General features: G+C 37.6%; 55 protein-coding genes (1 of these 55 running past the window's edge). 50 read left to right on the forward strand and 5 right to left on the reverse strand.

Annotated elements, in window-relative coordinates:
- Window positions 1-1,605: hypothetical protein (locus tag B4H39_RS02910; RefSeq protein WP_286927488.1), on the forward strand; the 1,605-nt coding region annotated here is incomplete at its 5' end.
- A gap of 65 nt (window positions 1,606-1,670) precedes the next feature.
- On the opposite strand, the gene B4H39_RS02915 is transcribed toward B4H39_RS02910, so the two are convergent.
- On the reverse strand, window positions 1,671-2,174 hold the full coding sequence (locus B4H39_RS02915; protein WP_251420554.1) for a tRNA (cytidine(34)-2'-O)-methyltransferase: 504 nt from the start codon (window positions 2,172-2,174) through the stop codon (window positions 1,671-1,673).
- A 503-nt stretch (window positions 2,175-2,677) separates the two neighbouring features.
- On the opposite strand from B4H39_RS02915, the gene B4H39_RS02920 reads away from it, so the two are divergent.
- The 11 genes from B4H39_RS02920 (at window position 2,678) to radC (ending at window position 13,236) form a co-directional block, all read left to right on the forward strand.
- Window positions 2,678-3,193: a dihydrofolate reductase gene (locus B4H39_RS02920; RefSeq protein ID WP_251420556.1), complete on the forward strand. Its 516-nt coding sequence runs from the start codon at window positions 2,678-2,680 to the stop codon at window positions 3,191-3,193.
- 201 nt (window positions 3,194-3,394) lie between these two features.
- Window positions 3,395-4,633 carry an ATP-dependent Clp protease ATP-binding subunit ClpX gene (gene clpX, locus B4H39_RS02925; RefSeq protein WP_251420558.1) on the forward strand — a complete coding sequence of 413 codons (1,239 nt, stop codon included), beginning with the start codon at window positions 3,395-3,397 and terminating at the stop codon, window positions 4,631-4,633.
- 84 nt (window positions 4,634-4,717) lie between these two features.
- Window positions 4,718-5,305 (forward strand): ribosome biogenesis GTP-binding protein YihA/YsxC, encoded by a 588-nt coding sequence (gene yihA / locus B4H39_RS02930; protein ID WP_251420559.1) that lies wholly within the window; start codon window positions 4,718-4,720, stop codon window positions 5,303-5,305.
- Window positions 5,298-5,645, forward strand: a complete 348-nt coding sequence (gene folB / locus B4H39_RS02935; RefSeq protein WP_251420560.1) for a dihydroneopterin aldolase — start codon at window positions 5,298-5,300, stop codon at window positions 5,643-5,645. The genes yihA and folB overlap by 8 nt, the downstream gene beginning before the upstream one ends.
- Before the next feature lie 72 nt (window positions 5,646-5,717).
- Window positions 5,718-6,767: a GTP cyclohydrolase I FolE gene (gene folE, locus B4H39_RS02940; protein ID WP_202229450.1), complete on the forward strand. Its 1,050-nt coding sequence runs from the start codon at window positions 5,718-5,720 to the stop codon at window positions 6,765-6,767.
- Between the two features lies 1 nt (window position 6,768).
- On the forward strand, window positions 6,769-7,842 hold the full coding sequence (folP, locus tag B4H39_RS02945; protein ID WP_251420561.1) for a dihydropteroate synthase: 1,074 nt from the start codon (window positions 6,769-6,771) through the stop codon (window positions 7,840-7,842).
- Entirely contained in the window at window positions 7,842-8,339 is a 498-nt protein-coding gene (locus B4H39_RS02950) for an NUDIX domain-containing protein (RefSeq protein ID WP_251420562.1), read from the forward strand. Before folP ends, B4H39_RS02950 begins: the two co-directional genes overlap by 1 nt.
- Window positions 8,329-9,621, forward strand: coding sequence for a bifunctional folylpolyglutamate synthase/dihydrofolate synthase (locus tag B4H39_RS02955; RefSeq protein WP_286927489.1), 1,293 nt, complete (start codon window positions 8,329-8,331; stop codon window positions 9,619-9,621). The genes B4H39_RS02950 and B4H39_RS02955 overlap by 11 nt, the downstream gene beginning before the upstream one ends.
- Before the next feature lie 44 nt (window positions 9,622-9,665).
- Complete coding sequence (locus B4H39_RS02960; RefSeq protein ID WP_251420564.1) at window positions 9,666-10,304, forward strand: deoxynucleoside kinase; 639 nt, start codon at window positions 9,666-9,668, stop codon at window positions 10,302-10,304.
- Window positions 10,305-10,455: 151 nt separating this feature from the next.
- Window positions 10,456-12,273: a glutamine--fructose-6-phosphate transaminase (isomerizing) gene (gene glmS / locus B4H39_RS02965; protein ID WP_251420566.1), complete on the forward strand. Its 1,818-nt coding sequence runs from the start codon at window positions 10,456-10,458 to the stop codon at window positions 12,271-12,273.
- A 279-nt stretch (window positions 12,274-12,552) separates the two neighbouring features.
- A complete protein-coding gene (gene radC / locus B4H39_RS02970) occupies window positions 12,553-13,236 on the forward strand; it encodes a RadC family protein (RefSeq protein WP_251420568.1) in 684 nt (227 codons plus the stop codon).
- Window positions 13,237-13,455: 219 nt separating this feature from the next.
- On the opposite strand, the gene B4H39_RS02975 is transcribed toward radC, so the two are convergent.
- Window positions 13,456-14,109, reverse strand: coding sequence for a redox-sensing transcriptional repressor Rex (locus B4H39_RS02975; protein WP_202229466.1), 654 nt, complete (start codon window positions 14,107-14,109; stop codon window positions 13,456-13,458).
- Between the two features lie 163 nt (window positions 14,110-14,272).
- On the opposite strand from B4H39_RS02975, the gene B4H39_RS02980 reads away from it, so the two are divergent.
- The 8 genes from B4H39_RS02980 to B4H39_RS03015 all read left to right on the forward strand — a co-directional run bounded on the left by B4H39_RS02980 (window position 14,273) and on the right by B4H39_RS03015 (window position 23,323).
- Complete coding sequence (locus tag B4H39_RS02980; RefSeq protein ID WP_202229468.1) at window positions 14,273-14,944, forward strand: DnaD domain-containing protein; 672 nt, start codon at window positions 14,273-14,275, stop codon at window positions 14,942-14,944.
- A 1-nt stretch (window position 14,945) separates the two neighbouring features.
- On the forward strand, window positions 14,946-15,590 hold the full coding sequence (gene nth, locus B4H39_RS02985) for an endonuclease III (protein WP_251420570.1): 645 nt from the start codon (window positions 14,946-14,948) through the stop codon (window positions 15,588-15,590).
- Window positions 15,583-16,260: a tRNA (adenine(22)-N(1))-methyltransferase gene (locus B4H39_RS02990; RefSeq protein ID WP_251420572.1), complete on the forward strand. Its 678-nt coding sequence runs from the start codon at window positions 15,583-15,585 to the stop codon at window positions 16,258-16,260. Before nth ends, B4H39_RS02990 begins: the two co-directional genes overlap by 8 nt.
- Entirely contained in the window at window positions 16,257-17,027 is a 771-nt protein-coding gene (locus B4H39_RS02995) for a Nif3-like dinuclear metal center hexameric protein (protein ID WP_251420574.1), read from the forward strand. Before B4H39_RS02990 ends, B4H39_RS02995 begins: the two co-directional genes overlap by 4 nt.
- Window positions 17,028-17,096: 69 nt before the next feature.
- Entirely contained in the window at window positions 17,097-18,488 is a 1,392-nt protein-coding gene (gene rlmD / locus B4H39_RS03000) for a 23S rRNA (uracil(1939)-C(5))-methyltransferase RlmD (protein WP_251420575.1), read from the forward strand.
- A 521-nt stretch (window positions 18,489-19,009) separates the two neighbouring features.
- Entirely contained in the window at window positions 19,010-19,855 is an 846-nt protein-coding gene (locus B4H39_RS03005; RefSeq protein ID WP_251420576.1) for a PRD domain-containing protein, read from the forward strand.
- 132 nt (window positions 19,856-19,987) lie between these two features.
- A complete protein-coding gene (locus tag B4H39_RS03010; RefSeq protein WP_251420577.1) occupies window positions 19,988-21,847 on the forward strand; it encodes a glucose PTS transporter subunit IIA in 1,860 nt (619 codons plus the stop codon).
- Window positions 21,848-21,862: 15 nt separating this feature from the next.
- Entirely contained in the window at window positions 21,863-23,323 is a 1,461-nt protein-coding gene (locus tag B4H39_RS03015) for a glycoside hydrolase family 1 protein (RefSeq protein ID WP_251420578.1), read from the forward strand.
- A gap of 26 nt (window positions 23,324-23,349) precedes the next feature.
- On the opposite strand, the gene B4H39_RS10270 is transcribed toward B4H39_RS03015, so the two are convergent.
- The 3 genes from B4H39_RS10270 to B4H39_RS03025 all read right to left on the reverse strand — a co-directional run bounded on the left by B4H39_RS10270 (window position 23,350) and on the right by B4H39_RS03025 (window position 24,569).
- Window positions 23,350-23,529 (reverse strand): UTRA domain-containing protein, encoded by a 180-nt coding sequence (locus B4H39_RS10270; RefSeq protein ID WP_414672050.1) that lies wholly within the window; start codon window positions 23,527-23,529, stop codon window positions 23,350-23,352.
- Between the two features lie 44 nt (window positions 23,530-23,573).
- Complete coding sequence (locus B4H39_RS03020; protein ID WP_251420638.1) at window positions 23,574-24,209, reverse strand: RpiB/LacA/LacB family sugar-phosphate isomerase; 636 nt, start codon at window positions 24,207-24,209, stop codon at window positions 23,574-23,576.
- 96 nt (window positions 24,210-24,305) lie between these two features.
- Entirely contained in the window at window positions 24,306-24,569 is a 264-nt protein-coding gene (locus B4H39_RS03025) for an IS110 family transposase (RefSeq protein WP_202229488.1), read from the reverse strand.
- Between the two features lie 340 nt (window positions 24,570-24,909).
- On the opposite strand from B4H39_RS03025, the gene B4H39_RS03030 reads away from it, so the two are divergent.
- The 30 genes from B4H39_RS03030 to B4H39_RS03175 form a co-directional block, all read left to right on the forward strand.
- Window positions 24,910-26,091 (forward strand): AI-2E family transporter, encoded by a 1,182-nt coding sequence (locus B4H39_RS03030; RefSeq protein ID WP_251420579.1) that lies wholly within the window; start codon window positions 24,910-24,912, stop codon window positions 26,089-26,091.
- Window positions 26,091-27,332, forward strand: a complete 1,242-nt coding sequence (locus tag B4H39_RS03035; RefSeq protein WP_202229493.1) for a tetratricopeptide repeat protein — start codon at window positions 26,091-26,093, stop codon at window positions 27,330-27,332. Before B4H39_RS03030 ends, B4H39_RS03035 begins: the two co-directional genes overlap by 1 nt.
- A 200-nt stretch (window positions 27,333-27,532) precedes the next feature.
- Window positions 27,533-29,200: an acetolactate synthase AlsS gene (gene alsS, locus B4H39_RS03040; protein ID WP_286927490.1), complete on the forward strand. Its 1,668-nt coding sequence runs from the start codon at window positions 27,533-27,535 to the stop codon at window positions 29,198-29,200.
- A 387-nt stretch (window positions 29,201-29,587) separates the two neighbouring features.
- Window positions 29,588-31,636: a DUF4357 domain-containing protein gene (locus B4H39_RS03045; RefSeq protein WP_251420581.1), complete on the forward strand. Its 2,049-nt coding sequence runs from the start codon at window positions 29,588-29,590 to the stop codon at window positions 31,634-31,636.
- Between the two features lie 543 nt (window positions 31,637-32,179).
- Entirely contained in the window at window positions 32,180-33,013 is an 834-nt protein-coding gene (locus B4H39_RS03050) for a CylD (protein WP_251420583.1), read from the forward strand.
- A 13-nt stretch (window positions 33,014-33,026) separates the two neighbouring features.
- Entirely contained in the window at window positions 33,027-33,749 is a 723-nt protein-coding gene (fabG, locus tag B4H39_RS03055; protein WP_251420585.1) for a 3-oxoacyl-ACP reductase FabG, read from the forward strand.
- Window positions 33,742-34,041: a phosphopantetheine-binding protein gene (locus tag B4H39_RS03060; RefSeq protein WP_251420587.1), complete on the forward strand. Its 300-nt coding sequence runs from the start codon at window positions 33,742-33,744 to the stop codon at window positions 34,039-34,041. Before fabG ends, B4H39_RS03060 begins: the two co-directional genes overlap by 8 nt.
- Window positions 34,038-34,523 carry a 3-hydroxyacyl-ACP dehydratase FabZ gene (gene fabZ, locus B4H39_RS03065; protein ID WP_394304450.1) on the forward strand — a complete coding sequence of 162 codons (486 nt, stop codon included), beginning with the start codon at window positions 34,038-34,040 and terminating at the stop codon, window positions 34,521-34,523. The genes B4H39_RS03060 and fabZ overlap by 4 nt, the downstream gene beginning before the upstream one ends.
- A complete protein-coding gene (locus B4H39_RS03070) occupies window positions 34,520-35,428 on the forward strand; it encodes an ABC transporter ATP-binding protein (RefSeq protein WP_251420589.1) in 909 nt (302 codons plus the stop codon). The genes fabZ and B4H39_RS03070 overlap by 4 nt, the downstream gene beginning before the upstream one ends.
- A 1-nt stretch (window position 35,429) precedes the next feature.
- On the forward strand, window positions 35,430-36,317 hold the full coding sequence (locus tag B4H39_RS03075) for an ABC transporter permease (protein WP_251420591.1): 888 nt from the start codon (window positions 35,430-35,432) through the stop codon (window positions 36,315-36,317).
- Window positions 36,307-38,289 (forward strand): GNAT family N-acetyltransferase, encoded by a 1,983-nt coding sequence (locus tag B4H39_RS03080; RefSeq protein WP_251420592.1) that lies wholly within the window; start codon window positions 36,307-36,309, stop codon window positions 38,287-38,289. The genes B4H39_RS03075 and B4H39_RS03080 overlap by 11 nt, the downstream gene beginning before the upstream one ends.
- Window positions 38,279-39,235 carry an aminomethyl transferase family protein gene (locus B4H39_RS03085; RefSeq protein ID WP_251420594.1) on the forward strand — a complete coding sequence of 319 codons (957 nt, stop codon included), beginning with the start codon at window positions 38,279-38,281 and terminating at the stop codon, window positions 39,233-39,235. Before B4H39_RS03080 ends, B4H39_RS03085 begins: the two co-directional genes overlap by 11 nt.
- Entirely contained in the window at window positions 39,235-41,442 is a 2,208-nt protein-coding gene (locus tag B4H39_RS03090) for a beta-ketoacyl-[acyl-carrier-protein] synthase family protein (protein ID WP_251420596.1), read from the forward strand. The genes B4H39_RS03085 and B4H39_RS03090 overlap by 1 nt, the downstream gene beginning before the upstream one ends.
- Before the next feature lie 10 nt (window positions 41,443-41,452).
- Window positions 41,453-42,643: a glycosyltransferase gene (locus B4H39_RS03095; protein ID WP_251420598.1), complete on the forward strand. Its 1,191-nt coding sequence runs from the start codon at window positions 41,453-41,455 to the stop codon at window positions 42,641-42,643.
- Window positions 42,636-43,208, forward strand: coding sequence for a hypothetical protein (locus B4H39_RS03100; RefSeq protein WP_251420600.1), 573 nt, complete (start codon window positions 42,636-42,638; stop codon window positions 43,206-43,208). Before B4H39_RS03095 ends, B4H39_RS03100 begins: the two co-directional genes overlap by 8 nt.
- A 24-nt stretch (window positions 43,209-43,232) precedes the next feature.
- Complete coding sequence (locus B4H39_RS03105) at window positions 43,233-43,568, forward strand: biotin/lipoyl-containing protein (RefSeq protein ID WP_251420602.1); 336 nt, start codon at window positions 43,233-43,235, stop codon at window positions 43,566-43,568.
- Between the two features lie 869 nt (window positions 43,569-44,437).
- A complete protein-coding gene (locus tag B4H39_RS03110) occupies window positions 44,438-46,198 on the forward strand; it encodes a BglG family transcription antiterminator (protein WP_251420604.1) in 1,761 nt (586 codons plus the stop codon).
- Between the two features lie 103 nt (window positions 46,199-46,301).
- Window positions 46,302-47,393: an L-ascorbate 6-phosphate lactonase gene (ulaG, locus tag B4H39_RS03115; protein ID WP_251420606.1), complete on the forward strand. Its 1,092-nt coding sequence runs from the start codon at window positions 46,302-46,304 to the stop codon at window positions 47,391-47,393.
- Between the two features lie 17 nt (window positions 47,394-47,410).
- Complete coding sequence (locus B4H39_RS03120; RefSeq protein WP_202229525.1) at window positions 47,411-48,916, forward strand: PTS ascorbate transporter subunit IIC; 1,506 nt, start codon at window positions 47,411-47,413, stop codon at window positions 48,914-48,916.
- Window positions 48,910-49,188: a PTS sugar transporter subunit IIB gene (locus tag B4H39_RS03125; RefSeq protein WP_202229527.1), complete on the forward strand. Its 279-nt coding sequence runs from the start codon at window positions 48,910-48,912 to the stop codon at window positions 49,186-49,188. Before B4H39_RS03120 ends, B4H39_RS03125 begins: the two co-directional genes overlap by 7 nt.
- Window positions 49,189-49,225: 37 nt before the next feature.
- On the forward strand, window positions 49,226-49,717 hold the full coding sequence (locus B4H39_RS03130; protein WP_251420608.1) for a PTS sugar transporter subunit IIA: 492 nt from the start codon (window positions 49,226-49,228) through the stop codon (window positions 49,715-49,717).
- Between the two features lie 64 nt (window positions 49,718-49,781).
- The gene (locus tag B4H39_RS03135; protein WP_251420610.1) at window positions 49,782-50,447 is read left to right on the forward strand and encodes a 3-keto-L-gulonate-6-phosphate decarboxylase UlaD; all 666 of its coding nucleotides are present in this window, start codon (window positions 49,782-49,784) and stop codon (window positions 50,445-50,447) included.
- A gap of 2 nt (window positions 50,448-50,449) precedes the next feature.
- Window positions 50,450-51,313 carry an L-ribulose-5-phosphate 3-epimerase gene (locus tag B4H39_RS03140; protein WP_251420612.1) on the forward strand — a complete coding sequence of 288 codons (864 nt, stop codon included), beginning with the start codon at window positions 50,450-50,452 and terminating at the stop codon, window positions 51,311-51,313.
- Complete coding sequence (locus tag B4H39_RS03145; protein WP_251420613.1) at window positions 51,314-52,012, forward strand: L-ribulose-5-phosphate 4-epimerase; 699 nt, start codon at window positions 51,314-51,316, stop codon at window positions 52,010-52,012.
- Between the two features lie 20 nt (window positions 52,013-52,032).
- On the forward strand, window positions 52,033-52,743 hold the full coding sequence (locus B4H39_RS03150) for a transaldolase (protein WP_202229537.1): 711 nt from the start codon (window positions 52,033-52,035) through the stop codon (window positions 52,741-52,743).
- Window positions 52,744-52,870: 127 nt separating this feature from the next.
- The gene (locus B4H39_RS03155) at window positions 52,871-54,898 is read left to right on the forward strand and encodes a copper-translocating P-type ATPase (protein WP_251420615.1); all 2,028 of its coding nucleotides are present in this window, start codon (window positions 52,871-52,873) and stop codon (window positions 54,896-54,898) included.
- Window positions 54,899-55,059: 161 nt separating this feature from the next.
- Window positions 55,060-55,899 carry an undecaprenyl-diphosphate phosphatase gene (locus tag B4H39_RS03160; RefSeq protein WP_202229541.1) on the forward strand — a complete coding sequence of 280 codons (840 nt, stop codon included), beginning with the start codon at window positions 55,060-55,062 and terminating at the stop codon, window positions 55,897-55,899.
- A gap of 210 nt (window positions 55,900-56,109) precedes the next feature.
- Window positions 56,110-56,682 (forward strand): TetR/AcrR family transcriptional regulator, encoded by a 573-nt coding sequence (locus tag B4H39_RS03165; protein ID WP_286927491.1) that lies wholly within the window; start codon window positions 56,110-56,112, stop codon window positions 56,680-56,682.
- A 19-nt stretch (window positions 56,683-56,701) separates the two neighbouring features.
- Entirely contained in the window at window positions 56,702-57,061 is a 360-nt protein-coding gene (locus B4H39_RS03170; protein ID WP_251420619.1) for an iron-sulfur cluster biosynthesis family protein, read from the forward strand.
- Between the two features lies 1 nt (window position 57,062).
- Window positions 57,063-57,671, forward strand: partial view of an FAD-dependent oxidoreductase gene (locus B4H39_RS03175; RefSeq protein WP_251420621.1) — the 5' end (the start) only. It continues 750 nt past the right edge of the window; 609 of the gene's 1,359 nt are visible here — the first part of the coding sequence; its start codon is at window positions 57,063-57,065; the stop codon falls past the right edge of the window.

The raw sequence follows: 57,671 nt of genomic DNA on the forward strand, positions 1-57,671 counted from the left end.
AAAAAACGGCGGCAACTGCGCAATCTCGCACTTTTATCGCTCTTACTGCTCTTGGTAGGCGGCACCTTTGCCTTCCAAGCCTTCAACCAGCGGGCCATCAATGACCGGATACGGGAGAACTCGGTCGGTGGACGTACCCATGACTACTATAACCGGGATACTGAAAATAAAGATGTTTTCGTTGAAAACTTCGGTGATGTTGAAATCATGGTGCGCATCCGATTGTCTGAATTTATGGAAATTCGAAGAGGAGGGACAACAGATTTTGAACCTCTTGTACCAGGGACCACTCGTGGTGATGTAGACAGCTGGACAATCATGCGACCAGCTGCAAATGATTTAAATACTCGTGCAGGTGCCTCAGCAGCCTTCAATCGTTATTCCCGTCTGACCTTTGGTTGGGAACGAGCAGGACAAGATGCGCCATGGTTTATGCCAACCTTTAACCATGACAACGCAGACCTGATGACGGCAGCTGCAGGACATGCCCGTGACTGGATCACAAGTCCAGTCACAGATGGTGTAACAGACGGTGCCACTCATCCCGGTGACGGTACAGATGCTTACTGGTCATCGGGTGATGATTTTGACAATAGCGGCGGCACTTGGCCGGGAGAAACTGTCACCAACGATGCTGCACAAAACCTGCAACAAGACCGTGCCCCGATGACGATAGACCAGTGGTATGCCCTACCAGCTGCGGATAAAACAGGTAACTTTTGGGTGATAGATAGCCGGACGGGCTGGGCCTATTGGGCCAATACGCTCCAGTCAGGGCAGGCAACTTCTTACTTGATTGATGCGGCAGAGATGGCAGCAGCAGCTGGTAACATCCCGGGTCAATATTATTACGGTATTCATGTGGACAGTCAGCTGATCAGTTCAGATCAAAGCGAGGAGTTCTTGGTAAATCTTCCAAATGATAGTACTCATAGTAGTTATCTTAGTCTATTACTTCAAGAAATCACAAATAATGACGGCAATCCAGGCGTTTTTGAGGATGCACAGCCAGAGGCGTTTAACTTTAGTGCTATGAACCCAGGACGTGTTTTCACCATGGCAGGTGAACAATACCGTTATCTGGAGAACATGGGTTCTGGTAATCATATGATTATTCGGAATGGGGTAATAGACAATGCCTCTTGGAACGACCACGATATGGCGCTTGTCTCTTGGTATGACGGGCTTGATAGCGCAGTACAAGCTCTGGTTCAACCTGTTGCGAATAACTTTACAACAGGAACAGTTTTACCTAATAATGTCACCTTTGACGGTCCATTTGATCGCTGGATACCTAACAATCTGGACGATTTTCCAGAGGTTGCGGCCGATGTGACTCAGGTTGATACTAGCGGAACGCCTCGTGCCTTTTCTCTTTCCTTGGCTGATGTGACACGCTTATCAGGACCAGGACGTGCTTTTCCTAATCCTGGGGACCGTGTCGCACACGGTAATAATTGGTGGCATTTGCGTACACCTACAGGTGGCAACCGTATATGGATTGTTGATAGTCGTTGGTTTGGCAGTACACTAACTTCAACTGGTTTGGATCATCCTATAGGAGGAGGACCACGTCCCGCTCTCATCATCAACCAAGCAAATTAACTCATAAAAGATTACAAAAAAAGAGGTCGGAACAAATGTTCTGTCCTCTTTTGACATTGATAAACCTATTTCAACTTATACCTTTCATAAGTATGGCTAAGTTCTAGTCCTGCAAACCCCTGTTGCCGAAGCGCTTCATAGATAATCATGCAAGCGGCATTCGAAAGATTAAGACTGCGTACATGCGCATCATTCATCGGGATACGGATGCACTTTTCTGCATTTTCCCGCATGAAAGCCTCAGGTAAGCCTGTGTCTTCGCGACCAAAAATAAAATACAAATCCTCAGAAGTTTCTGAATAATCAATATCTGAATAAACATGATCAGCAAACTTACTGACCAAGTAAAGCTTCCCATCGATATGACTGAGAAAATCTTCAAGATTCTTATGATAAATGATATTTACCTTGTCCCAGTAGTCTAAACCTGCTCTTTTGAGATTTTTATCTGTAATTTCAAAACCAAATGGTTCAATCAAATGCAGGGTAGTATTTGTAGCAGCACATGTTCGGGCAATATTTCCTGTATTAAAGTGAATACGCGGTTCAAAAAGCACAATATGATTCATAATATTCTCCATTCACTGTATTAAGCGGGATTTTTACAAAAATAAAAACTAGGTAGCTCGGAGTATGGCCTCAGCGAGCAGCCTAGTTGGGGGACTAATTTGCTTTAATCATAACAGGGTTGATTGAAACAAATTAATTGATAAAAACATATTACCACATCTTTTAGGAAAAGTAAAGAAAATAATGCAAAATTTTTACACTTTTTCTGCAAAAGAAAAATTAGAGTAAAAAAAGGTGTTTTTTGATATAATGATAAAGGTAATTATATCCTTGACAACAGAAAAAATGCTGTTATCGAAACACGACAATAGTAACGCTCATGCGCAATATTTTATAACTGTTGATGAATGAAACATTTAAGCCATGTCTCATAGGACTTGCTGTATGTTACCGAGTGCCTTTAGGTACAAGGACGACAACGCATTAAAAAGAAAGGAACATCTTTGTTTTATAAGGATGGTTGGCTTTTCAAGGAGTAGAGAAAAGCAGGGGGTGAAGTAAAGTGATTTACGCAATCTGGGCAGAAGATGAAGCGAAGGCAATTGGTGTTGAGGGTCATTTACCTTGGCGCTTACCTGCTGAACTGGAACATTTTAAAAATACAACCTACCATCAAGCCATTTTGATGGGCCGAAAAACCTTTGAAGGTATGAACAAACGTGTGCTTCCGGGACGTATCAGCATCGTACTTACACGTGATACTTCCTATCCAAAAGAAGACAACGATAGAGTTCTTATCATGCATAGTGTTTCTGAAGTGTTGGAATGGTATAATAGCCAAGACCGTGATTTGTATATTATCGGTGGTGCGAAGATGTTCCTTCTTTTTGAAAAAAAAATATCTGCTTTATATAAAACTATTGTTCATGAGAAATTTACAGCGGATACATATTTTCCAGAAGACTTTGATTTTTCACAGTATGAAAAAATATCAGAGGACTATCGGGAAAAAGACGAAAAAAATATTTATGATTTTACGATTGAAAAATATGAGCGGAAGGAGAAGCACAGACCTTGACAAAATCAATTTTTGGCTTATTTACGGCTGTCCTGTGTGCAATATGCGTGATACTTGCGCTGCAATGCTTCCGTAAAAAGCGCTGGGGCTTAGGGGTAATATTCCTTCTTAATGCCTTTACTAACATAGTGAATTCCATTCATGCTTTTTATGGAACTTTATTTTCCTAAAAAATTTTAAAATTTAGAAGAAGAGATATACATGTCTAACGATATAAAAGAAAATAAAAATATCTATTGTTCATTCTGTGGCAAAAGCCAACCAGAGGTAAAGAAGCTTATTGCTGGTGTTGGTGTCTATATTTGTAACGAATGTGTTGAGTTATCAAGTCATTTGATTGAGGAAGAAATGCGAGAGGAGAATTCTCAGGACTTTGAAACTACTCCTGTAATGACCCCAAGAGAAATGCTGGACCATCTTAATGGTTATGTGATTGGTCAAGAGCACGCAAAACGTGCATTGGCCGTTGCCGTTTATAATCATTACAAGCGTATCAATTTTGCGCGTAAGGATGATGATGAAGTTGAACTCCAAAAGTCTAACATTCTTTTGATTGGACCAACAGGTTCAGGGAAAACTTTCCTAGCACAAACCTTGGCAAAATCACTGAATGTTCCCTTTGCTATTGCCGATGCAACGAGTTTGACTGAGGCGGGTTACGTTGGAGAAGATGTTGAAAATATTTTATTGAAACTTCTTCAAGCCAGTGATTTTAACATCGAACGTGCTGAACGCGGTATCATTTATATTGATGAAATTGATAAAATCGCTAAAAAATCTGAAAATGTTTCGATTACTCGTGATGTTTCGGGTGAAGGTGTTCAACAAGCTCTTTTAAAAATTATCGAAGGTACTGTAGCAAGTGTCCCTCCGCAAGGTGGACGTAAGCATCCCAACCAAGAAATGATTCAAATTGATACGAAAAACATCCTTTTTATTGTTGGAGGAGCTTTCGATGGTATTGAAGAAATTGTTAAACAACGTCTTGGTGAAAAAATCATCGGTTTCGGAACAAATAATAAAGCATTAGCAGATGACGAATCCTATATGCAAGAAATTATCGCAGAAGACATCCAGACCTTTGGCTTGATTCCTGAGTTTATTGGACGTTTACCTGTAGTCGCGGCTTTGGAACGTCTAACAGAATCTGACCTGATCCGTATTTTAACAGAACCCAAGAATGCCTTAATCAAGCAGTACAAGCAGTTATTAAGCTACGATAATGTTGAACTGGAATTTGAAGATGCAGCCTTGCATGCGATTGCTGAAAAAGCTATTGAACGCAAGACAGGTGCACGTGGGTTACGCTCAATCATTGAAGAAGTGATGATGGATATCATGTTTGAAGTTCCAAGTCATGATAACATTGAAAAAGTGATTATTACAGAGGCAGCTGTACGTGATAAAGCAGAAGCAGAAGTCATTTATATTGAAAAATAGAAAATCATGAGTGCTCATGGTTTTCTTGTTATGGTTTCAAAAAATGCTTAAGACAAACCTTGAAAGACACAGGGAAAGAGAATAATGAAAATAAATCCTAATAATTTAAAACTGACAATCTCAGCAGCCTCTGCCAAGCAATATCCAGATACGGATATACCAGAAATCGCGCTTGCAGGGCGTTCAAATGTTGGAAAATCAAGCTTTATAAATACCTTGCTCAACCGAAAGAACTTTGCACGAACTTCAAGTTCACCAGGAAAAACCCAGCTCCTTAATTTTTATAATGTTGACAGCAAAGTACACCTGGTTGATGTGCCAGGTTATGGCTATGCGCGTGTGTCTAAAAAGGAACGAGAAAAGTTTGGCAAAATGATTGAGGAGTACCTCACTACAGCGCCTAATCTGAAGGCTGTTCTTGCTCTTGTGGATTTGCGCCATGAACCATCAGAAGATGATAAACTGATGTACACTTTTTTAAAGTTCTATAATATTCCAGTTATTTTAGTTGCAACAAAGGCAGATAAGATTCCACGTGGAAAATGGAACAAGCATGTCTCAGTAATCAAAAAAGCTTTGAAGTTTGATAGTACAGATGATTTTGTTATCTTCTCGAGCTTTGACAAGACCGGAATTGACGAGGCTTGGACAGCCATTGAACAGTATGTATAAGATTAAGATTAATAACATGAAATTCTTTTCTCATATCGGTGTCTTGCCTGAAGAAAAGATATTAGGACAAAATTTAGAGATTGATTTGATTGTAACGACTAATTTTTCGTATTCTGGCTTGGACAGCTTAGATGAAACCTTGAGTTATGTTTCTTTTTATGAAAGTATCTCGGAAATCATTGCATCATCGCGTGCAGATTTGATTGAAAAATTAGCTTTTGACATTATTCAAGCCATCAAAGAAAATAAAAAAGTCGAAACGGTGGAAGTACATATCCGCAAGTTGGCCGTACCTATCGCAGGGATTTTTGACAATGTAGAAATTGAAATGATTGGTTAAACTACTATTTTTTGAAGTTAGAGTATTTATACAGAATAATTACGGCTTTCTAAGGGGGAAAGCAGGAAAGTGATGCAAACGGTTTATTTGAGTTTAGGAAGTAACATTGGGGATAAGCAAGCATATCTACAAGAGGCGGTGAACCTCTTAGGGCAAAACTCAGCTATCTTGATAGAAAAAAAGTCAAAAGTTTACCAAACTTCACCTGTCGGCGGTGTTCCACAAGATGATTTTGTCAATATAGCTTTGAAGCTTTCAACAACTTTGGAGGCGGAAACTTTACTTGAAGTTATTCATGATATTGAAGGCAAGCTTAACCGTGTACGTGCAGTTCATTGGGGGCCACGAACTATCGATATTGATATTTTATTTTATGGCACTGAAAAGTTTCGAGAGGAGCATTTGACTATTCCTCATAAAGAACTGTTCAATCGTCTTTTTGTTTTGATTCCTCTCATGGACATTTTAGAGGAGGGCTTTGAATATGAAACCCAAGTCAAACAGGCTATCTCTAATCTTGAAGGGAAAGGGCAAAAAATAATAGAAATTCCTGAAGAAAAAACAGCGCGCAAACGTATCGAAAATGCTGTCCGAGATATTTTAACGGCTGTGGGTGAAAATCCAGAACGTGAAGGGCTTCTCGAAACACCAGAACGTGTTGCTAAGATGTACGAAGAAATCCTTTCTTCCCAAAAATTAACAGCCTTTGAAGAATACAAGTTATTTAAGATTGAAGCGACAGAACAAGATCAAACCATCTTGATTAAAGACATTCCGTTTTATTCTATGTGTGAGCACCATATGTTGCCTTTTTTTGGCACAGCAAATGTTGCCTACATTCCGAAAGACGGTAATATTATTGGTCTAAGTAAAATCCCGCGTTTGATTAACTATGTTTCACGTAAGCTTTCTGTCCAAGAAAATATCACCAGAGACATTGCAGAAATTTTGAATGATATTTTACAGCCTAAAGGTGTAGCAGTAGTTGTCGAAGCACGTCATATGTGCATCGAGATGCGTGGTGTTAAAAAAGGAAATTCTCAGACGAGAACTTCATTTTTCTTAGGGGAATTTGAAGAAAATAGAGAAACGAGACTGGAGTTTTTAGAAAGCCTAACTTAAAATGAAGATTATTGAACAAAATACAGATTCCTTTTCCTTAAAACATATTGTGGTTAAGTTCACTGACTGCAATAGTCAAGAGCTGACAAGCCTAAACGATATTTTGTTTCGTCTCGGATCAAAAACCTTGCTTGATGGTCGAGATATGTTGGTTTTTTTTACGATTTATCAGCTTTCTGACTTCATTCAAGTCTGGCCTTTTCCGCAGGGGAAAGCGATTCTAGAAACAATTTTTAAGCGGCATAAGATTATCTGGTCAGGAAAGAATTTTTCTTTTGACTTGACTTTAGATCCTATTGTTTATGGTATTGTCAATGTGACGCCAGATTCTTTTTACGATGGGGCAAAAGAGAATCTGACGTTAGACTATATCTTGCGCCGTGTTGAGCAAGATTTGCAAAACGGAGCGCATGTTGTTGAACTGGGAGGAAAATCCTCTCGTCCTGGCTATGTCGACATTTCTCCAGAAGAAGAGTGGCAACGTTTGGCGGAACCTTTGAAAAATATTCGTAGAGCATTTCCCGAAGCTGTTATTGCCATTGATACGGATGAAGCTTATGTCATGCAACGTGTACTTGATGAAGGAGCAGATATCATCAATGACATAGATGGTTTTGATACACCTGAAAAATTGTTGCTCATACAAGAATATCAACCTGCTTTAGTTGTGATGAATAATGGTCGAGCAGGCTTACATTATGCGGACAATGTCTATCAAGAATTGCCTGCATATTTTGCCGATAAGCAAAAAGAACTTAAGGAGTTGGGAATTGCCAGCACTCAGATTTGTATTGATCCTGGTGTAGGTTTTTCTGGTGGTGCAACAGGTGTGGATTCCTTACAGAGGTTGAAAACGACTGAATTATTGACAAAACTGGGTTTACCTGTGATGATAGCAATATCCCGAAAATCCTTCATGAGCAACCTTTTAAACATGGAAGTTGATGAACGTCTCATCTCAACTTTGATTCTCGAAAGTCAAATGATGATGGATGGTGGACGTGTTTTACGGGTGCATGATGTTGAAGCAACGCATCGCTTAATAGAAAATTTTAAAATTTACCAAAAATACTGATGTACAATGAGTTGATACATGAGATTTCCTCTTTGGGAAATTCAAAAAAAATCCAAAAGATAAAAGAGCTTTTGAGAAACGGTAAAGATTTAAAAGGGAAGAAAAATCCATCCTTGCAGCTTTCGGCATCAGCTCTTGTTTTTGAGGGAGAAAAGCTATACTTTATCGAACATCCCTATCAAAAAGAACTCTTACTTCCGGCAGGACATGTGGAAGAAGGAGAGAGTCCTAAAGAAGCTGCCTTACGCGAATTTCACGAGGAAACGGGACTCGTAGCAAAAAATGGGCATCTTATAGATGTGAATATCATAGAAATTCCGTTTAATTCTGTGAAAAATGAAAAGGCGCATCAACATATTGATTTTCGTTACACATTTGAACTCACAAACGGTCTGACAAGGCGCTCTGAATTACCTGTTTTTTTACTTTCTAAAGCCGAAGCACCTGAGGAATTCCAAAAATATTTTGAAGAGAAAAGAGAAGGACATGAATATTGATCAAGAATTAGAATGGATTCACAGTAGACTTAAATTTAATATTCGTCCTGGTTTAACTCGGGTAGAAGCCTTGCTGAAACTACTTGGGAATCCTGAAAGGGATTTATCCATGCTGCACATTGCTGGAACAAATGGTAAAGGTTCAACAGTTGCTTTTACAAGGAGTATTTTACGTCAGCTTGGTCTCACAGTAGCCACCTTTACAAGTCCATTCATTGAGTCCTTTGGTGAGCGTATGGCTATTAATGAACGACCTATTCCCGATGAGAAACTTATTTTCTATGTGGAGCAGGTAAAGCCTTTAGTTGAACAGCTCGATGCGGATGAACGATTTGCAGGTATTACTGAGTTTGAGATTATTACAGCTGTAGCGCTGCGCTATTTTGCAGATGAAAAAGTTGATGTAGCTCTGATCGAGGTCGGCTTGGGTGGTTTGCTGGACAGTACGAATGTGATCCAGCCTGTAGCAAGTGCGATAACAACCATTGGTTTGGATCACATGGATATACTGGGTTCTACCTTAGAGGAAATAGCTGCACAAAAGGCGGGAATTATTAAACCGCATACGCCTTTAGTGAGTGGAAGAATCTCTGCTGAAGCACTAAAGGTTATTCAGCAAACAGCTGAAAAAAAGCAGGCAAAGCATTATCAATTTGGTGTAGATTATCAAGTTGAAGTGCTTGAAGATGAGTACTTTAACTATAGGGATGACCATTTTGAATTAACCTACCTAGAAAAATCTTTATTAGGGGTTCATCAGGTAGACAATGCAGCACTGGCAATCAAACTTTCTTTGATTTATGCTGAAAAAATGAAATTATCACTTTCAGAAAATGCTATCAGAAAAGGTCTGCAAGCCACTTTTTGGCCTGCACGAATGGAGCAAATAAGTCATAGGCCTTTGATTATACTTGACGGCGCGCATAATGTACATGCTATGCATCGTCTTTTAGAAAATTTGAAAACAGAATTTTCAGGTCGGAAAATTATCATCCTCTTTTCAGCTATCGTCACAAAAGATATTACAGAGATGATTAAAATGCTCCAAAGCGTTGATAATTCTCGGCTTATATTAACAACTTTTGATTATCCAAAAGCATTAAAATTAGAAGAGTTCACTTATCTTGAACGAGATAATGTGGAACTGGTTGAAAATTGGAAAGACGAATATCATGTCTTAAAAGACATGTTAAAAGAAGATGATGTTCTTTTAATGACAGGTTCCTTATACTTTATGGCTCAAATCAGAGAGTATTTACTGGAACAAAAAAATAAACAATAAAAATGAAGACAGTCCTGCTTTGGACTTTATAGGAGAATAAAACTTTGATTGTTTTAGCAGGAACAATAGGTGCGGGAAAGTCAAGCTTGGCTAAAGCTTTGGGAAAACATTTGGGAACAGATGTATATTATGAAGCGGTAGATAATAATCCTGTTCTTGACTTATATTATCAAGACCCTAGAAAATATGCTTTTTTGCTGCAAATTTATTTTTTAAACAAACGTTTCGAATCAATCAAAATGGCTTATGATCAGGAAAATAACGTTCTTGACCGTTCGATATTTGAAGACGAACTTTTTTTAACACTAAATTATAAAAATGGTAATGTCACAAAAACAGAACTAGAAATCTACCAAAATTTGCTCAGTAATATGCTAGAAGAGATAGAAGGAATGCCTAAAAAACGTCCTGATTTACTTGTTTATATTGACGTGAGCTTTGAAACAATGCTTTCAAGAATCACTCAACGGGGGCGAAGTTTTGAACAAGTAGAGAAACAGCCAGAGCTGAAAGCTTATTACCAACAGGTGCATGAGGAATACCCAATATGGTATAAAAACTATAACGTTTCACCTAAAATGCGTATTGATGGTGATTTATTTGACTTCGTCAACAATGAAGAAGACTTAGAAAAGGTACTCGCACAGGTGGACAAAGAATTAGTCAAGTTGCAATTAAAGTAAATCGAAAGATTTATTTTTTTGCTTATAATCAACTATACCAATTAAAGATTTATTATTCTTGACAAATGCAAAACATTGTATTATCATTTTTTTATTGACGAAAAAATAAAGAAAAAGTAGCTATACCAATTTAGCTAATGGAGAGATTAATATGTGTGGTATTGTAGGTGTTGTTGGAAACCGTAATGCAACGGACATTCTGTTGCAAGGTCTTGAAAAACTTGAATATCGTGGTTATGATTCAGCAGGAATTTTTGTGACCGATGATTCTGGAAAAGCTAACCTTGTAAAATCAGTCGGTCGCATTGCAGACTTAGAAGCAAAAACAGGGGACAACGTTACTGGAACAGCGGGGATTGGTCATACACGTTGGGCTACACATGGTAAACCGACCGAAGATAATGCACATCCTCATACTTCCACTTCAGGACGTTTCGTTTTGGTACACAATGGAGTGATTGAGAATTTCTCAGAGATTAGAGAAGAATACCTTGCAAATGATACATTTAAGGGACAAACAGATACAGAAGTTGCCGTACACCTCATCGCTAAATTTGCGGAAGAAGATGGACTTTCTGTACTTGAAGCATTTAAAAAAGCCTTGTCTATTATTGAAGGCTCGTATGCTTTTGCTCTCATGGATGCAGAAGATGCTGATGTAATCTATGTTGCGAAAAACAAATCTCCTTTACTTATCGGTCTAGGAAAAGGCTATAACATGGTGTGCTCTGATGCAATGGCCATGATTCGTGAAACATCTGAATTTATGGAAATTCATGATAAAGAGCTCGTTATCTTGACTAAAGATAAGGCAGAGGTAATGGATTACGAAGGAAATACAGTAGAGCGTCAAAGCTATACAGCGGAACTTGACCTTTCAGATATTGGTAAAGGAACATATCCTTACTATATGCTCAAAGAAATTGATGAGCAACCAAGCGTGATGCGTAAACTCGTTTCTACTTATACGAATCAAGATGGAAAAGTTACTGTTGATGCAGACATTGTAAAAGCAGTTCAAGCAGCGGACCGCATCTACATCATCGCAGCTGGAACATCACTTCATGCAGGCTATGCTTCTAAACAAATCCTTGAAGAGCTGACAAATACACCGGTTGAACTTGGCCTTGCTTCTGAATGGGGTTATGGTATGCCATTATTGAGTGAAAATCCTTTGTTTATCTTCCTTTCACAATCAGGTGAAACAGCGGATAGTCGTCAAGTACTTGTAAAAGTAAATGAACTGGGTCATCCAAGCTTGACTGTAACAAATGTACCTGGCTCAACATTATCACGTGAAGCAACATACACAATGTTGATTGGTGCTGGACCTGAAATTTCAGTTGCTTCAACGAAAGCTTACACAGGGCAGATTGCAACTTTAGCTTTCTTAGCTAAGGCTGTAGGTGACGCCGACCAAAATCTTAAGGCGCTTGATTTCGATTTAGTCAAGGAAATTTCACTCGTTGCTCAATCTATCGAGTCCACGCTTTCAGAGAAAGAAATGATTTCAGACCTAGTAGCAAAACTGTTGCCAGAAGCGCGAAATGCTTTCTATATTGGTCGTAAACAAGATTACTTTGTTTCTATGGAAGCTAGCTTGAAACTAAAAGAAATTTCATATATCCAATGTGAGGGCTTTGCTGCTGGAGAACTTAAACATGGGACAATTTCTTTGATTGAAAATGGTACACCTGTGATTGCGCTGATTTCAAATAATGAAGAAGTTGCAGCACACACACGAGGAAATGTCATGGAAACAGTGGCACGTGGTGCATCAGCGATTACGATTGTAGAAGAAGCTGTAGCACGTGAAGATGATGATATTGTCATCAATAATGTTCACCCTTATCTTTCAGCTATTTCAATGGTTGTACCGACACAATTGATTGCTTACTATGCAACAGTACAACGTGGTCTTGACGTAGACAAACCACGTAATCTTGCTAAAGCCGTAACTGTTGAATAAGAAATTAATATTCTTAAGCGGCTAAGGTCTCAATAGTCAAACAGAAAAATGCTCAAGATGATGGCTTTCTATGCCACATTGAGCATTTTCTGTTTTTTTTTAGTTTTTTCTTCCCAGCGTATCTGTAATTATGGTTTCTTGAGGTTGTTTCTTAGTGTTTGGGACAAGTTAAAGAGTGAAGGGACAAACCTAGGGATTTATGGAGAAAATCCAAGTTCTGTGATAAAAGAAAAGGTGAATTTCAAGCGTTTTTTACGTACAGGTATATAAGGAGAAGACATGTATCAAGTAAGAGAAGATAATTATCCTATGAAACCCCGTGAACGTCTATTAGCTTTTGGCTCTGAAAAGCTGAATGAACAGGAACTTTTAGCTATTTTATTGAGAACAGGTAGTAAAAAAGAAAATGTCATGGAACTTGCAGCTCGTGTGCTGAGTGTTTTTGACAATTTAGAGGAGTTTCGCCGTGCTTCAGTGGGAGAGCTAAAGGAAATATCAGGTATAGGTCAAGTAAAAGCAGTTGAAATAAGAGCCATGATTGAGCTTGGAAAGAGGATTCATACAACACAAAGAAAGCGCTATGGGCAAGTGATGGGGTCTCAACAACTGGGGATGAGTTTGGTAGATGAGATGGCTTCTTTTGATCAGGAAAATTTAGTTGCTATTTACTTGGACAGTCAAAACCGTATCATTCAGAAAAAAACGATTTTCATCGGAGCAGTCAACCATTCAATTGCTCATCCACGTGAGATCTTGCATTATGCAATTAGAAATCTTGCTGTCGGAATTATTATTGCACATAATCACCCTTCAGGTATAACTCAGCCAAGTCCGCAGGATAAAGTCTTTACCAAGAAAATTAAGGAGGTTTGCGAAAACTTAGGCATTCATTTTTTAGACCACATTATTACAGGACACAATACCTATCTCAGCTTCAGAGAAGAGGGTCTATTGGACCATTAAAAAATATAGAGACAGAGTGTAAGACTACTGAAAAACTTATATTGTTTTGCTTAAATACAAGAACTTGTCGTATAAAAAAGTCGGGAAAAATGAATTTCCCGACTTTTTCAGCAGTTTATTCAAGTGCTGCTGTATTTTTTAAGTGATGTTTTGTGCATTGATACCCTCACACTTCAAGCAGTTCGGACAAACAAGCCATCTAGAAATTATCTGAGCTTTTTATTTGATATCCTTATGTGACATGAAGAACAAGAGGGTTTGAAGTTCTTTGGTTAAGTCAATAGATTGTACTACGACATCATCTGGTACATGCAGGCGTAAAGGTGAGAAATTAAGAATACCTTTGATTCCGGACTCTACTAAGATATCTGCAACTTCTTGAGCATTTTCTTTATTTACAGAAATAATCGCTGTTTTGATTTTTGAGTTTTTGACATGTTTTGAGAAATCTGCAATATCGTAGATAGGAACACCTGTAGCGCTCGTTGTACCTACGAGTGGATTTTCTGGTACATCATAAGCTTGGGTAACACGCATCTTATTGCGATTTTGGAATTGGTAGTTAATCAAGGCCCGTCCAAGATTGCCGACTCCTACAAGGGCAATATGGGTTTCACGGTCTTGTCCAAGTAGTTCTCCAAAAAAGTCACGCAAAGCACGTGTTTCATAGCCATAACCTCGCCGTCCCAGTTCACCAAAAAGTGAAAAATCTCGCCGAATCGTTGCTGCATCTACACCAATTTTTTCAGAAATAAGCTGCGAGTTTGTGCGCGTCACTTGTTCATCAACTAAAAGTTTGAACAAACGGTAGTATTGAGGCAAACGTTTTGCAGTTGCCTTAGGTAGTTGTTTATTAACTTGGGAGCCAGCCATGTTATCTCCTTTACATAGTCTTTGTGAATATTTTACTTTTTTTAGGATAAATTGTCAAACAATTCTTTCTGGATAATGCGAATTATTTTATAGTTCCCTTTTTATCCATGCTTGTCTCATAGAAGAAAAGGAAGAAAACAATGAAATGTGATAAAATAATAGCATGACCTACTATGAAAACTATATGGCTGGACACATCATACTTCCTCATGCTATGTTGGAGCATTTTGCTCAACTTTTCCCCTCAGCGGGGGACTTTTTGGTTTGGCTTTATCTGTATGAAAATCGTGACAGTGCGCCCAGTGAAATTGCTACAAAGATAGGAAAGAAACTTTCAGATGTTAACCACAGTATTGATAATTTGCAAGATTTTGGTTCTTTGAAAGTTACCTTATTGGAAATTTCAGGGGATGTAGAAACGATTTTTGATGTTACTCCTGCACTTAAAAAGCTGGATCAATTGGAAGGATTGACACCAAAAATTCAAGCAGAAGATACTTCTAATATACAAAACACGGGGCAACTTCAAGATTTAGTTAATATTTTTGAAGCAGAGATGGGTATGATTACACCAATGCAAAGTGAAGAACTGCGCAGCCTGCTTTTTGAAGATAATTATGATGCAGAGTTGATTAAACTTGCTCTTCGTGAAGCAGTCATTAATCGAAAAGTTTCGCTCAACTATATCAAAGCGATTTTGCGAAACTGGCGTAACGAAGGCTTAATGAGTACACAAGCTATTGAGCAGCGTAAAGCAGAGCGTGTAGAAGCTACACAGAACCAAAAAAATACAGATTTTTATATCCCAATGGATGGTCCTTGGAACGGAAAATAATATGCTAAGTAAGAAAAAATTTTTAGAAGCTTTAGATATCATTGTAAACATGTTTCCGGAAGCACACGGAGAGCTGGAGTGGGAAACACCTTTTCAACTTTTGATTGCAACTATCTTATCTGCACAAGCCACAGATAAGGGCGTAAATAAGGCGACACCAGGTCTTTTTGCGAAGTATCCTGACCCTAAAAGTTTGGCACAGGCAGACATTTCAGACGTTGAACAATGTATCCGAACAATTGGACTTTACAAAACGAAAGCGAAAAACATTGTAAAGACTTCTCAGATGCTGGTAGAAAACTTTAATAGCGAACTGCCAAAAGATAAAAAATTATTACAAACCTTGCCTGGTGTTGGCCGAAAAACAGCAAACGTCGTTCTGGGAGAAACTTATGGTATACCTGGAATTGCTGTTGATACCCATGTAGAACGGATTTCAAAGCGTTTAGATATCGTGTCACAGAAAGCCTCCGTTTTGGAAGTCGAAGAAAAGTTGATGAAGCTCATTCCTGAGGAACGCTGGGTGGAAAGTCATCATCACCTCATCTTTTTTGGACGTTATCATTGTACGGCGCGCGCACCAAAGTGTGAAGAATGTCCTGTCCTTGAATACTGTAAATTTGGAAAGAGAAACTTGAATGACTGAAGTAAAACTCTCAAAACGTCTACAAGCTGTTGCTGATCTCGTTAAATCTGACAGCCGTCTTTTGGATGTAGGCAGTGATCATGCTTATCTCCCAACCTATTTGATTCAGCAAAAAAAGATTGATTTTGCAATCGCAGGCGAAGTGGTTAAAGGCCCATTTCAGATTGCTAAAAATCATGTGTCTGAGCAGAACTTGCAAGATAAGATAGAGGTCAGATTAGCCAATGGTTTGGCTGCCTTTGAAGAAAGCGATGCTATCTCAAGTATCGTGATTGCGGGTATGGGTGGACTTTTAATTTCGGAAATCCTTGAAGAGGGTAAAGATAAATTGAGTCAAGTGGAGCAACTTATCTTGCAGCCCAATAATCATGAAGAAAGTCTTCGTTCGTGGCTTGTCGCGCATGATTTTGTAATTTCGTCAGAAAAGATTCTTCTTGAAGCAGGAAAAATCTATGAAATTATTGTGGCAGAGCATGGCACATCTGAGCTGAATGAAACAGAGCTTGAGTTTGGACCTTATCTTTCGCAAGAAAAATCAGAGGTCTTCCGTAAAAAATGGAATAAAGAGCTCAGTACTTTAAAGAAAATACTTGAACGACTTCCTGAAAACCATGAGAAACGCGCAGCTGTTCAAGCTAAAAAAGAAAAGATAGAAGGAGTCCTACAATGAAAATCAGAGATTTCATGGCCTTGTACGAAGAGTTTTGCTCGAAAGATTTAGCGGTTGAAGGAGATCCTGTAGGTTTACAGATTGGTTCACTTGATGCTCCGGTAAAAAAAGTTTTAGTTACTTTGGATATTCGAGAACAAACTGTTTTGGAAGCTATTGAAAAAGACGTGGATTTGATTTTAGCGAAACATCCTGTCATTTTCCGTCCCTTAGCGAATTTGACAGATGCGGACAGTCAGGAAAAGATAGTCCTTGACTTGGCGAAAGCCGGTATTGCTGTTTATACAAGTCACACCAATATTGATGTTGTTGATGGGGGACTTAATGATTGGTTCTGTGAGCTTTTAGAGATTAAGGATACAGAAATTTTATCCGAAGAAGGTTTGGGTCGTGTAGGTAATATTGAGCCGATGAGTTTGGCGGACTTTTCAGAGAAAATGAAAAAAACTTTTGCTTTAGACTATTTGCGTTTGGTGACTTATGACCGCTCATTAAGCCAGATGATTAAGCGTGTCGCTATTTGTGGTGGAAGCGGCGGTAAATTTTGGACAGAGGCTCAAGCTAAAGGTGCGGATCTTTACATTACAGGTGATATCTATTACCATGTTGGACATGACCAACTTTCGCAAGGGCTTGTCGGACTTGATCCCGGACATTACTTGGAGCATCTCTTTGTTCCAAAAGTTGCTGAAAAATTAGCCAGTTTTGCCACAGATGTTGAAATAATAGAAAGTAAAGTGAATACAAATCCTTTCTTTGATATTTAGCAAGTTAACAAAAAGCTTACTGTAATCAATTTCCGTGAAGTTGTTAAGGTGCTTGTCATTTAAACATCATTGGACTTTATCAAGCGGGTATGCTATCATGAAATCATGAAAAAATTCCAGAAAAATGAAATTATCCAAGGAAAAGTCGTTGACTTGACACACGAAGGACAAGGAGTTATCAAAGTAGATAACTTCCCTTTTTTTGTTGAAAATGCTTTACCTGCTGAAGAGATAAAAATGAAGGTTCTAAAAGTCGGGAAAAATTTTGGCTTTGGAAAGGTAGAAGAATGGCTCAGCCAATCTCCAGATCGTGTGCAGGATGTGAATGTGACCTATTTGCGCACAGGAATCGCTGACTTTGGTCATATGGCTTATCCTGCGCAGCTTCATTTTAAACGCCAACAGGTTGTCGATGTGCTTCGTAAAAATGCACATAAGCCAGATTTTCCGGTCCTCGAAACCTTAGGTGCAGAACAGGAAAGTCAATATCGCAATAAAGCGCAAGTACCTGTCCGTAGTGTGAAAGGACGGACAGAAACAGGATTTTTCCGTAAGAATTCTCACGATTTAGTTCCGATTCGTGATTTTTATATTCAAAATCCAGAAATTGATGACTTGGTTAATCAGGTGCGTGAGAGTTTAATACTGCTTAACATTCAACCCTATGATGAGAAAGCAAAGCGAGGTATTGTACGTAATATCGTGATTCGTCGAGGTTTCCATAGCGGTCAAATCATGCTCATCTTGGTTGTGACCGATGCTCAATTTGCTGGACTTTCTGAACTTATTACCGAATACGGTGATAAGGTTGACTCCTTCCAGCTTAGCATTAACAAGTCGACAGGAAATGCTATTTTTGGCTCGGAGTTCAAACTTCTGTCAGGTAAAGATTACATCACGGATAGCATGCTGGGTAAGGAATTTCAAATCTCAGCACGGGCTTTCTATCAAGTCAATACAGCACAAGCAGAGAAGCTTTATCAGTTGGCCTATGATTTCGCAGAGCTGAAAGCAGATGATGTTGTCATTGACGCGTATTCCGGTATCGGCACCATTGGACTTGGAATGGCGGACAAAGTCGCACAAGTCTACGGTATGGAAGTTATACCTGAAGCAGTTGAAAATGCCAAGGTCAATGCAGCTCTTAATGGTATCACAAATGCGCATTATGAAGTGGGTCCAGCAGAAGAAGTGATGCCCCGATGGTTGCAAGAGGGGATTCAGCCTGATCTTATCTTTGTTGACCCACCACGTAAGGGGTTAGATGAAAGCTTTATCAAAGCGGCAACAGCAACACAAGCACGCACTATCATCTATATTTCATGCAATCCAGCGACATTTGCACGTGATGTCGTGCACTTTGAAGAAGAAGGCTATCTTTTGGAAAAAGTGCAGCCGGTTGATCTCTTTCCGCAGACGAAGCATGTTGAGACAGTTGCGTTGTTTACAAGGAAGAAATAGATTAGGGCTGTAAAAGGCTTGGTATCAAAGGATTTTTTTGAGCCAAAGGTCTTGGAAATAACTTTAGAGAAGCTAAAAAAAAGAGAAGAAAACTACTGAAAAAAACATTGAGATATATAATACCAGTATATTAAGCGATTTGATGTTGTTTAAAAAACATAAAATAACATCAAAAATTTTTCACTACTAATTAAAAATAGATTGCAAATTTAATCAAATTTTCGTCTTCTGAATAATAACCTCAAAAAAAGACGCACACACTATTGACAATTTTATTGGAATATGGTATCATTGTTCTTAAATTAAAACGGTTTTTTTACTGGATTCGTTACTGTTCGGCAGGCAAGACCAGAATAAGTGCAAATAGTTTTTTACTACTTGTCCTTATTCTGGTTTTTATTTTTTAAAGAAACTGTAAAGAAATGAAAGGAGTGTGCTTCTTGATTAAATACATCACAAAGGGAAAGCTAAGCAATATGTTTTAAAATGTTCTGATTTGATTCAGGTTTGGAGGTGAGATCTTGATTGTAGAAAAGAGGATCAACAATAATGTAGCATTAGCGAGAAAAAATGGACAACAATTGATTGTAATGGGAAAAGGTGTTGGCTTTGGGAAACATTCAGGTGATCAGATTGCGGAGGATCAGGTGGAAAAGACTTTTTATTCTGAAGGTAGCTTAAATCTAGAACAAATGGCATCATTAATCACGGATGCTAGTGGAGCAGATATCGAAGCAGTAGATGGAATCATTCGTTATGGACAGGTTCAAATTAAGGAAAGTTTGAATCCGAATATCTTCTTTACGTTACTTGATCATATTTGTTTTTCACTACAACGCTATGAAAAACAAATGGATATTTCTAATCCGCTTGACTGGGAAATTAAAAAGTTTTATCCTCTTGAATATGGGATTGGAAAATTTGCGGTTACGTTAATACGTGAACAGTTAAAAGTGAATATTTCTGATGCGGAAGCCTCTTTCATTGCACTCCATTTTGTTAATGCACAAATTGAGTCATCGGTACATCATGAGGGTGTTCAAATGGTTGAGATGACCAATGATATTTTACAACTTGTTAGATACCAGTTAAACTGTGATTATGATGAAGATTCTTGGTATTTTCAACGTTTTATTACGCATCTCCGCTATTATCTAATGCGTCAAAAAAATGGTGTCATACAAGAAAATGGAGACCAAAATGAGTTGGTTAACATGGTATTCTCTCGCTTCAATAAAGAAAAGAATTGTGTCGATTTGATTGACTATTATTTACAAGAAAAGCAAGGCTGGCACACATCGAATATTGAAAAAATGTATTTGATTTTACATCTTCGCAATTTAGTTGAAAAAAAGAACAGATCATAAAGGATTCGTTACAGTTAGGCTGGCAAGACCTTGATCATTTGGCAATAAAATAGGAACTTGATAGGTGAGTTTCATTATTTTTTCAGATGCCAGTGATGCAAGGTTTTTTTACTTGAAAGAGGAGTGATTTTAATGAATAAAAAAGAATTAGCAACAAAGATTGTGAAACTCGTGGGTGGAGCTCAAAATATTAAATCTTTAACCCATTGTATAACGCGCTTGCGTTTTGTGTTAAAAGATGACCGCATGGCGAAAACAAAGGAAATAGAGCAGTTAGATGTGGTAGGTGTTCAAATTCAAGGTGGGCAGTATCAAGTGATTATTGGAAATGGGGTTACAAAGGTTTTTCGTGAGATAATGGAGCAGTATCCATCATTAGATTTAGTTGATTCAGGAATTGACCATGATGGGGAGAAAAAATTTAGTTTTAATACTGCCATTGGCACATTATCTAGTATTTTAGTTGCTGCATTGCCACCTATTGTTGCTGGTGGTATGATTCAAGGGTTGAGTTTCTTTGCAAGGGAGAAAGGATGGCTTGATCCAGAAAGTACGTTAAATTTTGTTTTAAAGATTACTGGTAATGCCATGTTCTTCTTCTTACCATTTTTAATTGCAGTTTCAGCGGCTCGTAAGTTCAAAACCAATGAGTACATGGCGCTTGCCCTTGCTGGTATTATCATGCACCCTGATCTAATGAGAATGGTAGGAGAAAATGATCCTTTGACTGCATTTGGATTTTTACCATTGCCACTTATTGATTATTCATCTTCTATTTTGCCGATTTTGCTAGGTGTTTGGATTTTAAAGTATGTGTGGAATTGGATAGAAAAATGGATGCCTGATTTAATCAGTACGGTTTTTACCCCCTTACTTACTATTTTAATTATGGCACCAGTCATGCTGATTGGTGTAGCCCCAGTTGGTTTTTATATCGGTGATTATTTAGCTATTGGTATTCAATGGCTTATTGATCAGGCACCTTGGTTGGCCGGTTTTGTGATTGGTTCAACGCGACCCTTTCTTGTTATTGTTGGGATGCATCATGCTATTCGCCCAATTCAGCTTCAGCAAATTGCCACTTTTGGTTATACCACTATTACGCCTGCGAACTTTTTAAGTACGATGGCAACTGCAACCGCAACCTTTTCAACTTATTTTTTAGTCAAGGATAGAAAACAGAAGCAAATTGTATTATCATCAGCTTTTTCAGGTTTCTTAGGGATTACAGAGCCTGCTCTTTATGGCGTGTTAACGAAGTATAAAGCAACGATGGTCGGAACCTTAATCGGTGGTGGACTTGGTGGTATGATTGCAACAATGATGGGGGCAAGAGCGTATTCTGGTGGGATGCCAAGTATTTTAACCATTCCAATTTTTATGGGGGGCGGTCCTGCGAGCATTTTAGTTGGTCTGGGTGTGACGGTTGTGTCAAGTTTTCTGATTACTTATCTGCTTGGGAAGACAATTTTTAAGGCAGAAGGAATTGAAATAACAGATGATAAGGAAGAAAAGGAGCCTGTTAGTCAGATTAAATCAAGTGTTGTTTATAGTCCAGCTGCGGGGAAGGTGGTTGAGTTAAGTCAAGTGAGCGATCATATATTTGCTGAGAAAATGTTAGGTGAAGGGATTGCGATTGATGCACCTAATGGAGAAGTCATGTCGCCAGTGACTGGGGTTATTACGACAGTTTTTAAGACAAAGCATGCCATTGGGATTACGGATGAGAATGGTGTTGAAGTTTTGATACATATTGGAATTGATACAGTGAAATTAGAGGGAAAGTATTTTGAAGTTTTCTGTACAGAAGGCCAAACTATCAAGACGGGTGATTTGCTTGTGAAATTTGATGGTGAAAAAATTAAGTTAGCTGGCTATGAGTCAAGTGTGATTGTTGTGGTGACGAATACAAATGATTTTGTGTCGGTTTTGCCTGAGAAAACAAGGGGTCAAGTGAACTTAGGAGAAAAAATGCTGACGGTAATTGCTTAATGGAGGTCGGTTTATATGAAAAAATTTGAACAAACATTCCCTGAAAATTTCTTGTGGGGTGGTGCGATTGCCGCTTGTCAATCAGAAGGGGCATTTGATTTAGATGGCAAAGGATTAACTGTTGCGGATATTGCAGTCAAACATGATAAAACTGTTCCGAGGTCAGTGCGTAAGTTAATAACAGCTGAGCGGCTTGAGAAAGTGTTACAGGAAACGGATGATAGGAAATTTCCTAAGCGTCATGGCATTGATTTTTATCATCGATTTAAAGAAGATATTGCATGGTGTGCTGAGATGGGATTTAAGGTGTTTCGTTTTTCAATTGCTTGGGGGCGAATATTTCCGAATGGTGATGATGCAAAAGCAAATATGAAAGGTTTAGCATTTTATGATCAAGTTATTGCTGAGGTTATTAAGCATGGCATGGAGCCGCTGATTACAATTAATCATTTTGATATGCCCATGAATTTAGTCACTCAGTACGGCGGTTGGAAGAATCGTCAACTCATTGATTTTTATGTAACTTATGCGAAAACATTGTTTGAGCGATATGGTGAAAAGGTTAACTATTGGATTGCTTTTAACGAAATTAACGGAGCTCGCTTTAATGTCTTTTACTCAACAGGTATTGTAAAAGATGATGAAGCAACCTATCTGCAAGATTGTTATCAAGCTGCGCATCATCAGTTTGTGGCCTCTGCCTTAGCTAAAAAAGCATTAAGTAAAGTTTCAAAGGAAGCGATGTTGGGGTGCATGGTTGCTAAGTTTACGACTTATCCGGCAACTTGTAAGCCTGAAGATGCATTAGAAGCACAAAAAAATGAGCAAATGGACAATTATTATTTTACTGATACAGTCATTCGTGGTGAGTATCCACCCTATGCAGCTAGGTTTTGGCATGAAAATGGGATTGAATTACAAATCTTTGAAGAGGACGAAGCTGTTTTGAAACGTTATCCTGCTGACTTTTTGGCGTTTAGCTACTACATGTCTTCAATTTCTGCAGCTGATAAAGAAAATTTTGAAGAAACCGATGGTAATTTAAAGAATACATTGAAAAATCCGCACTTGAAGGCTTCAGAGTGGGGGTGGCAAATTGATCCAATTGGATTGAGATATACATTAAACGATCTGTATAATCGTTACAGTATTCCATTATTTATTGTAGAAAATGGAATTGGAGCGGAAGATGTGCTAGAAGATGGAAAGATAGACGATGATTACCGCATTGATTACTTGTCTGCTCATATCAAGCAGATAGAAGAAGCCATTAAAGATGGGGTTCAGTTAATAGGGTATACTACATGGTCAGCAATTGACATTGTTTCATCTGGAACATCGGAAATGGCCAAACGATATGGTTTCATTTATGTTGATCAGGATGATTTGGGTCATGGAACATTAAAGCGGATTCCTAAGAAATCATTCCATTGGTATAAAGCAGTCATTGCAGCTAATGGGCTAGGGTTAGATTAAAAATCAGTATAAAATTTAACAAATTACTACATTAATTCGATACGTTGATGGAAAAATGAGTATAAAGATTCACAATTGTTAATCTCTTCTTTAGTGATCTGTACCATTTTTGGATTGATGTAAGATTGGAAAATAACAATCGGGAGCCCACCAGCTGTCCTTACTCTCGTTAATTCCAAAACCTTTTCAGCATTGGTGAGTTCCAAGTTTTTTGCAATAACACCGCCAGATTACTGTCTTCAATACTTTTTTATGAAATCTCTTTTATAAGATAGTCCACCAATTCCACTTCGTTAGAATTTTCAATGATATAATGAATAACATTTTTCTTAGTCATAATTTTATCTATAAAATCTCTATCCATATTTTTCATTAATTCAATCATAGATATTTTACTCATCTTATTAAATTCTTTCACCCGATGAGTTTCTCTGACTTTTCTCTCTGCAACATCTGCAGGGTATCCAATCCCAAATTCTCCATCAAATAATTTTTCTAACGTATACTCTAAATTAAGCTCGCCTAACCAGCCGAATCCTAATCCCAGTGACAAACTAGCCACGTTCCCATCATTAATTCTTCCAAATAAATAAGCATCTTGAGGGTTTTGAATGAAACCCGATAACAATCCAGGTAATGTATTACAGGCCAAATTCATCCCTTGCCCAGAAGAACAGCCAGTAATTACAAAATCAATAGCTTTACTGTTTATGAGTAGTGCAGTTAAAAAGGCGATTTCTGTGTATGAATATGACTGTTTCTCGTTGGGATAAACTCCGAAATTAAATACATCATACCCTTTTTTTTCTACAGCTTTTACGACAGTATTATGGAGCAACTCATTCTTACTGACTTGAGTTGTTCCCTGTATAATTCCTATTCTCATCATATCCTCCTAATTCTGAGCCCATTGATGTATAAAAATTACTTTTTCACTTTTGACAGCAGCCCCACCAACTCCACATGTGGTGATAGCTTTCTTCTATGCTAATAGACGAAAGGGATTGTAAGTGTAAGTTTGATAGTTATTCTCATGTAAAAAAGCCAAGAGATTAAAGGAATAGTGTCCGGTATCTTCAAGGGCAATGAGATAGCTTTCGTTGAGTTGTTGGAGTTTCTTGTGTAGATAAGCAAAGCCATCAAGGCTGTTGGGGAAATATTTATTTTTAATCGGTATTTCACCTTGTTCATCTAATAGGGCAAAGTCATGTTTATGCTTTGCGACATCAATTCTAACGTACAACATCAAGTGTATCTCCAGCAATAAATTTATTTCTGTGGTATCCACGCACTTTTTGTCTTGTAACCTTATTGTAGAAAATTGTAGAAAAAACGTCAAGCGCTTGGAGGAAATACTGATCCACGGTCTTAATTAAGTATAAACTTATGTGGCGGATAACCACTAAATATATTATAAGGGGGATTGAAAGTTAAATCCCGTTGATTAGAGGACTGAAAACGGGACGTCACAAATAGACTATTTTACATAAATTAAATTATGCAAAACAAAGAAAGTTCTCGACCAAATTAATAAAAATTATGTTATAATTATAAGAAGAATTTTCACAAAAGAAGGGGAACGTCCCATGGAAAAACAAAACCTCAGAGCCTCTGTTTTTTTCAAATGGTTTATGAATAACAAAGTAGTAACAGTGCTATTAGTTATTTTGCTTTTATTGCTGAATATTTTATTGCTCAATAAGGTACATTTCATCTTTGCACCGATTGGCGATTTCTTAGCGATCGTTTCACTACCCGTTGTTTTAGCGGCAGTATTTTATTATTTGCTTAACCCAATCGTTGACTATCTAGAGAAGAAACGTGTACCGCGTATTGTTAGTATTGTAGTTATTTTCTTGTTGATCGCAGGTTTACTTGTATGGGGGCTGGCTTATGCTATTCCTTCTGTATCAAACAGTGTTTCTGTTTTTTCTAGGCATGTGCCAAGCTACGTGGAACAAATTCAAGAAGAAGTGAATAAACTACTGACAAATCAGCATTTTGAGCAGTTCCGTCCACAGATGGATGACTTTATGGATTCTATGGGGAACAACATTGTTGAATGGTCAAAAAATTATTCATCCATAGCCTTTAATTCGATTACGGATGTCATTACGCGTACAGCGAGTGTCTTTATTTCACTTGTTATCTTCCCCTTTGTTCTTTTTTATCTTTTACGAGATGGAAAGAATTTGAACGGTTATATCACGCATCTTTTACCTGTTAACTGGCGTAAAGATACATCTAAGATTTTGACTGAAATGAATGGTCAGTTGGCTAACTATGTTCGTGGTCAGGTCATTGTTGCTTTGGCGGTAGCTCTGATGTTAGCGATTGGATTGCCAATCATTGGATTGCGTTATGGAATTACTCTTGCGATTCTCTCAGGGATTTTTAATCTGATTCCTTTCTTAGGTTTCTATTTGGCAATTATCCCTGCCATGATTATTGGGTTAGCTACTGGTGGTCCGATGATGTTGCTCAAGGTTTTGATCGTATATATCATTGAACAAACAATCGAAGGCCGTTTTGTTTCTCCATTAGTTTTAGGAAAACAGTTAAGTATTCACCCCGTTACAGTTCTTTTTGTTCTCTTGACTGCGGGTAAAGTCTTTGGACTATGGGGGGTGCTTTTGGGAGTTCCATTCTATGCGGCAGCTAAGGTTATTATCAGCCACTTTTATGATTGGTATCGTGAAATTTCGGAACTCTATCATCCCGGTGGTTTAGGAAAAACGGTTGAAATTCAAGAAACAGAGGAAAACTAATGTCTTATTCAGAAGATACAATTGACTTCCTGCACAAAGGTGATTTGATTGGGATGCACAATGCCTTAAGTCATGCACTCAAGTATGATAGTGAAGAAATGCTCGCTGACCTAGCAGAGTATTTACAGATGATGGGATTTATTGACGAGAGTCATCAAGTGTATGACAAGATTTTAGGTGACAATCCTAGCAGTACCGATTATTTGATCAATTTAGCTGAAATCGCTGAGGATGATGGACAGATTGACGAGGCATTGAACTATCTTTATCAGATTCCTTTAGGTGATGAGAACTATGTTGCTGCTCTGATTAAAATTGCTGACTTGTACCAGCTTGAAGGTGACTTTGAGACAGCTATCAGTAAGCTTGAAGAAGCCCGTGAATTATCAGATTCTCCACTAATTACATTCGCTCTGGCGGAAAGCTATTATGAGCAAGGCGCCTATCAAGAGGCAATTCAAAATTATGCCAAACTTTCTGTCCGTGAAATCTTGAAGCAGACTAAGATTTCCACCTATCAGCGGATTGGTGAATCCTATGCACAGCTTGGAAATTTTGAAAATGCTCTGTCTTTTTTGGAAAAGTCACTGGAATTTTCTAAAACAGCAGATACTATCTACAAGATTGCCTTGCTTTACAGTGCACTCGATAATCAAACGCGTGCCATTAGCTACTTTAAACAGCTGGAAGACTATAACACGGATCTTTTAAACTATGAGCTGGCCTATGCTCAAGCTTTGGAGGCTGATCGTCAGTTTGAGGAAGCAGCACGAGTGGCTCAGGAAGGTTTGCGTAAAAACCCAAACTCAGCTTTATTATTGCATTTTCTATCCAAACTGGCTTACAGTCAAAAAGATCAAGCAGCAGCAGAACGTTATTTGGTGGATGCTCTCAATGTTGCGGAGCTTCATGATGAAACCGTCTTTCTGCTTGCTAACCTTTATTTCAATATGGGTGATTTTGAGGCAGTGATTCGCCTTGAAAAGCTTTTAGAAGAAGAACACTTGCTGGCACAGTGGCTTTTTGCTCAAGCCAATAAGGAGCTGGAAAACGATAAGCAGGCAGAGGCACTTTATACAGAACTTCTTTCGACTGGACTCAGGGAAAATCCTGATTTTTTGAAGGACTATGTTGACTTTCTCCTGCAACTGGGACAAAATAATAAAGCTCAGACTTACATTAAACAATATCTGGAACTTGTCCCAGAAGATGAAGAACTGAGAGGGCTATTGTTCGAGTAATCGTACAATAGTTTTTTGTATAAAAATGCGAGAATAATCTTTGCAATTTGTTATTGGAGATAATGTAAACGTTTTATAACTAAAAAATTGGCTAAAGCAGACTACATATGTGTTTGACAGGCTTCTATTTTTGTAAATTAAATTTTTTTCTGCTAGAATTAGTCGTGAAGATTGTGAATCTTAAATGAAATGGAGAAGAAATGACTGATAAAAAATTCGGATCAGACTTAGTCGTAGATAGTTTAATCAACCATAATGTAAAATATGTTTTTGGGATTCCAGGAGCTAAAATTGACCGTGTATTTGACCGCTTGGAGCATGATTCTAAGGCACCGAAACTCATTGTGACACGTCATGAACAGGGAGCTGCTTTCATGGCACAAGCTGTGGGGCGGATTACAGGGGAACCAGGTGTAGTTGCTGTAACTTCTGGACCAGGTGTATCAAATTTAGCAACACCGCTCCTGACAGCAACTTCTGAAGGCGACGCAATTCTTGCCATTGGAGGTCAAGTAAAACGGAGTGATCGATTGAAACGCGCTCACCAATCTATGGACAATGCACAGATGATGGCACCTGCTTCAAAATATTCTTCCGAAATTTTGGACCCATCAACAATTTCAGAAACAATAGCTAATGCTTATCGCATTGCAAAAGCTGGCCGTGCAGGTTCAAGTTTTTTGTCCATTCCACAAGATGTAATCGACTCAGAAGTATCAGTCAATGCAATTAAGCCATTGTCAGATCCAAAGATGGGGAATGCCTCAATTGATGACATTAACTATTTGGCACAAGCCATTAAAAATGCCGTATTGCCTGTTATCCTTGTTGGTGCAGGTGGTTCAGATGAAAAAGTGGCCAAAGCTTTGCGTAACCTACTTTCACACGTGTCTATTCCTGTCGTTGAAACTTTCCAAGGTGCAGGTGTAATTTCACGTGACCTTGAACATACATTCTTCGGGCGTATCGGACTTTTCCGTAACCAACCAGGAGATATGTTGCTCAAACGTTCAGACCTAGTCATCGCCGTTGGTTATGACCCAATCGAATATGAAGCACGCAACTGGAATGCTGAGATTGATAGTCGCATCGTCGTTATTGACAATGCAATTGCTGAGATTGATACATACTACCAACCAGAACGTGAATTGATCGGCGATATTGCTCAAACATTGGAAAATCTTTTGCCGGCAGTTCGTGGCTATAATTTACCAGAAGGCTCTGTTGAATACCTTAAAGGTTTGCGTGATGTGATTAACCAGCACGAATTTGACATAGAAGCAGCTGAAGAAGGACGTTTGCACCCACTCGACTTGGTCAATACTTTCCAAGAAGTGGTTAAAGATGATGAAACAGTAACTGTTGACGTTGGTTCACTCTACATCTGGATGGCACGTTACTTCCGTTCTTACGAGCCACGTCACTTGCTTTTCTCGAACGGCATGCAAACACTAGGTATTGCTTTGCCATGGGGAATTACAGCTGCCTTGCTTCGTCCAGGACATAGGGTATATTCTCATTCTGGTGATGGAGGTTTCCTCTTTACAGGTCAAGAACTTGAAGTTGCTGTTCGCCTTAATTTGCCATTAATTCATATCATTTGGAATGATGGACACTATGATATGGTTAAATTCCAAGAAGAGAAAAAATATGGCCGGGCCGCAGGTGTTAACTTTGGTAGCGTTGATTATGTAAAATATGCGGAAGCTATGGGAGCTACAGGGCATCGTGTACACAGTGCAAAAGAACTGAAAGAACTTCTAGAATCTATTCCTAACACAACAGGACCAGTCGTGATTGACGTTCCTATTGATTACTCAGACAATATCAAATTAGCGGATACGCTTTTGCCTGAGGAGTTTTATTGATGATATATCAGCAGAAGTAGTGAAGAAATAACTACTATACCTATAATCAATCTTCCCTCTTATTTAAAAAGGGGGATTTTTTTGATGGTTTTCCCAAAAATAAAAAGTCTTATTGAAAGCAGATTTAACTGGAACGGAACATTAAAATGTTAAGGTAAGCGCATGGACTATCCAATTGAAATAAGCAAGGAATTGAAGAATGTGATATAATTTACGAGAAAGGAAAGTACAGCTTTTAGGAAAATATGTGAATAGAAATTAGTATATAAGTATAAAAGCAGGGGCATACTTTCTTGGAAGTCAGTGTGCTATTTTTCCGTCAAGAAAGTACTTCTATAAAAAAATAATCCAGTTAAAGTAAGTAGAAAATGGCAGAGGAGCAGTACTGTGGAATCAAACCCGAGAAAATTATTGGACGAATTCATTCCTGAAGCAATGTGGAAACAATTTGTTATACCTGTGTATCAACGCAAATACACATGGACTGTGAAAAAACAACTTGTACAACTGAAAAAAGATTTGATTGGACTTATTGAAGATGAGAGTAACCAAAAACAACATTTTTTAGGGACAATTGTGTATCTTGAGAATATTGTTGATTATAAAATGGAACGTTCTGTAGTAGATGGGCAGCAACGGTTAGTGACGATGTTTTTGATTGCTCATGCTATGAAATCAATTGCTGAAAATGAGTACCGTGCGAGAGAGATTGATGAAACTTATCTTCAAAATTATTCTGAAAAAGTAGGAAGCCGATACCGTCAACGACTTTATCCATCTGTTGCTGACGGAAATGACTATCTTATCATAGCTGAAGGAAGATATGATGAGATTGACAAGGAAAGCGAAAGCAATATCGTTCGCAATTTTTTATATCTTCAGGCTGAGTTGAAGAGTCTGGTTCATGAATATACTTTTGATAGAGTTTTGTATGCTTTGAAAAGATTTTCCATAGTCTATATTAAGTTGGACGACCGCGACAATGCGCAACAGATTTTTGAGAGTATTAATTCAACTGGTGAGAGGTTAACCGCCTCAGATTTAATTCGAAATTTCATTATGATGGATAAATCCAATGAAGAACAAACAATTTTATATAGAACGTATTGGCGGAGATTAGAAGAAGTATTCAATAATTCAAGGGCCATGGAAGATTTTTTCAGATATTATCTCGCAGCCATAATGGGTAAATATTCTGCAAAACATGTTTTGTATCAAGCGTTTAAAAATTATTGGTATGAAGAACGTAAAAAATATAGCGATGCGGAGTTGCTTGAAAAACTTGTGCGATATTCTAACTACTTCGCTTCTCTTTATTATAAAGCACCAACGGGTAAATATTCTGAAATCCTAAGTGATTTTCAAAGTTTAGAAAGCATGATGCCAGCACCGTTTGTTTTAGAGTTATCGGAATGGTACTACAAAGATAAGAGGATTACTGAAGAACAATATTTTGAAGTTATCAAAGTATTGAACAATTACCAAATTCGTCGATATTTCAATGGTGATGATACCAGTAGAGTATCTAAGGCATTTCCCGCCTACATAAAGAATGTACAGAGACAGGCCGAAAAAAGTGGCTTTGAAAATATCGTTGATATAGTTATTTATGTACTTGTTACTCGAAATCAGTCTAACAATATGGCTGTGCCAACGGATAAATCTTTGAAGGCAAATCTTTCAAATGCTAATGCCTATACTATGAGATTAACGCGGTGGTTACTAGAAAAAATAGAAAATAGTGATAATTCTGCAACGCTTGATATGAGCAAGCTATCCATTGAACACATTATGCCACAGACCAGTACGTCCTATTGGGAAGAGCAGGCTAATGTTTCTGGTGAGGATTACACAGGTCTAGTCAATACCATTGGTAATCTAACTCTTGTTAGCAAACCTGATAATTCTGCTGCGGGAAATAAAGATTTTAAAACCAAGAAGAGAATTTTTGAAGACACTCTTCATATCCGTATGAATAAAAATTTATATGGGATGACTGAATGGACATCAAAATCAATTACAGATAGAAGTGCAGAATTAATCAATAGGCTAATTTCTATGTATCCCTACTTACGGTCGAGCGGTAATTACAAGTATGATGCTTCTAGAAATATTTTTCTAGAAGCTCAAGGCATAAAGGCAAGCGGGTATTTGAATGAAAATGAGACGGTTACGATATACTCGGGTTCAGAAATATACTCGAAAATAAAAGATATTTCTTCAGACTACTTAGGTGAAACCAGACAAGAATTGTTAAATAATGGCATCATTGAAGAATCCATTGGTGGCATGCAATTTGTTCAAGATTACACAACCTCCTCTGTTTCTAGAGCAGCAGAGCTACTTCTTGGCGGCAGCAGAAATGGTTGGGAATATTGGAAAGATGAAAACGGGATTATCCTCAATGATTCACTCCGTAATAAAAATAAGACTTAATTTAAAAAATATGTTTTGAAAAAATGTGAAGTAAGTTGTGAGACCTATAAGTGCACATCTGACTCTGCTAGCAAACGAGCTTTGGGCATCTTTTTCTTCAAAAAGGATCCAGAACAAGTGGGAAAGCAAATGTAAAGAGTAAGCTACATTTTGTAGCTGCTCTTTTTATTTTGCATTTTTTAAATATCAGAAGAGTAAGTCTTTTCTGTTTGGCACAAACGTGCCTATTATTTTTTCTAAAGGAAATAACTTATCACGGTTTACAAATGTAGTTCAGATGTAAATTGTCGAAGCTGTGTAATAATGCTACATTTACATTAAGAAAAGTGATTCTAAGAGAATCATGCGCATATTAACTTAAAATAAGGTGAGTGAATTATTTGGCGAAAGTAGTGGAAAACTTATCAAGTAGAACTATTTTTTGTATGAAGCAATAATTTTTTTTACAGCTATGGTGATAAAAGCATTTTTTTGTCGTACAAATAAATGTAAGCGGTAACGTTTCCCGAAAAGTTAGAAAATTTTTTAAGGAGGACGAGAAAATTGTCAAAAATATTAGTGTATGGTGGGCAAGGAAACATTAGATTACAAGATTTGATACGCTTATCCCAATCAGCTGCAGGGCGAGATATTCTTGAAAAATTAAAGTTTACTAACACTCAGTCCCATACATATTTCCAAAGCATTTTAAAAAATGAAATATTGCTATCCGATAATTATGCATCAATGCTGGGAACATTTATATATAATTTATGGCGAACTTCGGAGTATAAACTATCGGATATTACTTGTTTTTCCTCGCATAGTGCAGGGATATTTAACGTATTGCTGGCAAGTGATTCAGCAAGTTTTGAAAATATTGTGACGTTTATTGAAAAACGAGCCGCATTAGTGAATTCCCTAAAATGTAAAGAGGAAATGTGGCTCGTTGCTACATCTTCCATGGAGAGACTAAGAGAGGTTATTGATGGCATTAGTTTTGTGGAATTAGCAATCACTACTGACTCCACTACAGGTGTCCTTAGCTTTTCGGAAGAAAATAGAGACAGATTTGTAGATAGAGTAGAATCAGCTGATTTATTGATAAAACTTAAAAAGTTAGGACTGAAAGTACCCTATCATACAAAGTTTCTTCAACCAATAAAAGAAGAATATATTCAACTTGTTAAAATTCTTGATATTCAACAAAACAATGCTTTTAAATATATCTACATGTCCTCTAATCTTGAAGAAGAAATTATAAACCAGCTGACCCAAGAGTTTAAGTGGCACAGAATTTTAGAAGAACTTGTAAAGAAAGGTTTATCAATAGAGGATTTATCTCCCAATAGATTTATTCTGAAACAAGTAAAACTACTCAATTTAAAGAAAAATTAAGCTAAGGAGAAATATGAAAGTAGCAATTGTAACGGGCGGCACGAGAGGAATTGGACGATCAATAAGCATTGAGCTCTACAAAGAGGGGTATAAAGTTATCGCTATATACCAAGGAAATAAAGCAACTGCACAATCATTGGCAGATGAATATCCTGATATAGATGTTCAAACATGCGATATCTCGAGGGAAAAAGATGTTTCCAAGATTATTAAAACAATATATGAGACCTATGGTCAAATTGATTGCCTAATTAATAATGCAGGAATTACCCGAGATGGGTATTTCTTAATGATGTCTACTGAAAAATGGGGAACTGTTTTAAATGTGAACATACTAGGAGCGGTAAATATTTCTAAATCTGTTTTAAGGTATATGAAGGTTAAAAAAAATGGGGGCAAAGTTGTCAATATTTCGTCGACAAGTGGGGTTACAGGGCAGATTGGACAAGCTAACTACTCGGCAACAAAGGGAGCAATTATTTCTTTAACGAAATCTTGGGCTAAAGAATTTGCAGCTGACAACATCAATGTAAATTGTGTAAGTCCTGGATTTATCAATACAGATATGACAAGTAACTTAAAAAATAAGGCAGAGATTATTGAAAACTTAATACCGCTCCAGAGGTTTGGAGATCCTCAGGAGGTCGCGTGGTTAGTCGCATTTTTAAGTAGTGATAAAGCAAATTACATTACAGGCAAGAATTTTGTAATAGATGGAGGAATGATTAATGATTGATTGGAAAACTGAAAAAGAAAATATCGAAAAGCGCATAGTAATTGAAGAAAAAATAAAGACAATTTTGGTTGAGTCCTTGATGTTAGATTTAGATAAAAAACTGATTCAAAATGATCAACCATTATTTGGTAGAGAGCTGGAGTTAGACTCGATTGATGCTTTGGAATTGTCTATTGGAATTTCCACTGAGTTTGGGATTGCATTATCAGATGATGACATGTCCATCTTTTCTTCCATTAATAAATTAACGGATTATATCATAGAAAACCAACTTATAGAGGAGCAACAATGAAAAAACTGAATATTACACAAATTATAGCGTTGCTTCCACATACTTATCCTTTTCTATTGATTGATTCAGTTGAAAATTATAGCAGAGGAGAAATTTTATGTAGAAAGAATGTAACCATCAATGAACCGTTTTTCCAAGGGCATTTCCCCAAACAACCTATCATGCCTGGCGTTTTACTGATTGAGTGCGGCGCCCAAGCTGCAGCATTAATGTATATTTTGGATAGCTTATCTGATCAAATAAATATTAGTGGCACAGATTTTGAAAAATTATGTTTGGAAGAAAATTTATCGGATAAGGTAGGATATTTGGCAAGCATCAAAAATTTCAAGTTGAAAACTTTAGTATCTCCAGGAGATACCTTAAGCATTAGATGCAGGAGCTTTATTAAACTGGGGAAACTTTCAGAAATTGAGGTGAGAATAACAAATGACTCACGTAAAGAAGTAGCTTCAGGAAGGATTTTGGTCTCGCAAAAATGAAAATTACTTTAACAGATATTCAAAAAAAATATGGAGATTTTGAAGTCCTCAAAGGAATATCAACAGAATTTGAGGAAGGAAAGTTTTATGGTTTGTTAGGGCCAAACGGGGCAGGAAAGACAACATTATTCAACATTTTGATCCAAGCAACGCATAAAACTTCAGGACACATTGAATGGCAAATTGACGGAGATAAGGTTAAGGCAGACACATTCTATCATCATGTAGGAATTGTTTTTCAATCCAGTCGTCTAGATGAACGTTTGACAGTTGAAGAAAATCTGATTACACGAGGTGCCTTATATGGCTTAAATAAGAGGCAAGTCTTTCAGAGCTTAAAAAAATTTGAAGAATATTTATCCATTAAAGAATTAAGAACACGGCGTTATGGCATGCTTTCAGGAGGTCAAAAAAGAAAGGTAGACATTGCAAGAGCTTTGCTGCACAATCCCTCTATTCTTCTTCTTGATGAGCCGACAACTGGCTTAGATCCTAAGTCCAGAAATGACTTGTGGGAAGCTATTTATGAACTGAATAAAAAGGCAAAGATGACAATAATTTTGATTACACATTATTTAGAAGAGATGGCTTTCTGTGATCGTTTAAATGTCTTAATCCAGGGAAAACTCCACTATTCAGGTTCCGTTGAAGGCTTTATAGAAAAAAATTCTTCGACAAATTTGGAAATTACATTGAAAAATTCAAACGCCTCTGTATCTGATTTGTTTGAGCTGTCTCCCATAAGAAAGAATGAGAAAGAATACATTTATCAAAATGTGACAATGGAGCAAATATTGAGTATTCTCTCTTATAATCAGTCGTTAATTGAAACTTTCGAAGTTAAAAACGCAACATTAGAAGTTGCTTATTTGAACTTATTAAACGAAATACAAGGAGGAATTTAAGATGCTTTCTTTAGTCAAACGTAATATTCTGGTATATATACGAGACAAAATGGCGTTTTTCATGTCTTTTCTTTCTGTAGTAATCTTGTTGGTGCTGTATCAAGTTTTTTTGGGACAAATGCAACTGGATGCTATAAAAGAAAGCATGGGAACAACCACAGTGTCTTCTCCTGTGATTCAAATGGTAAATCTATGGCTGATTGCTGGTTTAACGACGATTGTTTCTTTAACGAGTACCTTAGGAGCTTTTAGTGTCATGGTTTCTGATAGGGAAAAAAAATTAAATGAAGATTTTGAAATCAGTAGTTGCCCGTTATGGAAACTTGAATTATCCTATATTATTGCTGCTGGCATGCTAGGTACTCTTGTTACGATTCTTTGTTTTTTCTTTGGAGTACTGCTGTTTAATGGCTTCAACTATCTTCAGATGTTTAGTTTGGCAGATTTTCTGAAAATATTGGGGTTGATTGTGATGAGTTGCTTACTTTCTGCAACAATTGTACTTCCTTTCTTATCCCTTATTAAAAGTAGCTCTGCCTTCAGCACATTGAGCACAATTATCGGTACATTAATCGGTTTTTTATCTGGAGTTTATATCGCCATTGGCTCTGTTGGCAGTGTTTTAGCTCAAGTTATGACGTGGTTTCCAATGACTCAAATGAACGCCATGTTAAAAAATGTATTGATGTCACATAGTCTACACAAAGTGTTTGCAGGCGCACCACAGTCCGTGGAAAATGAGTATAAAATTTCCTATGGACTTGCCTTAAGAACAGTGAATAATCATACACTGTCCAATAACGAGATGCTTTTGTATGTTTCCATGTGTATGATTGGACTATTGGCTATCTATATGCTTCTAAAAAAAGGTATGAAATATGCAAAATGATTCTGCCTACCGTGTGAGGACTTTAGTAGAAGAAGATATTCCTCAAATTGTAGACTTGTTCAATAAAAATAAAGTTTACCAATTCCAAAATGGAGCACCCGTGACCTTGGAAGATTTTTGCTTAACTTTGGCGATTAAAGAGACAAGTCACTTTTATGTCCTTGAGAAGAATGGAAAAATTATTGGCACAACTGCATTTTTCAAATTTATTACTTTTGGCGTACTTCCTGTGAATGAAAGCTACAGTGGCTTTCTTTTAATAGATGTGGAGCATCGAACTGGTGCAGCAATTTCATTACTTCACAAAGAAGTATTATTTGATATCGTCAATTGTGATTTTCACACACATTTTACAGAAATCAGTCGTTATAATAAAGCTTCGCTGACTCTTTCCAAAAGAAATGGCTTTTCAAAATTTGAAGGAAGTTATGAGGACATGAATCATTGTTATCTCCTCAGAAGTTTATTGCCTAAAGTTTTAAAGGCATTTAAATTTACGGGAGATTTGGAAAGCAAATACAACATTAATACTTTCAAAATTATAGAGCAGACAGATAAGGCTGATATTTCGACACTTTTAACTGAAATTTCAGGAAAGAAGATGGTGTATCGTTGCTTTTCTAAGGCATACTATCCCTTTGATATCCAACTTGATTTATTTCGATTGTATATCTTTAAAGAAAATAAGAGATACTATCTGAGATGTGAATTTTACTCGGAACAAGTATCTTTTGTTAAGGCCAGGATAGGGAATCTTAAATATGTAAAACTTTCACGTAAGAAAAATCAAATTGAAATAAAAAAAGCCCCACTAAATTTTTTAATTCAAGGCGTAGTATACACAGATATAGGAGAAATTAGGGTACAACTCCATTATAGAGAGCCTACCGATGAAAAGATAAATATTCAGTTGAATCAGTCAATGCTTTCATACCGTTTAGTCGTCAATCGCTCTAATGGAAGCTTGTTCTTTATTAAAAATGATAAGGCCTTTATTGAAGATACCTATTTATTATTTGCTAGGCCTGAAGAGGTGAAATTCTTAGTTGAAGAATATGAAAATAAGATAAGCATTCGCTGCATTGGAGAGCACTTAGACATTTATAAAGTGATTGAACTTTATCCGAATAGACTGGAAGCTCATTATTACATCAAAGAGTTTCCAGCTGAGAATAAGGAGAAAGTTTTGAAATATGGAATGAAAATCTTAGAACAGGACTATTTGATCCAAGAAGAAGGAGCAACTTTCCCTTATGTTCCAGGACAACTTCCGAATGAATTAGATGATTTTGTGTCAGCACATCAATTTAAAACACGTGATTTATGCTATCTTATTATTTCTGAAAAACTAAAACTTACCTATTCGACGCAAAATCCGACTTCAAACCAAATGCAATATCGCCCGCTTTCTTTTATAAAATTAGACAATTTCAGAAATGTAAAGATAGATTATTCGATTAAATTTGAAAAAAAGGCAACTCAAAATTTTAACATAGATTTTAGAGAATTTAGAGCGGTGAATTTAAATTGGAAATCTATAAGAAATCTTAAAGCTTATACAGCAATGGAAGACGGTGCAGTAAATTATCGTCTTGACCAAAAAAGAAGATCACTTTTTTATCGTATAGATATGGAGGAGGGGAAGCTTTATATTGGTGACAGTAAAAATAGAATGTTTTCTTATAAGGTATTGGAGTTTTCTTGGTCTTGTTCAAGTCGTGTAGAAGCTTGGACACATGATGCTTTTTACGCTTATAAAAATAAGGGGCCCATTTGGGAAGCACGGGAGAACATTTTAATAGTGGATAGGGGTAAAAATCGTTACTTATCAATAACTGCAGAACAAGGAAAAATTTATTCTTTCAAAGAAAGCAACAAGATAATGATACGATGTGTTATTCCTAACAGTTCAGACAGCCAACAGTTTATACATTTTAGACAATTAAAAAGAGAGGAAGAAAATGATGAATAAAATTTATAAAGAACTCCGTAAAAACAAGGCATATAGAAAATTTGAGGGAAAAATTTTTGAGCTTAAAGGAGAGGATGTAGAGGATATACTCAATCCATTGATACCTAAAAATATTGAGTTTTCAGATATTGATACTTGTGGCTTTTCATTTATATTGACTGATAAAGGAACAGTTTATTCGGAAATCGTTTTTTATAAATTAGAAGATAAGTATATTATTTTTTCTAATGAAGATTTACTTTCGCTATTCTCCGATATCAAAGGTGAATTTAGTATCAAGGAAGTTTCAGATGAGTTGAGCCTCATTCAAATTGAGGGAAAGGAATCAGGAGAAATTGCACAGCAGTTTTATGATTATGATATTTCAACTTTAAATTTCAAATTCATTACTAACACAACATATAAGGACTCTGATATTATTATGGCTCGTTTTGGATATTCAGGAGAATTTGGCTATCAGTTTCTCTTGCCGAATCATCTGGTTCCTCATTTTATTGATGAATTTTTAGCCGATACAGCGCAATATGATAAAGAACTTGATGATTATGTCAAGTTTGAAGTCAACCATCCCGTGTATGATGTATACAGAGGACAATATAATTTGTTTGAGTTAGGATATGCATGGAATTTAGACTTCACAAAAGAAGAGTTTAAAGGACGAAGGGGCTTGTTAGCGGATTTTGAAAGTTCAACAAAACAAAGTATTGTCTTTTCAGCTTCCGCAGAAGTTCAAAGAGATGAAGGTGTTTATTTCGATAATCAAGAAATTGGAAAAGTATACTGGGTGATAAAGGCACTTGATGAAAAAACTGACCGGGTATGTTTAGGCATGTTACAGGTTGAAAGATATTATGCTCACTCAGGCCTTCATTTTCTGACAGAAGGAGGAGTTGTGTTAGAAACGCTATCCAACCCGTATGTTATTCCAGAAAGTTGGTCAAAATAATGGGAAATCAAGTTAATATTACAGGAGTTGGTGTCGTTTCATCTTTAGGAAAAAATCTTGAGGAACATAAGAAAAATTTGTTCTCTCAAACAGAAGGAATCAAACAAAAACGGTTTATTAACGGGGAACATGAATTGAACTCTTATGTAGGAGCTGTCGAGAGTGAACTGGAAGTTCCTGAAAAATATCAGCAGGAAACCCGTAATTTTAAATTTGCCTTTTTAGCTTTTGAAGAAGCAATATCTTCCGCGAATCTTCAACTTGAAGAAGAAAAAGACAAAAAGATAGCGATATGTCTAGGGACATCCTTAGGAGGAAAAGTCTTGGGTCAAGAACTTCTCTATTCTTTTGAAGACAATCGTTTAGACATGTCGAATGATCTTTTTAAAAAACGTTCTTTGCATTATATTGCGGATGAACTCATCGCTTATCATGGAATAAAGGCAAGTTATTACGTCATTTCAACTGCTTGCTCTGCGAGTAATAATGCAGTGATTTTGGGAACACAGCTTCTCCAAGACGGTAAATGTGATATTGCAATTTGTGGCGGCTGTGATGAACTAAGTGATATTTCACTTGCAGGATTTACCTCTCTAGGAGCCATTAATAAAGAGTCTCCGTGTCAACCTTACTCTACTGGAAGCGGTATTAGTCTGGGAGAGGGAGCAGGATTTATTGTTCTTGAGAAAAATAAAGTTGGAAAATACGGAAAAGTATTGGGAGGTTCAATTACATCAGATGCTTATCACATTACAGCGCCTAAAGCTACTGGTGAAGGAGCTGGTCAAATTGCTCTGAACTTGTCAGAACAGTCAGGAGTGCCGCTCAATAAAGTTGATTACATTAATGGTCATGGCACAGGCACACGCGCAAATGATGGCATGGAAAAATCCATGATTGGAAAAAACTTTCCGCTTACGGTAAGGGTGAGCAGTACGAAAGGGCAAACAGGTCATACACTGGGTGCTGCTGGCATTATCGAAACCATTAACTGTATTCTGGCGATAGAGGAGAAAACTGTTCCGGCGACAAAAACTTTAGATTCTTATCAAGAAGATTGTTTTGTGAGGAATCAAAATATTCCGAAAGATATTTCCTATGCACTTAATTTCTCTTTCGCATTTGGTGGAAATAACAGTGGAGTACTCCTTGCTTCAAAAGATACACCAGAAGAAACTTTCTTAGCGAGTGAAAATATTCATATGGACATCATATCACATGCTTCAACATCGGAAAGTTTGGAAGATAAAAGCAGTAGATATGAAAATATATCTAAAAGTTTTAGCAAAATAAGAGGACTACGTTATACTGATTTTTCACCCTCTCCTAAAATTAATCCAGCACAGTATCGTAGGATGGATAATTTTTCTAAAATGATTGCGGGTACAGTTGCTAAAGCTATTGAACGCAGCAGTTTAGATTTTAAAAAAATAGATTTAAATAAAGTGGGTATCCTTTTTACGACACCGTCTGGACCTTTAGAAGTTGTGGAGGATATTGAAAAACAGATTAGAGTAGAAGGGTATCATCAAGTATCTGCTTCAAAATTCCCTTTTACTGTTATGAATGCGGCAGCAGGGATGCTCTCAATATTATTTAAAATTAAAGGTCCAGTATCAGTCATTTCTTCTAATGTTGGCTTTGCTGATGGTATTATCTATGCCGAGGAGATGATGAAAAATGAGAAACTCTCTCATGTATTGATCGTTTCAGCCTCTCAATGGACAGACTTCTCTCTTTTTGCTTGGGAAAAACTTGGATATGACCCAGAAAAATTTAGACCCTCAGACTACTGCAGTACGTTAATTGTTGGAAATTCGTCTGAAAAGAGAGAAGCACGAATTCTTGGTGCTGAACAGATAAAATATGATAATAAAGTCAGAACTAATGAAGAAATAAAGCATGATTTAATTTCTCTCATTGAGGCAGAACTGCCAATAAGAGGCATCACTTTTGACACTCTCAAAGGTGTCGTATGGAATGCGAATAAAAAGACAGAAGAAAAAGAATACGATGTTCTTAGAGATTGGTTAGCAGCCTTGGATATACCCGTTTATTCACTGGATGAGTTAGACTTTTCTTCGGATGGGGCTGGAGAAGAGTTGGACTATGTTTTGAATAAGGAAGACTTAAAGACAGGGCACTATTTGATAATTTCTTATTCACGATTTGGGGGGCTATCAACTGTTTTATTGGAAAAGATATAGGATATATTAAATGAAAAAGTTTTTATTCGCACCGTTTATGATGAATCTCGGAGAAAGTCAGCGTTTGTCACAAATCGCCTCTGCTCTACATCAGGCAGGACATGAAATCCACATATTGGGAGAAGTTTTTTATCCCTTTTTATTCCAGCATGATGCCTATATTTTTCATCAATGTCCTTTTGACACTCAAGTATATTGTCGAGAACGCTATCAAGAATTTTTCTCTTTTGATATGGACTTTAACTTTTTGACAGACGAAGAAATTAGAAACATGTGTGATTATGAGCGAGAACTCCTAGTGAATCAACAATTTGATGCAGTATTTACTGGCTATCGTTTAAGTATTGTAGTGAGTTGTAAAATTGAGAAAATCCCACTCGTATGGATCATTTCTGGTTCAGTACAAATTGATGAGATTATCCATAATATTGACGGCATTATTCCAGGTCATATGTCTTTTGATAAAGAGAATGAAAAAGCTAAAAAGAGCATCAAACGTTTAGTTCTTTCATACTCTAAAAGTGTGGAGTCTTGGAATAAATATTTGATATCAGAAGGAGCCCTTCCAATGAAGTCAGGATTAGAACTCTTCATAGGAAACTTAAATTTGATTGCGGATTATAGCAAATTTTATAGTTTTGACTCAGAGAGTAATTATAAAATCGTAGGTCCAATACTTTTTTCTTCACAGCAATCAGATTTTCGTCGGTTGAAAGGTGAAAATAGGATATTATTGAGTTTTGGGACTTCTTTTAATAAAGAATGGGTTATTGATTTTGTGTCACATCTTCCCAAAGGCCCTTCCTATATCTTAACCACAAGTGGTGAAGAATTTTATATCGACAGAAAGGACATTGAACTGGTAGATTTTGTAGACTTTGGTTCTCTAAGAGCTAAAATTTCATTTGCGATTATTCATGGAGGACAAGGGACGGTTTATGCCATGGCTCAACAAGGCATTCCCTTTATAGGCATTCCATTTTTTAATGAGCAACTTTGGAATATAAAAAAATTTAGTGATTATGGGGCAGCAATGCTATTGAGTAAAGAAGAAGAGAAAATCAGTGAAAAACTCTCAATGTTTCGTTCAGAGATAGCGGATTACTCTGTGAAGATGTCAGAGATTAGTAGAGGAATTTTTGAAGAATCAGAAACTTCTTTAAGCAAGGTCAGTGAAATATTGGAGAGCTTTCTTGAGTAATATTGAAATTTTCATATACAAAGACACAGGTGAAGCACTTGAAAACACTCTTTTTGGTCAAAGATTAGAACGTTACAATCAAGCCATTCGAGAGGAAACAAAACGGAAACACCTTGTGGGAAGCCAAGTTGTCTTTCAGGTTTTGGGGTTTTACAATCTGTCTGACCAGTTATTACTCCAAGCTTTTGAGAAAAGTGCCCATGAAATAGAAAATCTACCTTTTTACATAAGCTTTTCCAATTCAGATTCATTTTATGTACTGGCAATTTCTAAAACTCCTGTAGGAATCGATGCTGAAGTTTTAAGAGAGCGCTCTGACCTTGTGTATGATACCTATCTTGGAAATGGAGATAAAGATTATAAAAAGAAACGCTTTTATAAAAAATGGTTAGAAAAGGAAGCAAAGATTAAAATTTCTTGCTGCAGTTCAAGACATGAAATGTATTATCGAAGACGATCAGAAATAGTGATTGGTATATGTGGAATTCAACATTCAAATTTATTGGCTTTTAAAATAAATCATCTTAGCAATGAACCTGTGCGCATAGATTTAGATGAGTTTTAATCAGAAGAATGAGAGAATTATATTTTGAAGGATAAGCATTCAGACTTCATTCAAGAGAACATACTTCACGAGTTAAGCCCTCTTATATTTACATCCAATAGAGTATCCGTACTCTATAAAGAAACACAGCTTGTAAATTGTCGAATATATTTAAGTAAACTTGTTGGTGTTGTTCATTTTAGTTCAAATCTTTCTGAAGGTACAACATTTATACAAGGAAATATACTGTTGTCTATTGAAGAATTACGCATTTTGAATGAAGTTTATATGGAACAAGAGGGGAAAGTAGAAGCGATATATGTCAAAGACAATCAGTTTGTCATGTATGGTACACCGCTGATATTGATCAGGACTACATAAGGCTTAAGAACAGGGAGGTCTCAAAAGACGTAGTTTACTTTTCCTGAAGAATTTTAAGTTTCAGAACCTTTTGGTATAAAGCGCTTTTATGCTACTATTTTCGACTGCTTTAGGTACTTTGAGAGTGTTAAGGACAAATACAGTTTAAGCTATGGGACAAAAGGTAGAAAAACTTTCCATAAAAGTGATAAATACATGGTAGGTGTATATTATTAAAGGTAACCTGACACTTTGTATTTTACGTTATAGAAACTTTTTGGTCTTGCAAAAGTTAAATTAAAAAGTGATACTTTAAAGAAGTGATACTTTAAAGAGACAGGAATAAAATTTCTGTGACACATAACACAAGATAGTGTCAGAAAGGAGGAAATATGAAAAAAGCTAAGCTTCTGAACATCCGTGTGGCGAACTGTCCTTGTTCAGTGGACGGAACGTATCATCTTTGGGCTCTATAAAAATTAAGTAGGAAAGGAGGGAGAGAAAATGGAAAAAGCTGGACTTATAGATGTTTTTGATGTAAAGTGTCCATGTACATTACAAGTTCCTTATCATGTTTTTTACAAGTGATGTCAAGTAGCATAAGGAATCATTTTTCCTGAAATCTAAGGAGTACATGTTAAAAACAAATCGGAAAGGAAGGAGAGGATATGGACAAAGCTGAATTTCTAGACAATTCTGGTGCAAAGAGTACGTGTACATCACAGGTTTCTTATGATGTTTTTTATTAGCGGTATCTAATGGCATAAGAAAGCATTTTTCCTAAAGTCGTAATATTAAAAATAAGTAGGAGATGCCTCAAGGCTATCTTTATTACAAGCATATGCCCATAAATTTTACAAAGTATCTATGGGTTGAGCAAAGGAATAGGTGTGTTTAACGATAACGTGCCTATTTTTTGTTTTTTAAATTTTATTGAGATTTCGTCATATAGAGGGATATCAGGAAAAAGAAAATGTATAATGAGAGTAGAAAAGGACGCGCAAGGCCAAGGAGGACTGAATATGCTTTTAGATAAAGGAAGTTTTGAACTGCTGAGATGTTTAATGACATCTAAGGAACCTAAAACGGTAACAGTCATTGCAAAAGAATTCCAAGTTTCCCGCCGGAAGATATACTATCATCTTGATAAAATCAACGATGCTTTGCCGGAAAATATTGACAAAATTCTTACTGTTCCTCGGCAAGGAGTACTTTTAAGCTTTACGCAAAAAAGGGCTTGTCAGTCTTTAATCATGAGGATAAATACGTATACTTACATGATGACTGCGAGTGAGAGAAGACACTTGATTATCCTCCACATTTGTATAAACAATGAGCGAGTGACACTCGAAAAGTTAATAGATTTGACAGAAACCTCTCGTAATACTGTTCTGAATGATTTAAACAGCATCCGCGATGATTTGCAAAACAGCCAATACAAAGTCAGCCTACAGACCACAAAGCAAAAGGGTTACTTCTTGAGAGGCGCAGCACTAGGACAAGTGCAATACATGCATAAAATCTACAGCCATATCTTCTCCAATGGAAGCTTAGGTTTTCTGGAAATAATACGGAAAACAATATCTGAAACAGATAGTGATGCTAAGTATGGTGAGTTAAAAAAATTATTTGAAAATCAAGTCCCTATTTTAGAAAGGAATCTGAGGAAAAAAATTAATCAACATGAACTTCAATTAATGTTTAAAACCTTCCCATTAGTCTTGATGAGCTGTTGGAACATGCAGCTGAGTCACTCGGAAATCGAAGAAGTTTGTAGAGATTTGTCAGTGATTCACGCGCGTATTGAATACAAAGCTGCGCTGAAACTAGCGGAGATAATTTTCGAAGAACTCTCGATTCAACTTAATGCGTTTGAAACTGTGACGATCGCCCTCCTGTTCCTTTCATATAGAAAAGACAGCGATGAACATGCTACAAGTAAGGATTGGCACTATTTGAAGAAAACAGTTGATGCCTGTATTGTATACTTTGAGGAGCTTTCTGCCTTTCCCTTGGAACAAAAAGAAGAATTAGCAAAGGCCCTTTTGTCACATGCCAAAGCAATGTTGTTCCGTAAAAAATATGGCATTCTTTCAATAAATCCATTAACAGAACAGATTAAAGAGAAATATCCTGAAGTTTTTCATTTTACTAAAAACAGTGCTGCCTTACTGGAAGAAAGTTGGAAGATTGAATTAAGCGATGACGACATCGCTTATATGGCTGTTCATTTTGGTGGCGCCTTAAAAAACACAGGTTCAAAATCTCAAAAGAGTTCCGTCTATGTTGTCTGCGATGAGGGACTCGCAGTTCAAAAGTTGCTTATCAAGCAGCTGTATCAATATATCCCAGAAGAAGACATCAAGGCAGTTTTTACTACGGAACAGTTCAAAAGCATTGAAGAAATTGTTGATCTAGGGCTTTTGATTTCTACAAGCCCTCTAGAAACTGAGCTCCCTTTCATTTTTGTTCATCCTATTTTGACAGAGAATGATAGTGCCAAAATTGGCCATAGCAGTTATTTTCAATCTGGGAAATTTCCTAAGTTTAACGATAATTTAGAAAGTCTGTTAAGCAACTATATACGAGATACTTCGGCAGTAAAAGAATGCAGGAGAAGCATTCTAGAAATGATGAATAAGTTATCTTAAATTAAAAAGTCCAAATATGAACACATAAAAGTGCGCTATTTGGTCTTTTTTTATTGCACTTAGCATATTAAGATTAGAGTAAAGAGCAACACAGGAGGTTGATATGGCTAATATAAATGAAGTGACCAGAGAATCATGGATTTTGAATACCTTTCCAGAATGGGGCACTTGGCTTAATGAAGAAATTGCAGCAACAGTAGTGCCGGAGGAAAATTTTTCAATGTGGTGGCTGGGAAATTGTGGCCTATGGATAAAAACGCCAGCTGCTGCAAATATTGTTATGGACTTATGGTCATCACGAGGCAAGTCAAGCAAAAAGATAAAGAACATGGTTCGCGGCCATCAAATGGCTAACATGGCAGGGGCTCGTCAGTTGCAACCCAATCTCCGTGTTCAGCCCATGGTGATTGATCCTTTTGCGATTGAAGAACTGGATTATTATTTGGTTTCACATTTTCATAGTGACCATATTGATTTGAGTACGGCAGCAGCTATTGTTAATAATCCCAAGTTAAGACATGTGAAATTGGTTGGGCCTTATGAATGCGGTGAAATTTGGAAAAAATGGGGTGTACCTGAAAAAAGGATTATAATCGTCAAGCCTGGGGAGTCCTTTACAGTAAAAGATGTTATAGTACATGCTGTAGAATCTTTTGATCGGACATGTTTGGTCACTTTGCCTGTTGAGGGCGCAGAGAGTCAAGGGGGAGAACTTTCAGGTTTAACAATCACCGATGCAGAAATGGCGCGAAAGGCAGTGAATTATATCTTTGAAACCCCCGGTGGAACCATATATCATGGCGCAGATTCTCACTTTTCGAACTATTTTGCTAAGCATGGTAAGGACTTTAGTATTGATGTGGCTTTGAATAACTATGGCGAAAATCCAAGAGGCATTCAAGATAAGATGACTTCGGTCGATTTGTTACGAATGGCTGAAAATTTGCAGGCTAAGGTCATTATCCCTGTGCACTATGATATTTGGTCTAACTTTATGGCCTCTACAGCTGAAATACTCGAGCTTTGGAAAATGCGTAAAGAGCGCTTGCAATACGACTTTCACCCATTCATTTGGGAAGTCGGCGGCAAGTATACTTACCCGCTAGATAAAGAGAAAATAGAGTACCACCATCCACGTGGGTTTGAAGATTGCTTTGAGGAAGATTCAAACATTCAATTTAAAGCCTTGTTGTGATACAGGAGTAAATTTTTATGAATGCTTTTATTATTATATTAGAATGGTTTTCTAAAAATATTTTACAGAATCCCGCTTTTTTTGTAGGTTTACTAGTTTTAATCGGTTATGCTCTACTTAAAAAGCCAGCGCATGAAGTCTTTTCGGGTTTCATTAAAGCAACGGTCGGCTATCTGATTTTGAATGTTGCTTCGGGTGGTTTAGTAAATACTTTTCGGCCTATACTTGCCGCTTTGAACTATAAATTCAATATTGGTGCAGCAGTTATTGACCCTTACTTTGGTTTGACAGCGGCAAACGAAAGTATTGCTAAGCAATTTCCTGATTTTATCGGTGCAGCAACGACGGCCATTCTGATTGGTTTTGGTGTCAATATTGTGCTGGTAATGTTTCGGAAAATCACCAAGGTGCGTACTTTATTTATTACCGGCCACATCATGGTCCAGCAGGCAGCAACCCTCTCACTGATGGTGCTTTTGCTTGTACCCGAGTTCAGGAGTCCCTCTGGTATCGTGGCAATTGGTATTCTCTGTGGGCTTTACTGGGCAGTGAGCTCAAATATGACCGTTGAAGCTACTCAGACTTTAACGGGTGGGGGAGGATTTGCGATTGGTCATCAACAGCAGTTCGCCATTTGGTTCGTTGATAAGGTTGCAGGGAAAATCGGCAATGAAGAAGAAAATCTTGATAATATAAGACTTCCCAAGTTTCTCTCCATTTTTCACGATACCGTTGTTGCTTCGGCAACCTTGATGCTGGTTTTCTTTGGTGCAATCTTGGCAGTTCTGGGGCCAGATATTATGTCTAATCCCCAAGTCATTACCTCTGGGATTCCCTATAATCCTGAAGCCCAATCTTATTTTATGTATGTGATTCAAACGGCTTTTACATTCTCTGTTTACCTATTTATCTTGATGCAGGGCGTTCGTATGTTTGTAACAGAGCTAACCAATGCCTTCCAAGGTATTTCGCAAAAGCTTTTGCCTGGCTCATTCCCAGCTGTTGATGTGGCAGCTTCATTCGGCTTCGGCTCACCTAATGCGGTGCTTTCAGGGTTTGTGTTTGGATTGATTGGTCAGCTGCTTATGATTGGCTTGCTGATTGTGTTTGGCAGCCCTATTCTTATCATCACCGGATTTGTTCCTGTATTCTTTGACAATGCAGCCATTGCCGTTTATGCAGATAAACGTGGAGGCTGGAAAGCAGCGCTTATTCTTTCCTTTATTTCAGGCTTGCTTCAAGTTTCTATTGGTGCTCTTGCAGTTGCTTTGCTTAAGTTGCAAGCATTCGGAGGTTATCATGGGAACATTGACTTTGAATTACCTTGGGTACCGTTTGCTTACATTTTCCAAAAATTAGGCGTTTGGGGTTATGTCATTGTCTGCCTGTTCTTTCTAGTAATTCCACAGCTTCAGTATCGGAAAGCCAGGAGCAAAGAAGCTTACTATGCCGGACAAGTCCAAGCGCTAGGAGAAGATAAATTCAGTAAAAAAGAAACAGATGAGGAGAAAAATATATGTTAAAAATTTTGACAGCATGCGGCAATGGAATGGGAACATCAATGGTTATTAAGATGAAAGTAGAGCGTGCAGTACGCCAGTTGGGAATTACTGATTTTGAATCTGCTTCCTGCTCTGTAGGGGAAGCCAAAGGATTAGCAGCTGGTTACGATATTGTCATTGTATCAGAGCATCTCATCGGAGAATTAAAAGGGCGTACGAAAGCACATCTTATCGGTCTTGATAACTTAATGGACGATACTGAGATTAAGACAAAATTACAAGCCGTCTTATGATACTTATATAAAGTAATAGGGCTTAGGAGGAAAAAAGATGAATTTGATGCAGAGCCTAAAGGAAAATGATTCTATTTGTCTGGGCTTAAGAGCTCAAAACTGGTCAGAGGCGATAAAACTATCCGTTAAACCTCTTATTGATAGCGGTGCAGTAACGGAAGCGTATTATCATGCAATTTTGGAATTAACTGAAAAATATGGACCATACTATATCCTTATGCCCGGTATGGCAATGCCTCATGCACGGCCGGAAGCAGGGGTAAACAGAACTGCTTTTTCCCTTATCAGCTTGACTGAGCCTGTAACTTTCTCAGATGGTAAAGAGGTAAGCGTTTTGTTAACTTTAGCAGCTATCAGCTCTGAGATCCATACCTCCGTGGCAATCCCACAAATTGTGGCATTGTTTGAACTTGAAAATTCAATTGAAAGGCTTGTAGCTGCCAAACACAAAGAGGAAATCTTTAAGATGCTAGAAGAGTCTAAAAGCAACCCTTTTCTTGAGGAATTAAATCTAGACAGGGAAATGTAAAAGAAGCTTTTTAATAAAAATTTCGTGGAACATAATAGAGTCTAAACCAAGAAGGATGATGAAAATGAATAAAAGACGCCCTAATTTACAAGTAGCTCTGGATCACTCAGAGCTGCATAGTGCGCTTAAAGCTGCTGTATCCGTTGGACATGAAGTCGATATAATCGAAGCGGGTACAGTTTGCCTGTTACAGGTGGGGAGTCAACTGGTAGAGATACTCCGTGGTCTTTTCCCTGATAAAACGCTTGTTGCTGATACCAAATGTGCTGATGCAGGAGGAACTGTGGCTAAAAACAATGCGCTATGTGGAGCGAATTGGATGACTTGTATCTGCTCTGCAACTCTTCCAACGATGAAGGCCGCTCGGAAAGCAATTCAAGAAATAAATGATAAAAATGGTGAGATTCAGGTAGAACTTTATGGTGATTGGACATATGAGCAAGCAAAGACTTGGCTTGATGCAGGAATTTCCCAAGTCATCTACCATCAATCACGTGATGCTCTTCTGGAAGGGAAGACTTGGAGTGAAAAAGATCTTGATAAGATCAAAAAGCTGATAAATATGGGTTTCCGCGTTTCAGTCACTGGTGGTCTGGATACCGAAAACTTAGAACTTTTTAGAGGACTAGATATTTTTACATTTATTGTGGGGCGTGGCATTACTGAGGCACCAAAGCCTGCAGAAGCTGCACAGGAGTTCAAAGCTGAAATTTTACGGATTTGGGGGTAATTATGACTCGACCTATTGGAATTTACGAAAAAGCAATGCCAAGGCATTTTTCTTGGAAGGAGCGATTAGCGTTTGCAAAAGAACTGGGCTTTGACTTTGTTGAAATGTCAGTCGACGAGGACGACTCGCGCTTGGCTCGGCTAAACTGGACAAAAGAAGAACGCTTGGAAGTTGTCCAAGCAATTTACGAAACGGGTATTCGTATTCAAAGCCTTTGTTTTTCTGCCCACCGCCGTTTTCCCTTAGGGTCAAACAATCCTGAGACTGAGGCAAAGTCGTTAAAAATTATGGAACAATGCATTGAACTAGCTCAAGATTTAGGTATCCGTGTTATTCAAGTCGCAGGATATGATGTCTATTATGAAGAAAAATCTACTGAAACAAGAGCACGGTATATCAAAAATTTGCGAAAGGTGTGTAACTGGGCAGAGCAGACCCAAGTTATCTTGGCGGTTGAAACAATGGATGATCCCTTTATCAACTCCGTTCAAAAATACCTGACCATTGAGAAGGAAGTTGCTTCACCCTATCTTTTTGTCTATCCAGATACAGGAAATATTTTCGCATGGCATAATGATATTTACAGTGAACTCTTTCTTGGCCATCTCTCAATTGCAGGGCTTCATTTAAAAGATACATATGCTGTAACAGAGCATTCGAAAGGGCAGTTTCGGGATGTTCCTTTTGGAAAAGGGAGCGTAGATTGGGAAATAATGTTCAATATTTTAAAAGAAACAAATTATCAAGGCCCATTTTTAATCGAAATGTGGTCTGAAAACTGTGATACAGTAGAGGAAACAAGAGCTGCAATCCGAGAAGCTCAAACCTTCCTTTATCCATTGATTGAGAAAGCAGGGCTTAAATAAATGATATTAGAAGAGCTTAGAAAGCGTGTCTATGCAGCGAATGTCTCACTTCCAGAATATGGACTAGTAAAGTTCACATGGGGAAATGTTTCTGCTATAGACCGGGAACTTGGTTATGTTGTCATTAAACCTAGCGGTGTTGAATATCATAATCTTAGACCGGACAATATGGTCATCACGGATTTAGAGGGTAAAGTTATCGAAGGAGAACTCAACCCTTCTTCTGACTTGATGACACATTTAGAGCTTTATAAAGCTTATCCAGAGATTGGGGGAGTGGTTCATACACATTCAACAGAAGCTGTCGGTTGGGCCCAAGCAGGGCGGGATATTCCATTTTATGGGACAACCCACGCAGATTATTTTTATGGAGGAATTCCAGTTGTCCGTTCGCTCACAGCAGGGGAAATTCACTCCGATTACGAAAGAAAAACGGGAACGGTGATTATCGAAACCCTTAGGGAAAGAAGCAGTAGTTATAAGGTAGTTCCAGGTGTTCTCGTGCGTCATCATGGACCTTTCACATGGGGGAAAACACCAGAAGAGGCAGTCTATCACAGTGTGGTCTTGGAGGAAGTTGCGAGGATGGCCAGATTAACTGAACAACTCAATCCTAAAGCAGAAGAAGCACCAACATATCTGCTGGATAAGCACTACCTTCGCAAGCATGGTTCTGCTGCTTATTATGGCCAAAAGTAAGCAAAACGAAAGGAAATTCTATGAAATTTAATATTGAAATCTATTCTGACGGTGCAGTAATTTCTGATATGATTGCAATGAAAGAAGCTGGACTCATCTCAGGATTTACAACAAATCCCTCACTCATGAAGCAGGCAGGAGTTACAGATTATATGTCTTTTGTCCAAGAAGCTCTGGGAAAAATAGAAGGGATGCCTATTAGCTTTGAAGTCTTTGGGGATGACTTTGCAACAATGGAAAAAGAGGCATTAAAGCTTGCTGCTCTAGGGAATAATGTTTTTGTGAAAATTCCAATCATGAACACACGTGGTGAGTCAAGCATTCCCTTAATCAAAAAATTGTCAGATTTAGGCTTAAAGTTGAACATCACAGCCTTGATGACGGAAAAACAAGTTCAGGATACTGTAGATGCACTTACTACAGGAGTTGAGAGCATTGTTTCGGTATTTGCTGGGCGCATAGCAGATACCGGTGTCCATCCAGAACCATTTGTGAAAAAGTCAGTAGAAATCTGTCACCGAAAAGAAGGAGTAAAACTTTTATGGGCCTCGACACGTGAAGTGCTGAATATTGTGCAAGCACAAGATCTTGGTGTCGATATAATTACTGTCCCTCCTGCTCTTTTGAATAAGCTTTCAATGTATCATAAAGATTTGAACACACTCTCACTCGAAACAGTTCAGACTTTCAATAAAGACATTAAAGCTCTAGGATTTACAATTTTAGACTGATAGTTGTTCAAACAAATTAAGTTCTTTTTAACTTCTTAGAAAATTCAGTTTACTTGACTTTATAAGTTTATGCGCGTAAACTATAGATGAAGAGTGTTCAAAAAACTGAACATTTAGGGAGGTTAACATGGATAATAGACACATTGAACATATGAAACATGATAGGGAAGAAATGGAACATCACGGTGAGCATGATATGATGAACCACGGTGGACACATGATGCACATGGGTAATATGAGCAAGAAGCTGAAAGTCAGTATTGCTTTGATGTTTCCACTGCTTGCTATTTCAAGCATTGCTGGATTTCAATTGTTCCATTTTTCAGGGGACTCGCTTATTAGGTTGATACTGGGTTCAATTATTTTCTTTTACGGTGGCACACCTTTCTTTAGTGGTGCGCGTGGAGAATTGCAGGCTAAAAAACCTGCGATGATGATGCTCATCACTATGGGAATTGTTGTTGCCTATCTGTACTCTGTCTATGCTACGGTCGTGGTGTGGGCTGGTGGGGAAGCTATGGATTTCTGGTTTGAACTGTCAACCCTTATCGTCATCATGTTGGCTGGGCATATCATTGAGATGAGAGCTGTTCACCGTGCAGGTGATGCTCTCAAGGACTTGGCATCGCTTATTCCTAAAAAAGCGCACTTGAAAGACGGAAAAGACGTAGCCATATCTGAGCTCAAAGTAGACGATGTTCTTTTAGTTAAGGAAAATGAGCGAATTCCAGCGGATGGTATCGTGATGTCAGAAGCAGTTCACTTATCTGTAGATGAGTCGATGATTACAGGTGAATCTCGTCTTGTACCAAAAGAAAAGGGAGATGTTGTTTACGGCGGTTCTCTGAATCAAAACCTTCCCTTCGAAATGAAAGTTACTTCTCTAGGCAAGGATTCTCTCCTTTCACAAATTGCCCAACTGGTCGAAAAAGCCCAAAAGCAAAAGTCTGCCAGTGAAAATCTAGCCGATAAAGTCGCAGGTTGGCTCTTCTGGACAGCTTTAATCGTAGGTATTGCTTCTTTCATCATCTGGACAATGACTTCCACACTTAGCTTCGCTTTAATGACCGCTGTATCCGTCTTTGTGATTGCTTGTCCTCATGCTTTAGGATTAGCTGTCCCTCTCGTTGTGGCACGTTTGACCAATATTTCAGCTAAAAATGGTCTACTCATTCAAAACAGAACTGCTTTGGAGTCAATCCATAAGGTAAAGTATGCCTTGATGGACAAGACTGGTACTTTAACGGACGGAAAATTTACTGTGCGTCAAGTTGTAAAAGTCGACGACGAAGAAGACATTGATATTTTGCAGGTGATGGCAGCTTTAGAAAACGGCTCTACTCATCCAATTGCCCTTTCGATTGTTCATGCAGTGGAAGATTTACAACTCGAAGCAAGAAATATAGAAAGTATTCCTGGTGTGGGTTTGGAAGGAAGTGTACAGGGCAAAAACTATAGTGTTGTATCTTACGCCTACCTTCAAGAGCACTCTATTGCAGTTGACCAAGACGAAATTCAAAAAGTTCTTGCTCAGGGGCTGACTGTATCTTTCTTGATATCTGACAGGAAAATTCATGGTTTTGTGGCTTTAGGCGATTCGCTAAAGGAGGATGCAGCATTTTTCATTGCAGAACTGAAAAAACGCGGTATCTTACCCATCATGTTGACTGGTGATAATAAGGCTACAGCTGCAAAAATTGCTAAAAATTTAGACATGACAGAGTTTTATGCTGAGTTAAAACCAGAAGATAAAGCAAGGATTGTCAAAACGTATCAAGAAAAAGGCAATGTCCTCTTTATTGGAGATGGGGTTAATGATTCTCCAGCACTGGCAACAAGTAATCTTGGGATTGCTATTGGCGGTGGAACTTCTGTGGCGATTAACACAGCGGATGTTGTCTTGGTGAACTCAAATCCTAGTGATGTCTTAGCCCTGATTGAAATTTCTAAACGATCTAACCGTAAAATGAAACAGAACCTTTGGTTTGGTGCTGGCTACAATATTGTCGCTATTCCTGTTGCTGCTGGCATTTTCTATCCTACATTTGGGATTTCAATCAATCCTTTAGCAGCGGCCGTGTTAATGAGTATCTCAACAGTCGTTGTTTCAATCAATGCAATGGGGCTGAAGTATGAAAAAGCTCAAGAAAAATAACAAAGCATTCCCTCAATTGTAAGGGAGTGCTTTTTCCTGTCACTTCAATTTACGCCTTAATTTTGGTAAAATGGTTCAAGTGCTGGTCGAAGAATGTAAGTTGAAACTTTGCCTGCTGAAAATAATAGCTTTACCATATTAACGAATAGGATATAAGAAAAATGGACTTAAATTTTATTGAACTTTTGAAAATCATCTTCCTTGGCATTGTTGAGGGGATTACGGAATGGCTACCCATATCAAGTACAGGACATATGCTTCTAGTTGATGCCTTTATTCATACAGATATGACTCAGGCTTTTAAAGATATGTTTTTCGTTGTTATTCAGTTAGGAGCGATTATTGCTGTTATCGTAGAGTTTTGGTCAAAGATGAATCCATTTGTTAACATTGAAGGCAAAGGGGTACGTATCAAAAGATCTGTCTTTAATATGTGGCTTAAAGTTATCGTAGCTTTTCTCCCCACAGCTGTATTCGGTCTCTTTCTCAACGATTTTTTAGAAGAAAATTTTGGTACACCATTAACGATTGCTATCATGCTCATCATTTACGGTATTGCCTTTATTGTGGTCGAACGTTGGAATAAAACACGTCAGCCTAAAATCACCAGTATCAAGGGACTTACGTATCAAGCTGCACTAATTATCGGGATGTTTCAAGTTCTCTCAATGATTCCTGGTACATCACGCTCCGGTGCGACTATTGTCGGTGCTTTGTTGATTGGTGTGTCACGTGTTGTCGCTGCAGAGTTTACGTTCTTTCTAGCTGTTCCAACAATGCTTGGTGCCTCAGCTTTCAAGCTTTTGAAGTTCGGACTTCACTTTAGTCTGTCAGAAGTAATCGCACTTATCGTAGGTATGGCTGTGGCTTATATCGTATCAGTCTTTGTTATTAAATTCTTGATGAGTTATATCAAGCGCCACGATTTCCAAGTTTTTGGTTGGTACCGTATAGCTCTAGGAGTTCTTGTTATCATCTTTATTCTTTTTGGAGTGATTTAAAAACAAATAAAGAAATGAACCATTCAAAGTGACTGTTCGGAGTCCTTTGTGAATGGTTTTTTTAAATTCTTTTTTGATGATTGCCCTTCTAATATCCTCTTATGATTATCCTGAATCTGAAATTTCAAGTTCAATTTCTTGTCAGCACACTCTATGGTGTGTTATATTAATACTGTACCAAGCGGTAGGTAAAATGATTGGAGGTGTAAAGTGTCGGAAGCAAAAGATAAAATCATAGAGAGCAGTAAGAAACTTTTCTGTCAGAAAGGGTATGCTTCAACTTCTATCCGAGATATTTTGGAAGATTCCGGTACTGGGAAAGGGCAACTTTATCATTATTTCCTATCTAAAAAGGAAATCTGCCTCGAGGTGATTCGTGCGCACAGTTCGGAATGGGAGAGACAATGTTTTGAGCCTCTCTTACGTAAAATGAAAAATCCAGAAGAGGCCCTACTTGCTATGCTGGATTGGGAAATTCGGATGCATAAAGACGAAATAAAGCATTATGGCTGTGCCGTAGGAAATCTTGTTGTTGAACTTGGTGCGGGCGAGGATGAGGATTTTCGTGAGTTGTTGTGTCAACTTATGAAAAGCTGGACGCAATTGGTTCAAGCACGAATTATTGAAATTACGGGTTGGAGTCAAGAAAAAGCCCAAATTCAAGCGCAGCATATCATTTCAAGCATTCAAGGCAACCATCTACTGCTTAAACTTACACAGGACTGGGCGGTTTTTGAAAAGGGAATAGATAAATTAAGAAAGGAAATCAAGTCACTTGTTTAAATGATAGGAGGCAGAAAACATGAAATTTATATTCGATAAAGAAGTAGGCGAAAGATTGATGAAATTCGAAAATGCAGATTTTGTATTAGATTTTGACCATGAGTTGAGTGAAAAAAACGAGTCAGTAGATGCATGTGCAGGTGGTATTTCACGCTATCGACTCCTCGCCATAGACAAGGGTAAACTTCCTGAGGTGTTTGATGCACATTTGGACTCTGAGTTTGGTCCCATTTATTTTAAAAAATGGGGCGAGATGTTCTGGGGAAGCCAAGACCTATATGCTAAGGTTGAGGGCAGTTATAATCTTATAGCTTTGAAAACAGAGGGTGAATATTTAAGTCACAATTTACTTATCGTGGATTATAGGGGAAAGTTATAGTATGGAAAGAAAAGTAGTTAAAAATCTTATCATTGGTTTTGGGAAAGCAGGGAAAACGCTTGCGAAATCTTTAGCCAGAAAAGGGGAAGCAGTTGCAATAGTAGAGCAATCTCCACGCATGTACGGTGGAACATGTATTAATATTGGCTGTATCCCTTCAAAGTCTCTAATCGTCAATGGCCAAAAAGGTGAGAATTTTGCGGATGCAGCACTTCAAAAAGTCAATCTTGTCGAAAAATTAAATAGCAAAAATTATCACATGATTGCAGATGAGCCTACAGCAACGGTTATAGATGGTAAGGCTCGATTTTTATCGGATCATGAGGTGGAAGTCTCTCGAGAGGGTCAACCTGCCATGCTTGTGGAGGCTGAGCGTATTTTTATAAATACAGGAGCACGCGCAATTTTGCCTTCAATTCTTGGCATGTCAGAATGCAAAAATCTTGTAACCTCCACAGGGTTGATGGACTTGCAAAAACGTCCAGATCATCTCGTCATCATTGGCTCAGGCTACATTGGTCTTGAATTCGCTTCAATGTTCCTGTCTTATGGCTCTAGGGTAACTGTCATTGATTCTCATCGCACTTTTTTACCACGTCAAGATCGAGAT

It is taken from the genome of Lactococcus sp. UBA7128, from assembly GCF_002492185.1.
Classification (GTDB): domain Bacteria; phylum Bacillota; class Bacilli; order Lactobacillales; family Streptococcaceae; genus Lactococcus; species Lactococcus muris.

Excerpts from the sequence above, each read along its gene's own strand:
- B4H39_RS02915 (WP_251420554.1), bottom strand. The coding sequence starts at position 2,174 with ATGAATCATATTGTGCTTTTTGAACCGCGTATTCACTTTAATACAGGA.
- clpX (WP_251420558.1), top strand. The coding sequence starts at position 3,395 with ATGTCTAACGATATAAAAGAAAATAAAAATATCTATTGTTCATTCTGT.
- yihA (WP_251420559.1), top strand. The coding sequence starts at position 4,718 with ATGAAAATAAATCCTAATAATTTAAAACTGACAATCTCAGCAGCCTCT.
- folB (WP_251420560.1), top strand. The coding sequence starts at position 5,298 with ATGTATAAGATTAAGATTAATAACATGAAATTCTTTTCTCATATCGGT.
- folE (WP_202229450.1), top strand. The coding sequence starts at position 5,718 with ATGCAAACGGTTTATTTGAGTTTAGGAAGTAACATTGGGGATAAGCAA.
- folP (WP_251420561.1), top strand. The coding sequence starts at position 6,769 with ATGAAGATTATTGAACAAAATACAGATTCCTTTTCCTTAAAACATATT.
- B4H39_RS02950 (WP_251420562.1), top strand. The coding sequence starts at position 7,842 with ATGTACAATGAGTTGATACATGAGATTTCCTCTTTGGGAAATTCAAAA.
- B4H39_RS02955 (WP_286927489.1), top strand. The coding sequence starts at position 8,329 with ATGAATATTGATCAAGAATTAGAATGGATTCACAGTAGACTTAAATTT.
- glmS (WP_251420566.1), top strand. The coding sequence starts at position 10,456 with ATGTGTGGTATTGTAGGTGTTGTTGGAAACCGTAATGCAACGGACATT.
- radC (WP_251420568.1), top strand. The coding sequence starts at position 12,553 with ATGTATCAAGTAAGAGAAGATAATTATCCTATGAAACCCCGTGAACGT.
- B4H39_RS02975 (WP_202229466.1), bottom strand. The coding sequence starts at position 14,109 with ATGGCTGGCTCCCAAGTTAATAAACAACTACCTAAGGCAACTGCAAAA.
- B4H39_RS02980 (WP_202229468.1), top strand. The coding sequence starts at position 14,273 with ATGACCTACTATGAAAACTATATGGCTGGACACATCATACTTCCTCAT.
- nth (WP_251420570.1), top strand. The coding sequence starts at position 14,946 with ATGCTAAGTAAGAAAAAATTTTTAGAAGCTTTAGATATCATTGTAAAC.
- B4H39_RS02990 (WP_251420572.1), top strand. The coding sequence starts at position 15,583 with ATGACTGAAGTAAAACTCTCAAAACGTCTACAAGCTGTTGCTGATCTC.
- B4H39_RS02995 (WP_251420574.1), top strand. The coding sequence starts at position 16,257 with ATGAAAATCAGAGATTTCATGGCCTTGTACGAAGAGTTTTGCTCGAAA.
- B4H39_RS03010 (WP_251420577.1), top strand. The coding sequence starts at position 19,988 with ATGAATAAAAAAGAATTAGCAACAAAGATTGTGAAACTCGTGGGTGGA.
- B4H39_RS03015 (WP_251420578.1), top strand. The coding sequence starts at position 21,863 with ATGAAAAAATTTGAACAAACATTCCCTGAAAATTTCTTGTGGGGTGGT.
- B4H39_RS03020 (WP_251420638.1), bottom strand. The coding sequence starts at position 24,209 with ATGAGAATAGGAATTATACAGGGAACAACTCAAGTCAGTAAGAATGAG.
- B4H39_RS03025 (WP_202229488.1), bottom strand. The coding sequence starts at position 24,569 with ATGTTGTACGTTAGAATTGATGTCGCAAAGCATAAACATGACTTTGCC.
- B4H39_RS03030 (WP_251420579.1), top strand. The coding sequence starts at position 24,910 with ATGGAAAAACAAAACCTCAGAGCCTCTGTTTTTTTCAAATGGTTTATG.
- B4H39_RS03035 (WP_202229493.1), top strand. The coding sequence starts at position 26,091 with ATGTCTTATTCAGAAGATACAATTGACTTCCTGCACAAAGGTGATTTG.
- alsS (WP_286927490.1), top strand. The coding sequence starts at position 27,533 with ATGACTGATAAAAAATTCGGATCAGACTTAGTCGTAGATAGTTTAATC.
- fabG (WP_251420585.1), top strand. The coding sequence starts at position 33,027 with ATGAAAGTAGCAATTGTAACGGGCGGCACGAGAGGAATTGGACGATCA.
- B4H39_RS03060 (WP_251420587.1), top strand. The coding sequence starts at position 33,742 with ATGATTGATTGGAAAACTGAAAAAGAAAATATCGAAAAGCGCATAGTA.
- fabZ (WP_394304450.1), top strand. The coding sequence starts at position 34,038 with ATGAAAAAACTGAATATTACACAAATTATAGCGTTGCTTCCACATACT.
- B4H39_RS03070 (WP_251420589.1), top strand. The coding sequence starts at position 34,520 with ATGAAAATTACTTTAACAGATATTCAAAAAAAATATGGAGATTTTGAA.
- B4H39_RS03075 (WP_251420591.1), top strand. The coding sequence starts at position 35,430 with ATGCTTTCTTTAGTCAAACGTAATATTCTGGTATATATACGAGACAAA.
- B4H39_RS03080 (WP_251420592.1), top strand. The coding sequence starts at position 36,307 with ATGCAAAATGATTCTGCCTACCGTGTGAGGACTTTAGTAGAAGAAGAT.
- B4H39_RS03085 (WP_251420594.1), top strand. The coding sequence starts at position 38,279 with ATGATGAATAAAATTTATAAAGAACTCCGTAAAAACAAGGCATATAGA.
- B4H39_RS03090 (WP_251420596.1), top strand. The coding sequence starts at position 39,235 with ATGGGAAATCAAGTTAATATTACAGGAGTTGGTGTCGTTTCATCTTTA.
- B4H39_RS03095 (WP_251420598.1), top strand. The coding sequence starts at position 41,453 with ATGAAAAAGTTTTTATTCGCACCGTTTATGATGAATCTCGGAGAAAGT.
- ulaG (WP_251420606.1), top strand. The coding sequence starts at position 46,302 with ATGGCTAATATAAATGAAGTGACCAGAGAATCATGGATTTTGAATACC.
- B4H39_RS03120 (WP_202229525.1), top strand. The coding sequence starts at position 47,411 with ATGAATGCTTTTATTATTATATTAGAATGGTTTTCTAAAAATATTTTA.
- B4H39_RS03125 (WP_202229527.1), top strand. The coding sequence starts at position 48,910 with ATGTTAAAAATTTTGACAGCATGCGGCAATGGAATGGGAACATCAATG.
- B4H39_RS03130 (WP_251420608.1), top strand. The coding sequence starts at position 49,226 with ATGAATTTGATGCAGAGCCTAAAGGAAAATGATTCTATTTGTCTGGGC.
- B4H39_RS03135 (WP_251420610.1), top strand. The coding sequence starts at position 49,782 with ATGAATAAAAGACGCCCTAATTTACAAGTAGCTCTGGATCACTCAGAG.
- B4H39_RS03140 (WP_251420612.1), top strand. The coding sequence starts at position 50,450 with ATGACTCGACCTATTGGAATTTACGAAAAAGCAATGCCAAGGCATTTT.
- B4H39_RS03145 (WP_251420613.1), top strand. The coding sequence starts at position 51,314 with ATGATATTAGAAGAGCTTAGAAAGCGTGTCTATGCAGCGAATGTCTCA.
- B4H39_RS03150 (WP_202229537.1), top strand. The coding sequence starts at position 52,033 with ATGAAATTTAATATTGAAATCTATTCTGACGGTGCAGTAATTTCTGAT.
- B4H39_RS03155 (WP_251420615.1), top strand. The coding sequence starts at position 52,871 with ATGGATAATAGACACATTGAACATATGAAACATGATAGGGAAGAAATG.
- B4H39_RS03160 (WP_202229541.1), top strand. The coding sequence starts at position 55,060 with ATGGACTTAAATTTTATTGAACTTTTGAAAATCATCTTCCTTGGCATT.
- B4H39_RS03170 (WP_251420619.1), top strand. The coding sequence starts at position 56,702 with ATGAAATTTATATTCGATAAAGAAGTAGGCGAAAGATTGATGAAATTC.